A 43,310-nucleotide genomic window follows, 5' to 3' on the forward strand; every position below is an offset into this window, starting at 1 on the left:
CGCTCCCCCTCAGCCTCCGAGCGCTGCCGTGACCACCGCGCGGGCCTCCTCCTGGATCCTGGCCAGGTGGTCGGGGCCGTGGAACGACTCCGCGTAGATCTTGTAGACGTCCTCGGTGCCGGACGGCCGGGCCGCGAACCAGCCGGACTCGGTCACCACCTTCAGCCCGCCGATCGCCGCGTTGTTGGCGGGCGCGCTGGTCAGCACCGAGGTGATCGGCTCGCCGGCCAGCTCCTTGGCGGTCACCTGCTCCGGCGACAGCTTGCCGAGGATCGCCTTCTGCTCACGGGTCGCGGGCGCGTCGATCCGCGCGTACGCCGGCTCACCGAACCGCGCGGTCAGCTCCCGGTAGTGCTCACTCGGCGTCTTCCCGGTGGTCGCGATGATCTCCGAGGCCAGCAGGTCGAGCAGGATGCCGTCCTTGTCGGTGCTCCACACGCTGCCGTCGCGCCGCAGGAACGACGCACCGGCGCTCTCCTCACCGCCGAACCCGATCGACCCGTCCAGCAGCCCCGGCACGAACCACTTGAAGCCGACCGGCACCTCGTCGAGGCGGCGGCCCAGGTCGGCGGCCACCCGGTCGATCATCGAGGACGACACAAGCGTCTTACCGATCCCGGCCGCGGCCGGCCAGTCCGTGCGAGCGCGGAACAGATAGCCGATCGCCACCGCCAGGTAGTGGTTCGGGTTCATCAGCCCACCGTCGGGCGTCACGATGCCGTGCCGGTCCGCGTCCGCGTCATTGCCCGTGGCGATCTGGAAACGATCCTTCTGTTCAATCAGAGAAGCCATCGCGTACGGCGACGAGCAGTCCATCCGAACCTTGCCGTCCCAGTCCAGGGTCATGAACCCGAACCGCGGGTCCACGGACGGATTCACCACGGTCAGGTCCAGCCCGTGCCGCTCGGCGATCTCACCCCAGTACGCCACGCTGGCCCCGCCGAGCGGGTCGGCACCGATGCGGACACCCTCCCGCCGGATCGCCTCGACGTCGATCACCGAGGGCAGATCGTCGACGTACGTGGCCAGATAGTCGTACCCCGAGACCGTGGCCGACTCCCGCGCCCGCGCCGCACTCACCCGCCGCACATCCTTCAGACCGCCCACGATCAGCGCGTTCGCCCGGTCCTGAATCCACTTGGTCGCGTCCGTGTCAGCCGGCCCGCCGTTCGGCGGGTTGTACTTGAACCCGCCGTCGTCCGGCGGATTGTGCGACGGGGTGACCACCACGCCGTCCGCCTTCTTCGCCGACGACCTGTTGAACGTCAGGATCGCGTGCGACAGGGCAGGCGTAGGCGTATACCCGTCCCGGCTGTCGATCAGCACAGTCACATCGTTGGCGGCGAACACCTCCAGCGCCGTGATCATCGCCGGCTCACTCAGCGCATGCGTGTCGCGCCCCAGGAACAACGGACCGGACGTGCCCTGCTCCCGCCGATACTCGACGATCGCCTGACTGGTCGCGGCGATGTGATCCTCGTTGAAAGCGCTGCGCAGGCTGGAACCCCGGTGACCGGAGGTACCGAACGCGACCCCCTGCCCCGCCTGAGCGGGATCCGGATGCTCGGTGTAATAACGCGAGATGACCTTGGGGACGTCAATCAGATCGGCCGGTTCGGCGGGCTTACCGGCGCGCGGGTGGACAGACATCGAGGCCTCCTCGGGAGCGTGGAGCTTTGCCGGATCGTATCCAGAGGCGGCCCCCTTGAACCCTCCGCGCCCCCTATCCGAACTACCTGGTGTGACGAGGGTTCGCAACACGGCACTCCTGTTTCACTTCGTGCTGCTCTTTCTCCTCGCCCTGCTCTTTCTCCTCGTCATCCTCTCCTCCTCGTCATGTTCTTTCTCCCCGTACTTCTCGCGGTGGCACTGAGCCCCGCCACCGCGGGCCGCCACCGCTGGCCGTCGCCCACGCCCACGCCACCCCGGCCTTCGCCCACGCCGCCCCAGGCTGGCGAGTACAACATCGTGCACGCGTTCCTCTACGCCCCGGAGGGCGAGCCCCTGCCCACCGAGATCTCCACCCCTGCCCGGTCAGGACCTCGAAGCGGTAAAGGACCGGTTGCCGCCCCTCAATCAGGTCCACCACGCGCTAGGTTCCGTCACGTTCCCCCTTCCCGGCACCTATGAGATCGCCTTCACGATCCGCGTCGGCGGCCTCGACCGTGCCACCGTGAAGACGAAGGTAGCCATGCCGTTGACCGGCGGGAAGTGACGTGGCGTCACTTTTTGGGCAGTCGGGGATCCTGTAGAAAAGGGAGGTTCCCCCGTGTACGTCGCCGTGAGCCCCGCCAGCGAAGACCCCCAAGCCGTCGTGATGACGGTGCGGGGCAATCTGGACCTGGACAGCGCGCCCAGCCTCGCCAGCAAACTCGACGAGGCGCTGTCCCAACCAGCACCACGCGTGGTGGTTGACCTGTCCGGCATCGAGTTCTGCGACTCGATCGGCTTGAGCACGTTCGTCGTCGGCCACAACCGGGCCCGCGCAGCCGGCGGCTGGCTACGCCTCGCCTCCCCCGGCGAGTTCCTCGAACGCCTCCTCGACACGGTGGGCCTGACCAACCGCATCGGCGTCTACCCCAGCATCGCCGACGCCCTCGCCAACCGCCCCGACGGCCCCAGCCGCTGACCGCGCGGCGTGCCCATCCCGCTCGCCCTGCCACTCGCGCCGCGTTCGGGTCCCCCAGCCTGTCGTCCCCGCTCGCGCGCCGCCCACTCGCGCCGCGCGCCCAGCCCGCCCAGCCCGCCCGGCCGGGGACGGTCGCGCCGCGTGCCCAGCCCGCTCGGGCCAGGCTAGTCTCGCCGCGTGCCCAGCCCGCCCGGCCGGGGACGGTCGCGCCGCGTGCCCAGCCTGCCCGGGCCAGGCTAGTCTCGCCGCGTGCTCATCCTGCTCCCCCCGTCCGAGGGCAAGACTCCGGCCACCACCGGCGATCCCGTCGACCCGGCCACCCTCTGGCTGCCCCAGCTCGCGACCGCCCGAACCCGGGTGCTCAACCGCCTCGTCGCGCTCTGCCGCCGCACCAGCGAACGGTCGATCGCCGACTCGCTCGCCGCCCTCGGCCTCACCGCCGGCCAGCGCGCCGAGATCACCCGCAACGCCGAGCTCCTGGGGGCGCCGGCCGCCCCGGCCGCCTCCGTCTACACCGGGGTTCTGTACGAAGCTCTCGGCCCGGCCACCCTCGCCCCGGCCGCCCGTGAGTGGCTCGACCGTACGGCCGTGGTGTTCTCCGGGCTGTGGGGCGTGGTGCGTCTCGGCGATCGGATCCCGGCGTACCGCTGCTCGGTGGGTGTCACACTGCCGGCGCCGGTGGGTGGGCTCACCGCGTACTGGAAGAAGGCTCTTCGCCGGCAACTCGACGCGGCCGGCGCCGGCGTCCCGATTCTGGACCTGCGATCCGGTGCGTACGCCGCGATGTGGTCCCCGCCGGCCGGCGCCCCAGCCGCCTCACTCCGTGTCCTTCACGAGCGGGTCGTCGGCGGTGTCCCGAAGCGATCAGTGGTCAGCCACTTCAACAAGGCCACCAAGGGCCGCCTGGTACGCAGCCTCGCCGAGAACGCCGCCTCCCCGGCCTCGATCGACGAGCTGATCACCGCTCTGCGGGACTTGAAGTACACCGTCGAGGAGTCTGCGGCCCCTCCCGCCAAGCCCCGAGCCCTCGACATCATCGTCACCGACCTTTAGCCGCTTCACCATCGCCGCATGTCTCCGCTGAACCCCGCACACCCCGTACCGCGTCCTAGGATCCTGGGTCATTAGCCGGAGCCGTGGTGCGGGGCGCGAACGATCGGCAGCAACAGGCGCACACGTTCGGGTTGGGTGCGCGCTGGTTGAGGTCAGGACCTGTGTAGAAGCGCACAAAACCTCAACGTGTGCGCTCACACCCCCGACTGAACACCCCCGACCGAACACCCCCGACGCAGGGGCAGGCGCACACGGAGAACTCAACGTGTGCCTCCGGGCGGCGGAACACCGCCGCCCGGACTGGACTTTCGGAGCGAGACCAGGCAGCCCAGCCCGGCGGCCGCCGCGCTGGCTGGACCGGGCAGGCCGTCGCGCTGACCCTCGAGAGCTGTCCGTCGGTCGTACCAAAAAAGAAGTAAGCGCAACCGAGACCGCCCGCCTCGGCCAGACGGCTACTTCGCGTCGAGGATGTCTACGACGAAGCGGAGATCTCCCTGCTCAGGACCGTAAGCAAGAGCAGCGGGCACATCCAGCTGAATCCGGCTGCCAACCTTCTGACCGGGAATCGCCTCATCCCAGCCCTTGATCAGGTTGCCCACACCGATCGGGACTGAGAACGGCTCCTTGCCCCACGACGAGTCGATGAGGTTGCCGGTCGTGTACTGGATGACCTTGTAGTTGACGGTGATCGTCTGACCGCTTTTCACCACCGGGCCGGTGCCGGCGATGATCTCGGTGATGGTCGTCTTGCTCACCGTGCCGGTGCCAGGCTTCACGTCGGGCTCCTGCTCCAGCGGATTCCCGGAAGCGGGCGGCTTGGCAGAACCAGCGGCCGAGGGAACAGCATCCGGGGGAGCAGCCGCGGAAGGAGCCGGAGCAGCCGACGCCGGAGCCGCCTGCGTTGCCGCCGCCTCAGTCGTGGCCGGCGTGTCATCGCTGCTCGGGCGAAGCAGGAAGAAAACCACGGACAGCACTGCGAAGACCAGCACCCCGGTAAGCGCGCCGGCGACGGCGCGGCCGCGGCGCTTGCTGTTCGAACCGGTCTGGTCACTCATTGCAAGATCCCCTGTCCTGGTTGTCGGAAACTCCGGACACGGTACTCGGCACGGGGAGCAATGCCACCAGGAACCTCCTCCGAATCGCCGATGCGGATGATCACCCGTACGTCCCCGTCCGGCCACCCCCTCTTCTTTGTCGCCACGCAAGATGAGATCGTTTCATGGCCCTGCGGCCCCTCGCCGCCTGAAAACCGCCCGATCTGGAGGGTTTGTGCCCGATCAGACTTCCGGGCCTGACCACACGCCCGCGCACTCCCGGCGCGGCGAGCTGGTCCCGTACCGGCGGCCGGAACCACCGCGGCCGGAACCGCGGCATCGATGGTGGAACAAGGAGTGGTGGCACAAGGGACAGCACGGCTGGCAGGAACACGTGGCCCCGGCGGCGGTCATCCTCCTCGGCGTCCTCGCAGTGGTCGCTTTCGGTCTGGTAGTCCGAGCCCACACCGCCGACAACCCCGACCCCGCTGTCGCACCACCCATCGTGGTGCCGACCGCCGCCCAGGTCCCCATCCCCCTGCCGAGCGCTTCTCCGTCACCGAGCGTCCGCCCGGTCAACTCGATCATTTTCGAGCGGGGATCGGTACCCGAGGTGGTGAATCTGCCCGCGGAGGGTACGTCCGACTGGGTGCACTGGGGTGAGCAGGGCAAATACGCCCTCGAACGCAAGGAGGACGGCGGCTTCGCCATCCTCGAGGGCACTCCGGGCTCCCCGCGTACGCGCGACGACGCCGGCCCCGACCGCTACCGCTGGACCGGCGGCAGCCCGCTCGGCACCGCGAAGAACGTCACCAGCGGGATCCGGCTGTGCGGCGCCGGTGACGGCTTCACGCTCTCGGCACCGGCAGGAACGGTCATCAGCACGCTGAAGCTGTACGTCGGCGTCGGCGCGGGACAGGGGCTGCTGCAGATGGAGCTGTCCACCGGTGGGGAGGTCGTGACCGACCGGATCACCCACCGTGGCAGCGGAATCACCACGGCTTCCTACACGGTGAACTACCGCGCAACGGGTACTGGCAAGATCTCGGTGAAGTGGATCACCGAGGAGTCGTACGGCGAGGATTGCGGCGGGGTCGTCCTGTACGCCGCCGCCCTGAGCTGACGTATTCCCGAGAAAGGGGAACCTGTGTTCGCGGGCTGGGGATCGCGGGTCGCCAGGCTCCGGTGGCCGGTACTGATCATCGCGCTCGTCGCGGTCATCGGGTCCGGTGTCTGGGGCTTCGGCGTTTTCGGTCAGCTCTCCGAGGGTGGTTACAACGACCCGAGCAGTGAGAGCGCGCGAGCCTCTGACGTGGTCGCCACGGCCCTCGGGGGCCAGAGCGGCGACGTCATCGCGATCTACACGCCGGACCAGGGCACCATCGACGACGCGGCGCTGACCAAGCGGATCAAGGAACGGCTCGCGGCGCTGCCCGAGTCGTCGGTGACCGCGCACGCGTCGTACTGGGAGGGCCGGGCGGCGCGCTTCGCCGCCGAGGACAAGTCCAGCGCGGTCGCGGTGGTCACCCTCGCCGGTGATGACGACGCCGGGAAGATGGAGGCGTACGCAGAAATCGCCGACGATTTCGCGGTTCCCGGCGCCCGCGTCGAACTGGCCGGCGGTGTGCCCCTGGGCCACGCGTCGTCCACCCGCTCCACCGACGACCTGGCGTTCGCCGAGATGATCTCGCTGCCGATCGTGCTGATCCTGCTCCTGCTGATCTTCGGCTCGCTGGTCGCCGCCGCGCTGCCCGTGCTGGTCGGCGGCGCCGCGGTACTGGGTTCGCTCGGCGTCCTGAACGCGGTCGCGCTCACCCACGAGGTCAACTCGTTCGCCGTCAACGTCGCGAGCCTGCTCGGCCTGGGCATGGCGATCGACTACGGCTTGTTCATGGTGGGCCGGTTCCGGGAGGAGCAGGCCGGCCATCCAACGGCTGAGGCGGTACGGCGTACCGTGGCGACCGCCGGCCGTACCGTGGTCTTCTCCGCCACCCTGCTGATGACGGCCCTCGCCGGTCTGCTCCTGTTCCCCCAGGGTTTTCTCAAGTCGCTGGCGTACGGTGGCCTCGCCGCCGTCTTCCTTGCCGCACTGCTCTCGCTGACGCTGCTGCCCGCGATCCTCGCCATCCTCGGCCCGAAGGTCGACAAGATCCCGATCCGCCTGCCGGGCCGGGGTTCCGGCGGCACGTCCGGCTGGGAGCGGATGGCCGGCTTCGTGCTGCGCCGCCCCGTCCTGGTGGCGGTACCGATCCTCGGTGTCCTGCTGCTGCTCGCACTGCCGATCACCGACGCCCGCTTCGGCGAGAACGACGAGCGGGTGCTGCCCGCCGGTGACCCGTCGCGGGTCGCGATCGAGACGCTCAAGGCCGACTACCCGCAGTTCAGCACCGACGGCGTGCAGATCGTCGTCCGCGGCACCGACGGCGAGCGGCCGGACGTCAAAAAGTTCACCGGGGCCGCCGGCGACATCAGCGGCATCACCCAGGTCAGCCCGGCCGGCACCGGCAGGGACGTGGTCGTCCTCAACGCCGCCCTGGAGAGCGACGACGAGTTCAGTGCCGAAGCCCGTACCGTCATCGAGAGCCTGCGCGCCCTCCCGGCACCCGAGAACGCCGAGGTCCTGATCGGCGGCGCCACCGCCCGCAACGTCGACAGCCTCGACGCCACGGCCGAGAAGCTGCCGCTGATGATCGGGCTGCTGGTGGGCGCCACGCTCATCCTGATGTTCCTCGCCTTCGGCTCGATCCTGCTGCCGATCAAGGCCGTGGCGATGAGCGCCCTGAGCCTCTGCGCCACGTTCGGCATCCTCATCTGGATCTTCCAGAAGGGGCACGGAGCGGGCCTGCTCAACGTCACGCCGGCCCCCCTCGAAGCGGGCATCGTGGTCCTGATGGCAGCGGTCGTTTTCGGTCTCTCCACCGACTACGAGGTCTTCCTGCTGTCCCGCATGGTCGAGGCCCGCATCCGCGGCGCCTCCTCCAAGGAGGCGGTCACCCTGGGCCTCTCCCGCACCGGCCGGGTGATCAGCGCAGCCGCCCTGCTCCTCATCGTGGTGACCGGCGCCTTCGCCCTCTCCTCCGTGACCACCATGCGCTTCGTCGGCGTCGGCATGATCGTCGCCCTGCTCCTCGACGCGACGATCGTCCGCATGCTGCTGGTCCCGGCCGTACTCGCCCTCTTCGGCGACGCCGCCTGGTGGGCTCCCGGCCCCCTGCGCCGCCTCCAGGAACGCGCCGGCCTAGCCGAGCACGCGGGCGAGGAGGAGGCCGGCGCTCCCCCACCGCCGGCCGGCGCCCACTCCCCGGCTTCCCACTCGCCGGCCCCGGACGAGACAGCGGTCATCTCGGGAACACTCGCCCTGCCGGTGGGTGCGTCCGCGGCCGCCCTGACCGCCGGCAACGGCAACGGCTCATCACTTCCGGTCAGCGGCCCGAGCATTCCGTCCGAGACGGTCGTACTGGACTACAACGCGGTGCTCGATTACCTCGCGGAGCGCGAGCAGGCGACGTCCCCGGCAGGCGGCGCGGTCGCGGCCCTGCCCGCGGGCCCTGGCGAGGTGACGGCCAGGTTGCCGTTGGTCGCTCCCTTCAGGGGTACGGGCGAAGCACTCCCCGAATTCCCTCCACCACCTGCGGCCTCCTCTCCCGAGCCCACCACCCCCGTTCCCCCGGTCCCGGTCCCGTCCTCTCCCGTTTCCTCCGCGCCCGTTTCGCCCTCGCCCGTTTCGCCTGCGCCAGTTTCGCCCTCGCCCGTTTCGCCCTCGCCCGTTTCGCCCTCGCCCGTTTCGCCCTCGCCCGTTTCGCCTTCGCCCGTTTCGCATCTGGAAGCTGAGCCGATTTCGGACGCCGAAGCGCTGGACACGGAGCCTGTGCGGGACAGCCTGGATTCAACGGACGGCGACGAGCCTGAACTCTCACCGCTCGCCCCTCAGCCTCATCTCGAAGCCCCGGCCGATACAGATCCCGTGTTCGACGAGGCTCCCCCGCCTGCCATCGGTGTCGCCGACGACCCGAGTCCCACGCTCGCGCCGGTGCCCGAGGAACCCACCCCGGACCCGCAACAGCCCGACCCGGCACTCGCCGAGGTAGCGGACGAAGAAGTCCAGCCCATCCTCGCCGAGGTAGAACTCCAAATCGCCGCCGCCGCCGAACCGGCCCCCATCCTCGCCGAGGTCGAAGCCCACATGGCCGCGACGACGGACCCCACATCCGAGCCCGACCCCGAGCCCCAACCCGCCCCCGCGCCCGCGCCCGCGCCCGCGCCCGCGCCCGCGCCCGCGCCCGAGGTTGTGCCCGAGGTTGTGCCCGAGGTTGAGCCCGAGCCTCAGCCCGAAGTCGCAGCGGAGACCGAACTCGAGCCCGAGGTCGAGGCGGAGGCCGAGGTGCCGTCCGCCTCCGAAGACTCCGAAACCTCCTCAGCCTCCGCCACCGTCGAGCAGCTTCCCGAAGCACCGCCCACCGAACCCGAGCCCGAGCCCTGGACCCCAGCCCAGCACACGTCCGAGCCGGAACCTCAACCCGAACCCGAACTCTGGACCTCCGCCGAACCCACCCCAGATCCCGAAGCCTGGACTCCCGCCGAGCCCACCCCGCAGCCCTCGCCCGCCCCCGAGCCCACGCCGGAACCCTCGCCCGCCGGCGAACCCGTGTCGGCCGCACAGCCGGAAACCTCCGAGGACCCCTTCGCCTGGCGCGCCGACCCACGGATCCCGGACCTGTCAGAAGCCGGCCCCGACGGCTTCGGCTGGCTGGACCGCACCGCTGGTGCCACCGACGACCCCCTTTTCCCCGACCTCCCCGCCCCCATCGCGGCCACCCCCACCGCACAGCCTCAGCCCTCGTGGCAGCCAGAAGTTCCCGCCCAGCCCTCCTGGCAGTCGGAGACCCCGGCCGAGCCCTCATGGCAGCCGGTCACCCGGTTGCCTGAGGCCGCTCTGCCGTACCCGATCCCCGAGCGCCCCGGTTCCCGCCCGGAAACCCTCGGCGACTGGCTGAGCACCAAGCCCGACCGTTCCACCCAGGACCCGAACCGCCCCCAAACGCTCGACGACCTCCCCAAGCCACTCACCCCCGCCGAGATCACCCCAGAACCCGAAATCACTCCAGAGCCCCAGGTCAGGGCAGAATCCCCGGCCAGGGCGGACGCACCGGTCGCCTGGGGCGCTTACAATCCCGCCACCACCCCTTCCTCACCCATCGAGGACGTGGAGCCGTTGACCATCCCCACGCAAGAGCCCATCCCCACGCAAGAGCCCGCCCCCGAGGCGCCCACGCCCGAAGACGCCCCGCCGCCCACCAGCACGAGCGAGACCACCACGCCCACCAGCGCGGACTCGCCGACCGCCGCGTCCTCAAGCACCGACGAAACAGCGCCTGCCGACCCGGCACCCGCCGACCTAGCGCCTGCCGACCCAGCACCCGCCGACCCAGCACCCGCCGACCCAGCACCCGCCGACCCAGCACCCGCCGACACCGCACCCGCCAGCGCAGCCACTGCCGGCGTCGCCCCTGTCAGCTCGGGAGCACCCGGTTACATCCGCCGCCCCCAAACCCTCGACGAATGGCTGAACGGCGGCCCCGAACCCACCTCCCCCGCCCGTCCGCAAACCCTCGACGACCTCCCGTCCGCCCCCGTCTCCGCAGCACCCGTCTCCTCCTCGCCCGTCTCCGGAGGCCCCGTCTCCGGAGCCCCCGTGTCGTCAGCCCCCGTGTCGTCAGCCCCCGTGTCGTCAGCCCCCGTGTCGTCAGCCCCCGTGTCGTCAGCCGGTCCGGCGATCCGGCGACCGAAAACCCTGGACGACTGGCTGAGCGGCTCCACCCCCGACCAGCAGCCGAACCGCCCCGCCTCTCTCGCCGACGACGAACCCGGGCGCGCCCGGCGCGGCGGCAACGGGCGTTCGCAGTCCTGGACGGGCGGGCCGGGCGAGGACCCGTACGACCGCCCGGTCCGCCGGCCTGCCTCCCTGGCCGACCACCCGGCCCCGGCGAAGAAACCGAACCGCAAGCCGGCCGGTGAGCCCGACCCCGATCCCGCCGCCCCGCAACCCTGACACCCGGCGCGCCGACGCCGAGCCAGGCGAAAACAGAACCAGCGACGCAAGACCCGAGCAACCGCACCACCAAAGCAGCGCGAACACCAAGCACCGGGCAAAAACACGAAAACGGGTGACCGACGCCCCTTGCCCACGGACACCCTCCGCCGATAGGACAGCGAGTAAGTACAGTGCCTGCGGTAGGAGCAGAGGGGGACGTGGGAATGGGTGTCGGCCCGGAGGCCGTCGGCGTTGATCAGGAGCGCCTGGCGGCCTGTCTCGCCGTGCTGGCCGAGATCGAGGCGCTGCCGGTGGAGCATCCCGACGCGGTGCTGGTGCGCCGCGCCGTCGGTGGCCTGTTCAAGACGGCGAAGTTGCAGCGCCGCCGGGATCGCCGTGATGCGGTGCTGGCGAACGACCGCGAGGTGACCGAGTCGACGGCGACGGGTGCGCCCGGCCGGATCGACGACGAGACCGCGGGGATTCCGTTGCGCAGTTCGGTGCGCGGGGCCAGCGCCGGCGTACTCAAGCAGGCCCGTGGGTGTTATGTCTGCAAACAGCGTTTCACTGTGGTGGACGCCTTTTACCACCAGCTCTGCCCGTCGTGTGCGGAGCTCAACCACTCGCGGCGGGACGCGCGAACCGATCTGAAGGGCCGGCGGGCGCTTCTCACCGGCGGGCGCGCCAAGATCGGGATGTACATCGCGCTGCGCCTGCTGCGCGACGGCGCCGATCTGACGATCACGACGCGGTTCCCGCACGATGCCGTCCGCCGCTTCGCAGCGATGCCGGACAGCGAGGACTGGCTGCACCGGCTGCGGGTCGTGGGTGTCGATCTCCGGGACCCGGCGCAGGTGGTGGGCGTGGCCGAGTCGGTGGCGGCGCGCGGGCCGCTGGACATTCTGATCAACAACGCAGCCCAGACGGTACGGCGTACAGCAGGCGCCTATGCGGAGCTGATCGCGGCCGAGTCCGCTCCCCTGCCCGACGGCCCGCTTCCGGAGCTGGAGTTCTTCGGCGGGGCGACAACGCTCGGCGCGGCGTCACCGGCGGCCGTGCTGACCGCGGCCGGGAAGTTGTCCGCACACGAGGTGACCTCGCTGGCGCTGACCGCCCGGTCCACGGCGATCGACGCGGGCGGCCTGGTGCCGGACACCACCTCGACGAACAGCTGGAGCGACCGGGTGCACGAGGTGGACCCGCTGGAGCTGCTCGAGGTTCAGCTGTGCAACGTCACGGCGCCGTTCATCCTGGTCAGCCGGTTGCGTGCGGCGATGACCGCGTCGTCGTTCCCCCGGCGGTACGTGGTGAACGTGTCCGCGATGGAGGGCATCTTCGCGCGCGGCTACAAGGGTGCCGGTCACCCGCACACCAACATGGCCAAGGCGTCGCTGAACATGCTCACGCGTACGAGCGCCGACGACATGTTCGCCGACGGCATCCTGATGACCAGTGTCGACACCGGCTGGATCACCGACGAGCGGCCGCACCCGACGAAGATGCGGCTGCACGAGGAGGGTTTCCACGCCCCGCTCGACCTGGTCGACGGCGCGGCCCGGGTGTACGACCCGATCGTCCGCGGCGAGCTGGGCGAGGACCTTTACGGCTGCTTCCTGAAGGACTACGCGCCCGTCGCCTGGTGAGTGGGCACAGGAACCGGAGCTGACAGCGGGCCGCACCACCGAGGTGGAGCGGCCCGCCGTTTACCGAAGAGACGTCAGTCGCCGAAGTTCGGCCCGGTGAAGTCCTTGTGCGGGTGACCCTTGCCGGGGTGCCCCTTGCCGGGGAAGCCCTTACCCGGGTGCCCCTTTCCGTGGTGGCCCTTACCGGGGAAGCCGGGGTGGCCCTTACCGGGGAAGCCGTGGTGCGGCCGGCCGCCGTGGTGCGGGCCGTCGAAGCTCAGCGGCCCACCGATGTAGTTCGGCTTGTAGGGCCAGTCGTTGTCCCAGCCGCCGTCCCAGTCGTCCCACTGCCAGTAGTCCTCCTGGACCTTGAGGTACCAGCCGCGACCGCTGCCCGGGTAGAACGACGGGAAGCAGTAGTAGCGGTCCCAGGCGCCGATCCGGTCGCCGTACATGCCGAACCGGTTGCACTCCCACTTACCGCGGAACGGCCCGAACACGTAGTCGTCGTCGTAGTTCCAGCTCTGCACGCTGTTACCGGTCGCGGAACCGGTCGAAGCGCTCACGGCGGGGGCGGCCTGGGCCGCACTCGATCCGATCATCGCACCGGCGGCCACGCTCGCACCGGTCAGTGCCAGCCAACGCATTGCTTTGTTCATGTCACACCCTTTTCAGGACAAAACTGCCATGACCGGACTAGCGGATCATGGACGAAAAGGGCGTCCTGGTGCTTTTCCGGGAAACTGACCGTTTGTACGATCCACCTGCTGGCCGTACAGACGGCCCCGCCGGCAGTACAAGGCATCCACGGCTGTGACGATGCTCAGGCGCCGGCGCGACTGTTTCCCGCCCTCCGGACCGGTTTCGCTCCCACCTTCGGCGCCGTTCCCACCTGCCGCGGCTTCGGCGCCGCTCCCGCCTGCCGCGGCTTCGGGGCGGGGCCCGCCTGCTGTGGCTTCGGGGCGGGGCCCGCCTGCTGTGGCTTCGAGGCGGGCTCTGCCGTCGGCACCGGCGGGTACTTGCGCAGGATCCACGCCTGCTGGCCGAGAGCGAACACGTTCTGCACGAACCAGTACAGGATCACGCCGATCGGGAAGATGAACCCGGAGATCAGCAGGGACGCCGGGAAGCCGTACAGCATGATGCCCTGCATGAGGCGGCCCTGCGGGTCCTGGGCCGGACCGGTCTTGCGGATCATCTGCCGGGTGGTCAGGTAGGTCGTCGCGGTCATCGCCAGGATCAGCACCCCGGCGACGATCTTGACGGCGAGCCCGCCGGACGAGGTGAACCCGGCAACGATCGGTGCGCCGAACAGTTTGGCGTGCACGGCGCTGTCGAACTGGGTGAGCGTCCAGCCGTACAGGGTGCGGGAGGTCTCGCTCGTGATGCTCGGTCGCAGGTGGCGCAGCACATGCAGCAGGCCGAAAAGGATCGGCGCCTGCACGATCAGCGGCAGGAAGCTCGCGAACGGACTGATCTTCTCGGTCCGGTACAGCTTCACCAGTTCGGCCTGCATGGTCTGCGGATCGCCGCGGTGCTGCTCGCGCAGAGCCTTCATCTGCGGCTGGACCCGCTGGATCGCGCGCTGCGACCTGATCTGGCGGGTGACCAGCGGGAACAGTGCCATACGCACGGTCAGGACCAGCAGCACGATGCCGAGCACCCAGGCCCAGGACGTGCCGAGGGCGTCGGCGGCGCCGAGCACGCTGTACCAGGCGGCGTGCCAGAAGAGCAGAATCGCGGAGATGGCGGTGTAGACGAGGTCCATCATCGGACGGCCTCACCGAACGATGCAGTGGCAAAAGACGAAGTGGCGGAACACGACATGGCAGTAGGCGACGTGGCAGGAGACATGGTGGGGTGACCCTCCGGGGAGCTGGGACGTTGACGGTCTCCAGCGGCCGGCGAGCGGCGAAAGGATCTGCGCTCAGGCGGCCGCGAGGGCCACAGTGGGTCCTCGAGGCCTGGTCCGCCCGTCGGCGTCAGGATCGCGATGACGCGGAATCCCGGTGCGGCGGGCACGCTCCCGCAGCACACGGCGGCTCACCCCGGGACTGCCGGCAGCGGCACGCCCGCCCATCAGCACACTGGCCGTCAGCACGGTGACCAGCAGCACACCGGCAACGGCACCCGCCCCGAGCAGCAAACCAGTCGGGCCGGACTCGGTCAGCACGCTGACCAAGCGCCACAACGCCTCGAACCAGTTCACCCCTCCACCGTAACGACCCCCCGCAACCTCCGCCAGGCACCTTCCTCACCCACCCAAGATCGCCCCGCGGAGCCGCATCGCGGCGGTGAACGACGCCTCGGCGCGGCCCGCGGAGCCGTCAGACCCCCTCGTCGTCCGGCAAAGCCCGATAGGCCGGGCGCAGAACCTCATGCACAGGCTTGCCGTGATGGCTGAGCGCCGGCGGGTCCAGCTGGTCCAGAAGTGCATCCGGCCGCACCCCCGAAAAACTCTCCGTCACGGCCGGCGCCTCCGTCCCCCAGAACGCTCCGGGATCATCCGGATCCACCAGCCCGGCAAAACCTGCCCCCGCCCCGGCCCGCGCCCCCGCAGACGACGAAGACCCAGGCGACGCCGACGCCGACGCCGGCGACTGCGACTGCGACTGCGACTGCGACTGCGACTGCGACGATTGTCCGGCCATCGAGGACACCGCCGCCGACTCCCGCAACCGCCGCAGGCGCATCAGCAACTCGTCGCGTGATCGCCCGCGCCAGGTGAACACCTCGAACGGATCGGTTTCGAAGGCCCGGGCCAGCGCATAACAGGTAGCCGCGAGGTGCGCGCACGGCATCGGCCAGCGTTCGCAGGTGCAGTCCATCGCCACCTCGTCGAGCGAGAGCGGCAGCAGCGCCAGCCCCGACTCCGCGAAGACCGCCTCGATCCCCGGCGGCATCCGGCCGTCGAGCAGCCCGGCAACGTAGCGCGCCTCGGCGACCAGGGCTCTCTCGATCCGCGACCAATCCGTGGCCCCGAACGCCCGGACCGCTATCCGGGACCGGAAGGCGACCGCGTCGTCGGGGCCCCGGACGAGCGCGACGGCCAGGCTGCTGGACACGGTCAGGCTGCGCACATGCCCGGCCCGCTCGTCACGGCGGCCCCGGGCGAACGTCGGCCCCATCCGCAACGACTCGAACATCCCGAGAAACGCCAGCGCGAACTCTTCAGGCTCCGGCGCCGATCCCCCACGCGGCGCGCGAGGCGCCGCGCCCCCCGGCGGCGCGCCATGCGGCGGCGCGCCATGCGCAGCACCCCCACCCGGCGTCCCAGGCTCCGGCGCCTCACGGGGCGCGCCCGGCTCCCGTCCCCCACGCGGCGCGCGGGACTCCGGCGCCGATCCCCCACGCGGCTCAGTCAACGATCGCCTCCGGGGCCAGGGCGAGCAGGTCGCGGAGTTCCTGGGTGGACAGTGCGCTGAGCCAGCCCTCACCCGAGCCGACCACGCGTTCGGCGAGGACGCCCTTGTCGGCGACCAGTTGGTCGATGCGTTCCTCCAGGGTGCCGAGGCAGACCAGGTTGTGGACGTGCACGTCGCGGCGCTGGCCGATCCGGTAGGCGCGGTCGGAGGCCTGGGCCTCGGCGGCCGGGTTCCACCAGCGGTCGACGTGCACGACGTGGTTGGCGGCGGTCAGGTTGACCCCGGTGCCGCCGGCTTTCAACGAGAGCACGAAGATGCCGGGGCGGGTGGCCTCCTGGAACTCCGCGATCATGCGGTCGCGGGCCCCGCGGGCCGTGCCGCCGTGCAGGAAGCTCACCGGCACGCCGAAGCGGGCCGCCAGGTGAGGCTGGAGCATGCCGCCGAACCGGGCGAACTGGGTGAAGCACAGCAGGCTCTCCCCCGCACCGAGCGCGTGGTCGGCGATCTCCTCCAGGCGGTCGATCTTGCCGGACCGGCCGGGCAGCGGCGAGCCGTCCTTGAGCAGCAGCGCCGGGTGCACGCAGACCTGTTTCAGCTTGGTCATCGCGGCCAGCACGAGGCCCTTGCGCTGCTTGTCGCCGGGCTCGTCGAGACGCTGTTTCAGGTCGTCGAGGACCGCGCGGTAGAGGCTGACCTGCTCGGTCGTCATCCCGCACAGGTGCCGGGCGTGCCGCTTGACCGGGAGCTCGCCGGCGATACCCGGGTCCACCTTGGTGCGGCGCAGCAGGAACGGCCGGGTCGCCTGGCGCAGGCGGGCGGCGGCGTCCTCCTCCGCATATCTCTCGATCGGCACGGCGAAGCGCGCCCGGAACGTGTGCGCCGACGCCAGCAGGCCGGGATTGACGAAGTCGAGGATGGACCAGAGCTCGGAGAGCCGGTTCTCCACGGGCGTCCCGGTGAGGGCGATCCGGTTGCGGGCCGGGAAGCGGCGGACGGCCTTGGCGGCGCCACTGCCCGCGTTCTTGATGTGCTGCGCCTCGTCGAGCACCACCCGGTCCCACTCGATGGCGGCCAGGGCGTCGGCGTCGCGGACCGCCGTCGCATAGGTGGTCAGGACCAGGTCGGCGCCGGCGGCGAGGGCGGCCGGATCGTCACGGTCGGCGCCGTGCAGCACCCGGACGGTCAGGGACGGCGCGAACCGCTCCGTCTCACGCTGCCAGTTGCCGAGCACCGACAGCGGGCACACCAGCAGCGCGGGGCCGGCACGGTGGTGCAGCAGCAGGGTGAGCAGCTGCACGGTCTTGCCCAGCCCCATGTCGTCGGCCAGGCAGGCGCCCAGGCCGAGTGAGTCGAGGAAGGCAAGCCAGGAGAAACCCCGTTTCTGGTACGGCCGGAGCTCCGCCTTCAATCCGGCGGGCGGCTCCAGGATCTCCAGCGACTGGTCGAGCCGCCCGGTCAGCAGGTCGGCCAGCCAGCCCTCGCCGCGCGCATCGGTCACCGGCAGCGGCAACTCCTCCGGCGGCAGCAGCCGGGTCACCTTGAGCGCGTCACCGGCCGTCATCCGGCCGCCGCCACGCCGCAGGAAGTCCAGCCCGGCGGCGAGCCGCCGCTGATCGAGGAACACCCAGCGCCCCCGCAACCGGACGAGCGGCACCTTCGCCCGGGTCAGGTCGGTGAGCTCGTCGGCGGTGAGCGTGCGCCCGCCGAGCGCCAGCCCCCAGTTGTAGTCGACCATCTCCCGCAGCCCGACCGCCCGATCCCGCAGCACGGTGGAGACCGGGTCACGGCCGCGCACCTCCAGGGACAGGCCGAGGCCGGGCCGCCGCTGCCACCAGGCCGGAAGCAGCACCCCGTAGCCCGCCTCGTCGAGCAGTGCGGCGTGGCTGAGGAACCGGTGCGCACCCTCGGTGTCGAGCAGCATCTCGGCCGGGCGGGCCTCGCGCAGCGCGTCACCGAGCTCCGGATACAGCCGGGCGGCCCGGCCGAGCCCGGCGAGCAGCCGCTCCTGCGGATGGTTGGTCCACCGGCTCAGCGGCGCATAGTGATCGCGCCACACGTCGGCGGCGCTGACCAGCACGCTCGGCTCGTCGGCGGCCTGGAGCAGGAATTCGAGGCGCCAGGCGTCCTCGGGCAGCGGCACGTCGGCGGGCATCACCGGCTCGTGCTCGCGCGGGTCGCTCAGCCGGAAGCAGACGCGCACCTCGGCACCCCGAGCGGCCTGCGCGAACCAGTCGCCGAGCCGCCCGATCAGCTCGTCGGCCAGGGCGGGGGCGGCCTCGAACGCGGGCTCCCCGGTGAGCGCCGCCAGCCATCCGTAGTCGGCGAGGGTGACACCGCCCTCGGCCAGCCTGGTCCGGACGAGCCCGTCGACCAGGCGCTCCAGTGCCACGTCGGCCAGCCGGGCGGGGCCGGCCGATCCGGCGGGGCCGGCCGATCCGGCAGCGGCGGTCAGACCGGTGCCGCCCTGCTCGGCCCGGCAGGCGGGCGGCATCCGGTCCCGGAGGGCGGCGTGCCGGACCGCGTCAGCGCCGACCAGCACGGGCCGCCACCAGGCCGCCGGGCGCGGGCCGTCGATGCGCACCGCGGGCAGCACCCGCCCGCGCCGGACCAGGCTCGCGGCGAACGCACAGAGCTCGGCCAGCCAGCCCACCGACGGCGCGGCCCGGCCGTCGAACTCGGCGACCAGGTCGGCGTCGAGGAACGGCACCCGGACGGCGGGCACCAGCCAGGACCGGGCCCGGACCGCGCCACGGCGCACCGGGAGGCCGAGCTGCGGCGACGACAGCGGGCCGGCTGCCGTCGAGGGAAGCACCAGGGTGGCGGGCGGCCGCGACTCACCTGCCGGGAGCTCGCCGGCCGGGACCGCGAACGGATGCTCCCGGGCCGCACCGCGCCGCCGGTCACCAGCGCTCTCACCGGCCGGCTCGGCGTCGGACTCCGCCCACAGCGAGATCACGCCGCCGGACCCGAGGAAGCCGTGCAGCACCCGGACCCCGGCCGGGACGACCGTGCCGAGCGCGCTCACGGCGACACCCACCGGACATCCGGTGGGGCGGGCGGTCGACGGTCCTTCAGCACGCCGCCGACTCTAGGCCGCCCCTCCGACATTTTTCCGGCACCTCACCCCGGGGAATCAGCAGCGCCACACGGAAGGACGCAACGGCGGCTCACTCCAGCTCCCAGATCAGATCCGGCGGGCGCACCCGGGCACAGCGCGGCCCGCCGTCCGCCTCGGTCAGTCCGAGACGCCCGACCAGCACGCGCCCGGACCCGATCGCCTCCCGGAGCAGCGGGCCGGGGATGTCGCCGAACAGCAGCTTCGCCCGCCGGAACATCGCGAACGACTCCCCGTCGACAGCACCCCAGCTCAGATAGAGGAACCGCGCACCCGGCCGCCCGTGCACCCACGGCCCGCCGACGTCGATCAGCCCGTCCACCTCCCGGGTGCCGACCTCCAGCTCCCACACGGCACGTTCCTCGTGCACCGGCACCCGGCCGACAACTTCGCTCTTGCGCTGCACCCCGACGTGCACCCCGCCGAGCCGCAACTGCTCGGCCTGCGGTGCGCCCGGCCGCCCGGGCAGATCGTGGCCCTCGATACGAATCCGCACCAGGCCGACTCTAGGCGGTCCGCCAGAAGTCATAGGGTGAGGCGCCGGGGCGGAACCCGTACCCCTCGGCCATCGCCGCCGCCTCCCGGAAGCCGTGCCCGACCGCCTCCGGCACATGGGCGTCGCTGCCGAAACTCACTGTCTCGCCGCCCTCCTCCCGCCACCAGCCCAGGATCGTCGCGTGCAGCGGCAGCCGCGTGTTGATCTCCAGGGCGCGCCCGGCCGAGGCGGTCGCCCGCAGCGCCGCGCGGAACTCCTCCTCGAACACCGCCGGGTCGAACCGGCCCTCCCGCTCGGCCGGCCAGAACCGGACCGGGTAGTCGATGTGGGCGAGCGCCGCGAAGCTGTCGGTGGCCTCGACCAGCCGGATCACCTCGGCGAGGTACTCCCGGATCAGCTCCTTGGCGTCCCGGTGCGGGTACAGGTGCCACGGTTCGGCGAAGGCGCCGCCGTCGGGCAGGCAGTGCAGCGAGCCGAGCACCCGGTCGAACGGCCCGGCCGCCAGGATCTCCGCGAAGGTCTCGGCGTTGAGATGCGGCTGCCCCATCTCCAGACCGCTCAGGATCAGCAGGCCCGGGAACCGGGAACGGCACCGCTCGATCGCCGCGAAGTATCCGGCCACGTCGAACGGCGGCGGCGTGAAGATCGCATCCGGGCCGGACAGGGCGGTGATCCGCTCGTCGGCGTACGGGCCGTCGAGCGCGATCCGCCACGAGGAGTGGTCGAGGTGCTCGGTGAACGCGATGGCCGGCAGCCCGATGGCCAGCGCCCGCTCGCAGGTCCGCTCCATCGAGCCGTGGATCGCGTCCCAGGACCATTCGCTGTGCACATGACTGTCCGGCGGCAGCGTCATGCCGCCATCCTCGCACCGCCGCGAGCCGGGGTTCGCGCAGACCCGGCGAGCGGCCGGGCGTGGCGCTAGGGTGCGTTCATGGACGGTGCGGCCGGGGCGCGGTGGGACGGGGGCACGCTCTGTTTCCGGTACGCCGACGCGGCGCACGATCTCGCCGGGGTCCGGGTCCTGGCGTCCACCTTCCACGCCGACCTCGCCTATCAGGACCGGAACGGATCAGGCGCCGACTTCTGGGAACTGCGCCGGGAGAGCCCGCCCGTGCAGCGGGTCGAGTACCGGCTGGAGCTGATCCACCGCGACGGCACCCGCGAGACCGTCTGCGACCCGGGCAACCCGCACCGAGCCCCGGGTGGCTTCGGTGACTCGTCGGTCCTGCAGAACCCGGCCTACCAGCTGCCCGGCTGGCTGGACCGGCCCGCCGCGCCGGGCACCTGGCGGACCGCCGAGCTGCCCGTGCGTACCCTCGGCGCCACCCTCAGCACGCGCATCTGGTCCCCGGAGACACCCACCGACCGCGTCCTGATCGCCCACGACGGCCCGGACTACGACCGCTTCGGCGGCCTCGGCCGGTACACGACCGCGATGGCCGGCTCCGGCGTTCCCGCCTACCACCTGGTCCTGCTGCCCGCCGGTGACCGCCTGAACTGGTACTCGGCCGACCCCGCCTACTCCCTGGCCCTGGCCGGCGAGATCGTGCCCTGTCTGCGGGCCGAGCTCGGCGCGAACCGGGTGGTCGGCGCCGGGGCCAGTCTGGGCGCGCTGGCCATGCTGCACGCGCAGCGCCGCCACCCCGCCGGGTTCGCCGGGCTCTTCCTGCAGTCGGGCAGTTACTTCCAGCCCCGCCACGACAGCCACGAGTCCGGTTTCGAGCACTGGCTCCGGATCATCCGCTTCACCGGGCGGACGCTGAAGGCGCGCCGCGGCCCGGCCGTTCCGGCGACGCTGACCTGCGGCGCGGCGGAGGAGAACCTCGCGAACAACCGGGACATGGCGGATGCGCTCGCCGCCCAGGGGTACGCGGTGACCTTCGTGGAGAACCCCGACGCACACACGTGGGTGGGGTGGCGCGACACCCTGGACCCGCATCTGACCGGATTGCTGCAGCGAGTTTGGCCGGATTGAACTTCAAGGGGAGGCGGCCGTGGCCGACGTCGAGCACACCATCGGACTGTTGCTGGGCACCGAGGACGACTGGCCGCGCGCCTACGAGTCGTTGCTGCACCGGCTGGGCACCGTGACCGCGCCGGACGGGCGCAGTCACCGGGCCCGGTCGGAGCGTGTCACCATCGAGCCGTTCAACCTGCGGGACAAGCCGCGCCACGAGCTGGTCATCGACCGCCTGGCGCACTGGTACTACCACCCCCGCGAGTGGCTCAAGAAGATCGCGCTGATGGACGACGTGTACCTGCTGAACAGCCCGTTCACGTTCCAGTCGATGGAGAAGCACGCGGCGTACTGCGCGATGATGCGGCTCGGGCTGAAAGTGCCGGAGACCGTCCTCGTGCCGTACAAGAACCCGCTCGACAACTCCCGGTGGGCCTACACGGCAGCGCGCTACAACCGCCCGTTCGACCTGGAGGCGGCGGCCGCGTCGGTGGGTTACCCGCTCTACATGAAGCCGTACGACGGCGGTGCCTGGGTCGGTGTCTCCCGGATCCGCAACGAGCAGGAGCTGCACTCGGCCTACGACACGTCGGGTGAGCGGCTGATGCATCTGCAGGCATCGGTCGAGGGATATGACGTCTTCGCCAGATCGCTGAGCATCGGCCCGGAGACGATGGTGATGAAGTTCCTCCCGGACCAGCCCATGCACGCCCGGTACGAGGTCGACCACAACTTCCTGTCGGCGGAGGCCGGCGACGAGGTGGTGACCGTGTCCCGCCTGGTCAACGCGTTCTTCCGGTGGGAGTTCAACTCGTGCGAGTCGCTGGTCCGGGGCACCGACGTGCACCCGATCGACTACGCGAACGCCTGCCCGGACGTGGCCCTGACCTCCCTGCACTACTACTTCCCGTGGGCGATGTCCGCGCTGCTGCGCTGGACCGTGTACTGCGTGGTCACCGGCCGTAAGGCGCGGCTGGACACCGACACCGCCGAGTACTTCGCGATCGCCGACGAGCCTGGCATCTCGTACGCCGAGAAGCTCGCCGGTTATCGCAAGCTCGCCGACGACTACTTCGAGGTGGACCGCTACCAGGAGTTCTGCGCGAAGCACCTGGGCAACGTCGACGAGATCGTCTACGACTGGGTGAACTCCGACGAGTTCCAGTCGCTGCTGCGCGAAACGGTCCGGGCGATGTACCCGGTGCACGAGCACGAGAAGTTCCTGGCCCACTTCGGCGGGCTGATCGACGCGTGGATCCGGGACCAGGGGCGTTGACGGGGAAACAAACCTGCAATAAACATGTGTCCATGTCTCTATGGGAGCGCTCCCGTTTCATCGGCCTCGCGGCCGTACTACTGACCCTCGGTGCCGCCGCACCAGCACAGGCCGACGAGGCCGAGCAGGTCGTCAACGGTGGCTTCGACACCACCGCCGACCCGTTCTGGACCAACGCCGGCATGACGATCGACATCACTGACGGACGCGCCTGCGTCGACGTGCCCGGCGGGACCACCAACCGCTGGGACGCCGCGGTCGGGCAGAACGACATCGACCTGGTAGCCGGCGAGACCTACCGGTTCAGCTTCGACGCCGGCGGCGACGCCGGGCACGTCGTCCGGGCCATCACGGGTCTGGCCGTCGACCCTTACGACACCTACTTCGAGCAGTCGCCGATCCTGGGCGACACGCAGCACTACGAGTACACGTTCACCGCGAGCACCTCCACCGCGCAGGGGCAGGTCGCCTTCCAGATCGGCGGCAGCGCCGACCCGTGGCGTTTCTGCGTGGACAACGTCTCCCTCGTCGGCGGCGTCCCGCCCGAGGTCTACCAGCCTGACACCGGCCCCAGGGTCCGGGTCAACCAGGTGGCCTACGTCAAGGACGGCCCGAAGGCCGCCACCCTGGTCACCACGGCCACGACCGCGCTGCCCTGGGAGCTTCGCGACACCACCGGCAAGGTTCTGCGCAAGGGCAGGACCACACCGCGTGGCGTCGACGTCTCCTCCGGGCAGAACGTCCACACCATCGACTTCGGCACCTACACCCGCAACGGGACGGGACTCACCCTGAGCGCGGACGGCGAGACGTCACGGCCGTTCGACATCGGCGGGGAGGCGTACGAGAAACTGCGCACCGACGCCCTGAAGCTCTACTACACCCAGCGCTCCGGCATCGAGATCCGCGACGACCTTCGCCCCGGGTACGCCCGCCCGGCCGGCCACGTCGACGTCGCCCCGAACCAGGGTGACGGCAGCGTCCCGTGCCAGCCCGGCGTCTGCGACTACCGGCTCGACGTGCGCGGCGGCTGGTACGACGCCGGCGACCACGGCAAGTACGTCGTCAACGGCGGCATCTCGGTCTGGGGCCTGCTCAGCGAGTACGAGCAGAACCGCGGCACCCGCAAGCTCGGCCTGACCATCCCGGAGAGCGGCGACCGCACCCCGGACATTCTGAACGAGGCGCGCTGGGAGCTCGACTTCCTGCTCAGCATGCAGGCTCCGGCGGGTAGCCCGTACGCCGGAATGGTCCATCACAAGATCCACGACGCGGCCTGGACCGGCCTTCCCCTGCTGCCCCACCTGGACCCGCAGCCGCGCGAGCTGCACCCGGTCTCCACCGCCGCGACCCTGAACGTGGCCGCGACAGCGGCGCAGGCCGCGCGCGTCTACAAGCCCTTCGACGCGGCCTTCGCGCAACGTTCGCTGGCTGCCGCGCGCATCGCTTACGAGGCGGCAAAGGCCAATCCTGACCGGTACGCCCCGGAGTCCGACGGTGTCGGAGGCGGCGCCTACAACGACACGAAGGTGACCGACGAGTTCTACTGGGCCGCCGCCGAGCTGTTCCTGACCACCGGCGAGAAGAAGTACGCGAACGACCTGATCGCCTCCCCGGAGCACACCGCCGACGTGTTCGGCCCGGTCGCCTTCGACTGGGCGTCCACCGCCGCCGCCGCCAAGATCGACCTCGCCCTGGTGCCGAACCGGCTCCCCGGGCTCCCGGCGGTCAAGGCCCAGGTGATCCGCGGCGCCGACAAGTACCTGGCGATCCAGCGCGCGCACCCCTACGGCGTGGGTTACGCGCCCGCCGAGAACCGGTGGGACTGGGGCTCGGCCAGCATCATCGCGAACAACCTCGTGGTGATCGCCGCCGGTCACAAGCTGACCGGCCGTGACAAGTTCCGCGACGGCGTGCTGACCGGCCTCGACTGGTTCTTCGGCCGCAACGCGCTGAACATCTCCTACGTCACCGGCTACGGCGAGGTCAGCGCCCAGAACCAGCACAGCCGCTGGTACGCCGCCCAGCTCGACCCGTCCCTGCCGCACCCGCCGGCCGGCACGCTCGCCGGCGGGCCGAACTCGTCCATCCAGGACCCGCTCGCCCAGCAGAAGCTGACCGGGTGCACCGGCCAGTTCTGCTACATCGACGACATCCAGTCCTGGTCGACCAACGAACTGACGATCAACTGGAACGCCGCGATCGCGTGGGTCAGCGCCTACGTGGCCGAGGTCAGCTGACGTCTCAGCCGAGAAGCGGGGGCCGGGCACCTACCCGGCCCCCGCTGCCGTTTCCGTCCCGGTGTCTCCGGCCGGCCTGCCGTTTCCGGCTCGCGTCTCAGGCGGTCAGTGCCGGATAGTCGGTGTAACCGCGGTGGTCGCCGCCGAACGCCGTGCTCAGATCGGGCGCGTTGAACGGCCCACCGGCCGTCAGGCGCGCGGGCAGGTCCGGGTTGGCCAGGAACGCCGCGCCGAAGGTGATCACGTCAGCCGTGCCGTCCTCGACCAGGCCGAGGGCCTCGTGCCCGGTGCGCTCGGGATGGGTGTGCGGGTTGAGCAGGAACGCCGACGGCCAGGCCGCCCGCAGCCGCCGGGTGAGCTCCCGGTCCGGGCTCTCCACCAGGTGCAGGTACGCCAGCCCGAGCGGGGCCAGGCCGGCGACCAGAGAGAGGTACAGCTCCTCCACGTTCTCCTCGGCGATGCCGTTGTACGGGTTGCCCGGCGAGATCCGGAAGCCGAGCCGGTCACCGCCGATCGCCTCGGCCACGGCGGCGGCCACCGCGACCCCGAAACGGATCCGGCCCTCGATCGAGCCGCCCCAGCCGTCGGTGCGCAGGTTGACGTTGGCGGAGAGGAACTGGTGCACCAGGTAGCCGTTGGCGCCGTGGATCTCCACGCCGTCGAACCCGGCGTCGACGGCGTTGCGGGCGGCGCCGGCGAAGTCGGCGATCGTCCGCACGATCTCCTCCTCCGACAGCGCCTTCGGTACGACGAAGTCGAGCATGCCGTCACCGGTGTAGAGCTGCCCTGGCGCCCGGACCGGGGACGGCGCGACCGGGATGAGGCCGTCCGGCAGCAGGCTGGGGTGGCCGATCCGGCCGGCGTGCATGAGCTGCGCGAAGATCACGCCGCCCTCGGCGTGCACCGCGTCGGTAACCTTCCGCCAGGCGGCCACCTGCTCGGCGGAGTGCAGGCCGGGCGTGTTCGTGTAGCCCTGCCCGCCCACGGACGGCTGGGTGCCCTCGGTGATGATCAGCCCCGCACCGGCCCGCTGCGCGTAGTACGTCGCCGTCAGGTCGGTGGGCGTCGCACCCGGACCGTAGGCGCGGCTGCGTGTCATCGGGGCCATCGCGATGCGGTTCGACAGCTTGGTGCCGCTCATCTCGTACGAATCAAAAGCATGCGCCATGACAGGTGGTCCTTCCTCAAGTTGCGCGGGGTCATCTTGTTGACGCAGGTCAGGATCCTGGCGCCGGCCCGGATACCGACCCTCATTCACTACCTCCGGGATAGAAGTTCGCGCCGCGAACCAAGTCGTTGCCAAACTAGTTCGCGGCGCGAACTTTGGCAAGTTATGCTGGTGGGAGCGCTGACTGAAGGGACGGCCCGGCTGTGAAGCACGACCAGAGTCTCGGATCACAGCTGGTCGGCCTCTCCGTACTCGTGCAGCGACGGCACGCCCAGATCTGCGCCGACCACTGCCTCACCCCGGCCCAGGCGCAGCTGCTGTGCATGCTCAAGGACCAGCCGCGGGGCATGTCCGAGCTGGCCGGTCTGCTGGGGCTGGCGAAACCGGGGCTCAGCGGCCTGGTGGACCGGATCGAGCGGCGGGGACTGGTTCGCCGCGAGACCCCCGAGCACGATCGGCGCGCGGTCATGCTGCACACGACGCCGCTGGGCAAGGAGACCGTCGACGCCCTCTGGGCCGACGTCGGCGCGAGCCTCCCCGACATTCTGGACGTCCTGCCCGCTGAGGATCGCGTCCATTTCGAGCGGATGGTCACGGCGATCATCACCGGGCCCGGCGCGTGCGGGGGCGGCTGTTGACGGCGGTTGTCGCTTAGGCTGGGCTCCTCGGTTCCTCGTGCCTTCCTGAGGAGGTCCGGTGGGTGCTCTGCGATTCGCTGCGACGCTGTACGGCCGGCAGCTGGACACCGCCTACCACGGTTACGTGCGGCGCGACCCGATGGCCATGCTGCGGCTGGCGCCCGGCCGCGAGAATCCGTACCGGATCTACGAACAGATCCGCGCCGGCGGGGACCTGGTCCTCACCCGCCTCGGCAACTACGTGACGGCGAGCCATCCACTCTGCAACACCGTGCTGCGCGACCGTCGTTTCGGCGTGCGCGCTGCCGAGCTCACCGGGCGGGCCGTCCCCGACCAGCAGGTCGACATGTCCTTCCTGGACAAGGATCCGCCCGACCACACCCGGCTGCGCCGCCTCGCCCAGCCGGCCTTCAGCCCCCGGCAGATGACCGGCTACCGCACCCGGATCGAGCAGCGGGTCGGCGAGCTGCTCGGCAGCGCCGCGACCGCCGGAGAGTTCGACCTGGTCAGCGCCTTCGCCGCCCCGCTGCCGATCGCGGTGATCACCGACCTGCTCGGCGTTCCCGACGCTGACGCCGCCCGGTTCTCCCGGCACGGCGCCACCATCGGCAGCGCCCTCGACGGGATCCGCTCGCTGCGCCACGGTGTCCGGGTCAAGGCCGCCGCCGACGAACTCGACGACATCTTCGCCAAGCTCTTCGTGCTGCGCCGCACCGAACCCGCCGACGACCTGGTCAGCCGCATCCTGGCCGCCGAGGGCGACCAGATCCGGCCGTCCGAGCTGCTGCCCCTGTGCCGCCTGCTGCTGGTGGCCGGCTTCGAGACCACCGTCAACCTGATCGGCAACGCCGTCAACGCGCTGCTCGACCACCCCGAGCAGTGGGACGCTCTCTGCGCCGACCCGGCCGGGCTGGCCGAGGCGGCCATCGAGGAGACGTTGCGCTGGGATCCGCCGGTCCAGCGCACCGCGCGGTGCGCGGCCGAAGAAGTCACCATCGCCGGGCGTACGGTGCGCCGAGGACAATTCGTGATGACGCTGCTCGCCGGCGCCAACCGGGACCCGGCTGTCTACCCGGACCCGGACCGCTTCGACATCCACCGCACCTCCGGCGTGGACCATCTCGCCTTCTCCAGCGGCATCCACTACTGCGTCGGCGCACCGCTGGCCCGCCTCGAAGCCGTCATCGCCCTGCGGACCCTCGCCGAGCGGATGCCCGGACTGTCCCGTGCGGGCGCGGTGCGGCGCCGCAACTCCGGTGTCATCCGGGGACCCATCCACCTGCCCGTCCGGGCATCTCTCAGCCGCGCGCCCCGAGACCCAGCCCGAACAGCTCGGTGAGCCCGACCACCCGCAGCTGCCGGTGCACGAACTCGCTCGGGTTGCGCACCGTGAACCGGGTACCGATGTCACGGGCGGCCTGGTGCGCGACGACCAGGCCACCGATACCGGTCGAATCCATGAACGTGACGAACGTCAGGTCGACGACCATCTGCCGCGGGCGGTCACACTGAAGGGTTCCGAGCAGCGAGATCCGCACCCGGTCGACGGTGGACGCGTCGAGGCTGCCCCGCACCTCGACGACTATCGCGCCGTCCGCCTGGCGCCGCGTGGTCGTCACGGCCTCACCCATCACAACCTCCGAGCCGGCTGACTGCCGCTTCGCCCGCCGCCCAACGCCGCGAACACCTCGCAGGCTGCCTCCCGCTTCACCGACAACGGCGCACAACGCGTACGCCAACGGGGTTTTCGCGTCTCTGACCCACGGAATCGCCGGTGCGGCAACTCGGGTGAGCGGTTTCTGCGTATCGCGCTGATCGTCTTGCGAGGGTCCCGCGAACTCGGCCACGGTGTCAGAACGGCGGCGACGCCGCCGCTGAGGGGGGAGGCGCACCATGGCCGGATCCGGACAGCGGGCGGGGATCTTCGCGATCCGCGACGTCGGAACGCTGATCACCGAGACCAGCGAGCAGGGCACCGCACTCAAACGCGCGGTCAGCGCCACCCAGCTCACCGCCATGGGCGTCGGCGCGATCATCGGCACCGGCATCTTCGTGGTGATCGGCAAGGGCTCGGCCCTCGCCGGGCCCGCGGTCATCCTGTCGTTCATCCTGGCGGCCGTGGCGTGCGCGTTCTCCGCACTGTCCTATGCCGAGCTGGCGTCCTCGATCCCGGTCTCCGGCAGCGCCTACACCTACGCCTACGCCACCCTCGGCGAACTCGTCGCCTGGATCATCGGCTGGGACCTGATCCTGGAGTACGGCGTGTCGGTCGCCGCCATCGCGGTCGGCTGGGGCGGCAACCTCAACGCGTTCCTCGACTCGGCGTTCGGCGTAGCGCTCCCCGACGCCATAGCCAAGTCCCCCGAGAACGGCGGCGTCTTCAACCTCCCGGCCGTCTTCATCGTCCTGGCGATCACCTTCCTGCTGGTCCGCGGCGTGACCGAGAGCGCCCGCGCCAACCTGATCATGGTCGTGATCAAGCTGGCCGTCCTCATCTTCTTCATCGTCGTGGCCTTCGCGAACTTCAGCACCGGCAACTTCACCCCCTTCGCCCCCGCCGGCGTCGACGGTGTCACCTCAGCGGCGGCGATCATCTTCTTCGCGTACATCGGGTTCGACGCCGTCTCCACCGGCAGCGAGGAAGCCCGCAACCCCGCCAAGGACCTGCCCGTGGCCATCCTCGGCTCGCTGGTGCTCTGCACGATCTTCTACGTGCTCACCGTGACCGGGGCCATCGGCATCGCCACCCCGGAACAGATGGCCGGCAGCGACGCACCCCTCGCCGCCGCCCTCGACCAAGGCGCCGGCATGAGCTGGGCGGCCGCGATCCTCGCCCTCGGCGCGGTGGTCGCCATCACCAGCGTGGTCCTGGTCATCTTCTACGGCCAGACCCGCATCTTCTTCGCCATGTGCCGCGACGGCCTCCTGCCGCGCCGCCTGGCCACCGTCAACCAGCGGTACGGCACCCCCGCCCGCCTCACCATCGGCCTGGGCGTTCTGATCGCCATCCTCGCGGCCCTGGTTCCCCTCGGCACCATCGTCGAACTCGTCAACATCGGCACCCTCTTCGCCTTCGTCCTGGTCAACATCGGCGTCATCGTGCTCCGCCGCACCCGCCCCGACATGCCCCGCCCCTACCGCGTGCCGTGGTCCCCGCTCCTGCCCATCATCGGCATCCTCTTCGCCGTCTACCTGATGACCGACCTCCCGTTCGACACCTGGATCCGCTTCGTGGCCTGGCTCGCCGCCGGCCTGCTCATCTACGCCCTCTACGGCTACCGCCACTCCCGCCTCCGCCAGGCCGCCTCCACCCCCACCGGCCCCGGCACTCCCGGCAACTCCCCCGGCGCCTCGTCGCCCGGCGGGCCGGGTGGCTCGCCCGGTGGACCTGGCGACGGTGGTCCGGAAGCTCCGCGCAAAGGTCCCCTCTCATGACCGCGCCCACCGGTGGACCGGTCATCGTCGGCGCCGACAGCAGCGCGGCCTCCGCCGACGCGCTCGCCCTGGGCCGCTGGGCGGCGCAGACCCTCGACCTACCGCTGATCGTGGCGGTGGTGCGCCCGGCTCCCTCCGCCATCGGTTCCGGCCGCGTCGACGCCGAATGGACCGCCGACCGTCACCGCGCCGCCGAAGCGGTCCTGGCCACCGCCCGCGACACCCTCGGCGACCCGCCCGGCGTCGAGTACCGGGTCGTCGCCTCGACCTCCGCCGCCCACGGCCTGCACGACCTGGCCGAACACGAGAACGCCGCCCTCCTCGTTGTCGGCTCCCGCTCGACCGGCCCCGCCGCGCGCCTCTTCGCCGGAAGCACCGCCGAGCGCCTCCTCTCCGGCAGCGTCTGCCCCGTAGCCGTCGCCCCGGCCGGCCTACCCCAGCCACCCGGCGCGCTGGGCCGGATCGGCGTCGCCTACGTGGACACCCCGGACGGCCGCGCCGCCCTGACCGAGGCCGCCCGCCTCGCCCGCCGCACCGGCTCCCCCCTTCTCCTGGTCACCGTCGTCGCCCGTGGCGACGCTGCGGTACCTTTCCTGCTCGGCGACGACGCCGAACGCGCGTTCCTCGACACCGCCCGCGAAACCTACGAGGACGCCCTCCGCAAGGCCGCCGAATCCGTCCCGGGCGTCACCGTCAACTGGGAACTCCGCTCCGGCGACGTGGTCGAGACCCTCGCCGACCTGGCCGAGGTGGACGTCCTCTTCTGCGGCTCCCGCGGCTACGGCCCCGCCCGCCGGGTCCTCCTCGGTGGCGTCTCCGCCCGTCTGCTCCGCCGCGCCTGCCGTCCCCTCGTCGTGGTCCCCCGCGCGCCCTGACCCCGCCTCCTCACCCCGTTCCAGCCCCTCCTCCGTCGTCCCGGCACCCATCGTCCACCCGGCGGCTGGGTGCTGAGCGGCCCTCGCCGCCCCGACGGGGCAGCCAGCGCACACGCAACGCGAACGAGCGCTTCTACTCCCGCCATAGGCCCCGGCGCACACGCAAGTCCAATGTGTGCGCCTGTCCCGCCACGGCACGGGGTGACGCGGGGAAGGAGGGGCGCGGTAGGCGTACAGATGAAAGGGTTCATTGGGCCCGGTGACGGCCCGCCCGATCACGCGACTGGACCGGCAGCACACCCGCGGGCAACGCCTCGACCGGCAACGCGGCAGCCGCCGGAGCAGCAGTGGTGGGCGCGCTCGCAGCCCGCTCATCCCACGGCGACACCGCCGGCGAACGCGGCACATCAGGTCCGAACTCACGAAGCGGCACATACACACGAGCATCGACCGCTTCAGCCAGCAGAAGGGCTGCGACAAGCGACGTAGGCCGGTCCTCAGGATCCTTGGCCAGGCACCGCGAGCAGAGGTCGAGCACCTCAGGGGGCAGCCCGTCGATGTGCGGCAGCGGCTCCGGATCGTGGAATCGCTCGAGCAGCACCAGCTCGGTGTTCGTGCGGGCACTCCACGGCAGGCGGCCGGAGAGGCAGTGATACAGCAGCGTGCCCAGCGCGAACATGTCCGTGGCCGGGGTGGCCGGCATGCCTTCGAAGCGTTCCGGGGCGATGTAGGCGGGGGTGCCCATCACCGGGCCGTCCGGGTCGGGGTCGTTGGAGCCCGCCGCGGCCGCGATGCCGAAGTCGAGGACCTTGGCGCCGGCGGGCGTGAGCATGATGTTGGCCGGCTTGATGTCGCGGTGCACGACGTGCTCGGCGTGGGCCGCGGCGAGTGCGGCGGCGACCTCGGCGCAGATGCGCACGCCGATGCGCCAGTCCAGCGGGCCCGCGGCCAGGTGTTCGCTCAGGGTCTGGCCCTCGACGAGTTCCATGACGATGTACGGGACCTCGCGATCGGGCCCGGGTGAGGTGCCGAAGTCGTGGACGCCGGCGACGTTGGGGTGGGCGAGCCGGGCGGCCGAGCGCGCCTCGGAGCGGACCAGTTCGACACCGACCTCGCCGAGGGTGCCTTCGACGGCCGGAGTCATGATCTTCACGGCGACCGGGCGGTCGAGGACGCGGTCGTGCCCGCGCCAGACCTCGGACATGCCGCCGAGTCCGATGCGGTTCACGAGTTGATACCGCCCGCCCAGTGTCCGCACGTGCCCTCCTCCGCCGCTCGGTGCGGCTCACGGAGAGCCGTTACCCAGGGCACCGATCCACAAACGCGACCGCGGGCGGACCACGCCCCCAACGGGTATGGACAGGACGCGCCGGAATGCGGTGATGACCGGGTTGGAACAGCGCAGGAGAAAGCACTGAGAAATGGAGGAGTGGCTATTCCTGAAATGGTGCCGCGCGGGCGGAAAGGGGACGCCCGGCGCACAAAGAATCGCGGCGGCACCCGGAAAGGGCGCCGCCGCGACGGTTACGCTCGGTCAGGCCAGCTCGCTGCGGAGGTCGTGGGCGCCGTCCGCCCGGGTCGCCTCGTAGTAGAGCCGCTGCCGGCCGTCGGGAAGCTCGGCCAGGCTCAGGTACCGCAGCCCGTTCGGGGAGTGCGGGCTGCCGATCGGCTCCCGGTCCTCCGCGGTGAGCTCGCCGAAGGTGCCGTCCGGGAGGCGCACGCCGCGGGCCACTCCGGTGCGCTCCTCCCAGTTCTCCCCGGCCGTCGCCCGGCCGTCGTAGGAGGCGGTGATCGAGTCGCCGTCGACCCGGATCGAGGAGACCCGCACGCCGCGGGCGTCCCACCGGCCGGGGCGGCCGGCCAGCGCGGTCCGCTGCCAGGTCCACTCCACACCGTCGGGGCTGGTCGCGTACTGCGTGGTCATCCGGTCGGCGTCGTCCCAGCTCTCGAGCGGGTGGACGGACGCCCACAGGTGCCAGCCGTACTCGTCGTGGTGCAGCACCGGATCCTTGACGGCGGCCGTCTCGTCACCGGCGAGCACGGTCCGGGCCGGCGCGGTGGCCAGCTCCTCCGGGGTCTCGGCCTCGAGCAGGTCGACCCGCCAGTGCTTGGTACCGGGGGTGGCGGCGCTGACGTAGAGCCGCCAGCGTCCCTCGGGGGTGCGCACCAGCGCGGGCCGTTCGAGCGACTCGGCGCCGAACTGGTCCTTGCCCACCTCGGCGACGATCTCGAAGGTCAGGCCGTCGGCGGAGCGGGCCACGACGTTGGCGATGCCGCGGCCGGCGCCGATCGGCAGGCGCAGGCGGTAGGCGAGGTAGACGTAGCCTCCCGCCACCACCGTGCTGGGCGCGCCGGACCAGGCTCCGGGTTCGGTGCCGGGCGGCTCCACCACCACGGTGGACTCTTCCCAGTTCGGCAGTGGCAGTGCCGTGATTCCAGTGGTCAAGGCGGCTCCCCGGGGGTTACGGCGACGGAACCCGTCAAGTTTGCATGATCTATCGGGATTAGGGGCTTTACCGGACCCTGGCGTGTCGGTCCAGGCTCAGCCAGTCGTCGTACGACTCGCCCGTGACCTCCTGGAGCAGGGCGATGTCGTCGGCGAAGTACGGCAGGAGGGCGGCCCGCTCCGCCGGCGTGGTCACCGGACGGTTGCCCTCCTTGCGGTGCAGCAGGGTGAGCAGCGGCCCCCGGGCGGCGAGCCGCAGCGGGACCGGGAAGCGGTGCCCGATGGTGCCACCGGCGCGCAGCATGCCACGCAGCACCCGGTTGACCGCGTTGTCCTCGACGAAGTGCCGGTTCACGTTCTCCCTCGGGATCGAGGTGAGCACACCGGTGCGGACGCCCAGGAAGGAGCAGACCCGGTCGAGGGTCTCGGCCGGTGCGTCCTTGAGGTCGCGGTAGCGTAGCAGGAGTACCTGGTCACGGGCGAAACGCTGATAGAGGTGCTCGAGCTGGGCGCCGTAGAGCCCGAGGCTGACGTAGTGCCAGAAATCGGCCCAGCCTTCGGCCTTGCGCCTCTCCTCGGCCTCGCAGGCGGCCAGGAATTCGGCCTCCTCCTCGAGGCCCGCCACCCACAGGTGGGTCCAGTTGGAGTGCGCCCGGTCCACCGGGTCACGCAGCAGGATGATCATCTTGACGTCCGGGACCAGCGCCCGGATACGGTCGTGCGCCGGCAGGTCGTAGAGGTAGAACGGCGTTGCCTCACCGCGCAGGGTGCCCGGCGGCGCGGGCTCGAAGAGCGCCTCGTAATCCTCCCGGCGCCAGACGTGCTCCTGGTAGGTCTGCACGTCACCGGGGCCCCCGGCGGTGGGCGGCGGCCCGCCGGTGAGGAAGAACTTCGGCTCCTTCACCGCCGGTAGGAAGAGCTGCGGATGCCCTGCCAGGGCGGCGTGCAGCGCCGTGGTGCCGGCCTTGGGGACGCCGGCGATCAGGAAGTCGGGCAGAGGCATGGTCCCCCCTCGGGTACGGCAATGGAGAGTTAGCCTACAGATCCAATAGGATTTAGCAGCCCTCAGCCCACATGCCGGACGTCACCGTTACCCCGGATCCCGCCCCGGAAACCGGAACCGCGCGCCTCAGCTACCACCGAGGAGCCGGCGCCACCAGCCCCCTGCCCTGCGGAAACGCGGGCACGCGGCGCCCTCGCACAGCGAGCACTCGGTGCCACCCCGGTAGTGCTCGTGCGCCCGGCGCGGATGGCCACAGACGCACTGCTCTTCACTCGTACCCACGTGCGTGAGGGTAGTCAGCCGCGCAATACCGTCCGCACTTGAACTCTGCGTGACGCCCCGACTCCGCAGAACACAGTCCGTAATGCCCACCTCGCCCCGGTATCTCATGATCGATCACCGGCTCGGTCATTCGCCATGATCTCTACCAGCTGGTCCCCCGAGTTGATCGGTGACCGTTACGCTACGTAGTTGCTGTGGCCTTCGTCGCCCTGTTGATCGGCAATTGCCGACCGAAAGGCTTACCAATCCCCGCGCGAATAGGCAGGTTTGATGCGGCTGTGACCTGAACCTTCCGCCGGCACTGTTGACGCTGCGTAATCCATTGCTAGTTTGTTGCTCTGAAGCGAGCGGCCGTGCGATCCCTCCCCGGAATTCGCGTCACGAGTCGCATTGCCGCCCCCGGAAGGGACCGACATGGAGCTTTCGCACGTGAATTCAGGCACCGACAGTCACCGCGAGCACTCACCGACCGTGAGCGTCGTGATCCCCACGCTGAACGAGGAGCGGAACCTGCCGCACGTCTTCGCGAAGCTCCCGTCGACGATCGACGAGGTGATCATCGTCGATGGCGGGTCGGTGGACCGCACCGTGGAGGTGGCGCGTCAACTGCGTCCGGACGCGGTGATCGTGCAGCAGACCCGGATCGGCAAGGGCAACGCTCTGGCCTGCGGCTTCGCCGCCTGCACCGGCGACATCATCGTCATGATCGACGCCGACGGCTCGACCGACCCGGCCGAGATCCCGCTCTTCGTGAACAAGCTGATCAACGGTGACCACTTCGTGAAGGGGTCCCGGTTCAGCCACGGCGGGCACAGCCACGACATCACCAAGCTGCGCAAGCTGGGCAACGACGGGCTCAACATGGTGGTGAACGTGCTGTTCCGTACGCACTTCACCGACCTGTGCTACGGATACAACGCCTTCTGGCGCTCGGTCGTGCCGGCCCTCGACCTGCCCGACATCAGGCTTCCCCGGCCCGCCGACGGCAGCAAGCTGTGGGGTGACGGCTTCGAGATCGAAACGATGATCAACATCCGCGCGGTGGCGGAGAAGCTGAAGGTCGGCGAGGTCGGCAGCACCGAGCACGAGCGCATCTTCGGCGAGAGCAACCTGAACACCTTCCGCGACGGTTTCCGGGTGCTCCGGACGATCTTCAGCGAGTTCGGCCGGATGCGTGGCCGGCGCCGCGCCCGGATCGCCCCGTTCGTGGAGGGCCTGAAGGTCCCGGCCGCACCGGCTCCGCGGGCTGCCGAGGCGCACAACCTCCAGCAGGCCGTCAACGCGCCGGCCGGTCCCGGCCCGGCCGGCTCCCGCCACCCGGCGGACGTGCGGCGCGACCTGACCAAGGTCCGCACCACCCCGGCCGCCCGCGACGACCTCGGCGTCCGGCCGACCCAGGACCTGCGTGCCCTGCGGGCGCGGGCGATGGACGACATCGGCGCCCTGCCCACCCAGGACATCAACAAGCTGCGCAGCCGAGCCTCCTTCGACGACTGACCCTCGTCAGCCCCGGCCAGGGCCGGATTCCCGAGAACGACGGCCCGGCCGGACCGCGGCGTCCAGGGCCCAGCCGGGCCGCAGCACCCCAGTGACCCGGCCGGACCCAGGGCCCGGCTCGGCCCCGCCGGCCGCACCGCCCGCCGTCCCGAGGCCGGGCTGAGGAAGCCCTACCGCCCCACAGGAGCGCTCCCCCGTGAACCACACCCCCCTCCCCACCACGATCGTCATTCCCACCTACTCCGAGGTCCGCTGGGATTACCTGACCCGGACCCTCGACTCGGCCCGGTCGCAGACCCGCACACCCGACGAGATCGTCGTCGTCGTCGACCACAACCCGGCGATGTTCGAGCGGATCAAGCGCGAGCTGCCCGGCGTCACGGTGCTGCAGAACGCGTACGCCCAAGGTGTCTCCGGAAATCGCAACACCGGCGCCTTCCATGCGCGGACGCCGCTCGTGGCGTTCCTGGACGACGACATCGTCGCCGACCGCCACTGGCTGGCACGGCAGATCGAGCCGTTCGCCGACCCGGCGGTCATCGGTACGGGTGGCGCGATCGAACCGGCGTGGGAGGGCCCGGCACCCCGCTGGATGCCCGCCGAGTTCCTCTGGGCGGTCGGCGGCTCGTACGCCGGCATGCCCACCGAGACCGCACCGATCCGCAACGTGTGGTCGGCCAACATGATCGTCCGCAAGGACGTGTTCGAGGCAGCGGGCGGTTTCCGGGTCGGCTTCGGCAAGCTGGGCTCCCGCAACCGCCCCGAGGACACCGACCTCTGCCTGCGGATGAGCCAGGTGAACGGCGGCCGCTGGATGTACGTCCCGGGCGCCGTCATCCAGCACGAGGTCCCCGCCGAGCGGGCCAGTTTCCGGTTCTTCGTGCGCCGCTGTTACGCCGAGGGCCGCGGCAAGGTCCAGATGGCCGGCCTGCACGAGAACGACGCGCTCGGCGCCGAGCGCAGCTACCTGTGGTCGCTGCCGAAGGCCGTGGTCCGCCACGTCGGCGCGGCCGCCACCGGTAAGGGCTCCGACCATCTGCTGCGGGCCGGCGGCGTCATCGCCGGTGTCACCGCCGCCGGTGTGGGCGGGGTCGTCGAAACGGTCAGTTCGAAGCGAGGCGGCAAGCGATGACCATGGCCCCGAACATCGACGAGCAGAGCATGGTCCGTCCCGCTGTCGTCCTCGACCTGGAACTCTCCGAGCCGCTGCCGGCGATCGCCCCGGTGGCGCCGGACGGCCGCCGGGTCCAGCAGGCCTGGGCCCTGGTCCGGCTCTTCACCGAGCCGCTCGGCACCGTCCTGGTCGACGTGCCGGAGTACGGGCTCGCCCCCGAGCAGCTCGCGGCGGCGATCGACGCGGAACTGGGCCCCGCGGTCCGTTCCCGGCTGAACGGCGCCCCGGTCCCGGTGAACGGTTTCGTCCCGGCCACCGAGCCCGCGTTCCTGGCGAGCCGGCGCGCGATCCTGGCCCAGGCGCCGGAGATCACCGTGGTGATCTGCACCCGGGAGCGGCCGGGTGCGCTCGCCCGCTGCCTCGACAGCCTCCTCGCCCAGCAGTACCCGGCCTTCCGGATCCTGGTGGTGGACAACGCCCCGGTCACCGAGGCCACCGCCGAGGTGGCGCGCTCGGCGGCCCGCCGCGGACCGGTCGAGTACCTGCGGGAGCCCAACGCCGGCCTGTCGTTCGCCCGTAATGCGGCCGTCGCCGCCACCAGGGGACAGATCGTCGCCTGGATCGACGACGACGAGACGGCCGACCCGCACTGGCTGGCCGAGGTGGCGCGGGCGCTGGTGACGCACCCGGAGGCCGACGTGGTCTCCGGCGTGATCGTCCCGGCCGAGCTGGAGACCCGGGCACAGTTGTGGTTCGAGCAGTTCGGCGGGCACAGCAAGGGCCGCGGGTTCCGGCCGGACACGTTCGGCCCGCACACCGCGCACCTGCAGAGCCCGCTCTACCCGCTGCCGCCGTTCGGCACCGGCGCGAACATGACCTTCCGGCCCGGCGTGATCGAGCGGATCGGCGGCTGGGACAACGCGCTCGGCGCCGGTACGCCGGCGATGGGCTCCGAGGACACGCTCGCCTTCACCCAGGTGCTGCTCAGCGGCGGAACCATCGTCTACCAGCCGACCGCGGTCACCCATCACTACCACCGTCCGGACCTCGAGGGCCTGCACAAACAGATGGTCGGGTACGGGACCGGGCTGACCGCCGCGTACACCAGCCTGCTCCTGCGGCAGCCCGCCCTGCTCTGGCGGCTCCTCAAGCTGGCACCCACCGCCCTGCGCGACCTGACCGGCTCGGACAGCCTGCGGGTGTCGACGCTGCAGGCCGACTTCCCCCGTGAGCTGCTCTCCGCGAACCGCCGCGGAATGATCGCCGGGCCGCGCGCGTACCTGCGGGGACGGCGGGCCGCCCGGGCGAAGCTGCGGGGAACCGCCCGCTGATCATTCCGGCATACCGTTACCAGGAGCAATGCTCCGCCTACTCTTGGTAGTAGGCGGAGTTCCTGAGCTGTGGAGGCTGTTTTTCATGGGGGACCAGCCGACGTCCGACTCCGAACGGGCGCCGGAGGAAGCGACCGCGAAAGCCGCGGGCCCGCGACCCGACGAGGCGGTCGTCCTCACCCAGGACAACCCGGACAACAAAGACGACAGCGACCCAGCCGGCGACAAACCGGCCGAGCCGGAGCCGAATCCTTCGCCAGAGCCGGAGGAGGCGAAGGCCAGACCGGTCGGCGAGGACACCGTGGTGATCCGGCTCCCGGCGGAGACGGCCAAGAAAGCGGAAACCGCAGAGACTGCGGGCAAGGACGACACCGTCGTCATGCGCAAGATCCCCGGCGAGGAAACCGTCGTCCTGCGCCCGGAGGTCAAGAAACCGGTCGGCGACGAGACCGTGGTCATCCGGCTGCCCGCCACCAAGCCGGCGAAGAAGAAGCCGGCCACCGACGACACCGTCATCATCCGGCTCCCGCAGGCCCCGAAGACCAAGGCCGCCGGCCGCGCCCGGGTCGCGAGCCGCCTCGCCGGCGAGGAGACCGTCGTCATCCGGGTGCCGACCGCACCCGAACCGGCGCCGAAGCCCGGCGGGTCGTTCGACCTCGGGTACGCCCCGTGGGTCCTCGCCCTCTCCAGCCTCGGCGTGGTGCTGGTCGCGCTCGCGTACGGCGGCGGCCGTCACGAGTCCTCCTGGGCCATGACCGCCTACTGGACCGGCCAGGTCATCGTCTTCTCCCCCGTGGTGTTCCGGCTGCTCAGCCGCCTCGCCGGGGTCGCCGAGTCGTTCCTGCTGGTGATCGGCCTGGCCGCGAACCAGTACATGCTGAAGTGGATGTACAGCCCGGACCAGTTCCGGTTCCCCGACGAGCTCCAGCACTGGCTGGCCACCACCCTGATCACCGAGTCCGGCGAGCTGTTCCGGCCCAACCAGGCGCTGCCCCCGGCCGTGCATTTCCCCGGCCTGGCCGAGATGGGTGCGGCGGTGTCGCAGCTGACCGGCCTGTCCGTGACGGCCGCCGGCACCCTCGTCGCCGGGGTCGCGCATCTCATCTTCGTCGGCATGCTCTTCGCCGCGGTGCTGCGATCCAGCAACTCACCGGCGATGGCGGGCGTCGCCTGCGTGACGTACGCGACGGCCATGCACTACCTGTTCTTCAACTCGATGTTCCTGTACCAGACGGCCGCGCTGCCGTACTTCATGCTCACCGTGTGGGCGTACCGCCGGTGGCGCACCGCCGGCGACCCGGTGTTCGCCGTCCTGGCCGTGGCGGGCATCGCGATGACCACCGTGAGCCACCACGTGACCGCGTTCGCGCTCGTCGCGACGCTGGTGCTGCTCGCCGTGACCGAGCTGGTGCTGGAGAAGCCGCGGCCGTGGATCACGCTGAGCATCCCGCTCGCCGCGCTGGCCGTGGTCGCCGCGTGGATCGGTTTCGTGGCGCAGGACGTGATCGCCTACCTGGAGGCGCCCGTCGAGGGGCTCGCCGCCTCGCTGAACCAGCTGTTCGGCGGTGCCGCCGAGGACGCCACGGCTACCAAGCCGGTACCGCTGACGCAGCTCGCCGTACAGGGCCTGGGTCTGCTCGGTCTGTTCGTGCTCTTCGTCGCGGTGGGCCGGGACATGCTGCTGCGCCGGGACCGGGACACCTGGCGGTGGGCCGCGCTGATCGGCGGCGGGGTCTTCTTCGCCGGCAACGGTGCCCGCTTCCTCGGCGCGAACGGCCCGGAGATCGCCGGCCGGCTCTCCACCTTCACCTACATCCCGATGTCGATCGTCGCGGCGATCGCGATCGTGTACGCGGTGCAGATCATCCCGCCCAAGGACGAGCGCGGCCGCCGCTGGCGCTCCTCGCTGCCCCCGGGTCTCGCGGTGACCACCGGGCGCCGGCTGGCGGGCCAGGTCTACCTGGGTACCGCGCTGATCACCGTGCTGATGATCGGCGCGCGGACCGGTGGCTGGCCGCCCGTCTCGGCGCTGCTGCCGGGACCGTACCTGCCCGCCGCGTACGAGCGGTCGGTCGACGAGTTCGGCGTGGACGCGGCCCGCTGGCAGGAGGCGACACTGCCGCCCGGCACGCGGGTCGGCGGTGACATCACCACGGTGGCGCTCTCCTCGACCTACGGGCGGATGGATCCGGTACGCGAGGTCGGCGAACTCTTCCACGCCGAGCAGTGGACCGGTACGGAGGAGGCGATCGCCCGCTCCCGGGGCGTCTCCTACCTGGTCGTCGACGAGCGGCTCAGCGAGGCCCTTCCGCCGGACGCGTACTTCCAGGGCGACCCGATGGCCGGCCGCCTCACCGAGCCGATCCCGGTCGCCGGCCTGCGCAAGTTCGACACTATCCCGGCGGCCTCCCGGCTCTACGACAACGGGCACGTCCGGATCTACCAGATGGGACTCTCGTGAACACGGTCCGGGCCGGCTCGCTCGCCGGCGTGACGGTCGCCGCCGGTGCCGCGGTCCTGCTCGGGCCGCTCCCGCTCTCCGTACCGGGCGGGCTGCTGCTGGCCTTCGTGCTCCCCGGATTCGCCCTCGTCGAGGCGGGGTTCCGGCCCGGCCGGCGCGACATCGGCGTGGTGGAGCGCCTGGTGCTGGTACCGGCACTGAGCCTGGCCGTGCTGGTGCTCGGCGGGCTCGGGCTGTGGGCCATCGGCGGTGCGCTCACCCAGGCGGGCTGGCTGTCGATCGCGGTGGCGGTGACGCTGATCGGGATCGGCGCCGCGGTGGCCCGGGCCCGGGCAGCGCCCGGGGACGAGCCGTCGGTTCCCCACTCCCCTGCCGCGGCCCGGCCGAAAATGATCACGCGGCGGCGGCTGGTCCGCGATGTGGTGCCGCTGACCCTGGCGGTGGTGCTGCTGGCCGGGATCGGGTGGTGGTCGTTCGCGGACTCGGTGCGGACGTATGACACCGCGGTCACCAGCCTGTCGGCCGCCCCGCCGGGGCCACTTGATCTTGAGGGCAACCGGGCGGTGCAGGTCAGCGCCACCGGGCTGGCTCCGGCGGACGGGCCGTACCGGCTCGTGCTGACGGATACGGCGGGTGAGGAGCTGCGGGAGGAGAGCCTTGTTCCGGACACGGGTGGCGACTGGACCGGGCGGCTCAGCCTGCCGGGTGAGGAGCGGGTGACGGTGAACCTGTTCCGGGGTGGCGAGAGCTCGGCCCTGCGTACCGTGATCATTGCCGCGACGCAGTGAGCCGCCGCCGTGCCTGCTGAGCGATCCACCCGGGCCTGGCTCGCGGCCCTCGCCGTCGCCGTCCTGGCGATCGGCGCCGCCGTCGCCGCCCGGCCGGACCCCGCTGACCGCAACCAGTCACCGACCCCGCCGCCGTCCTCCATCGCAGCGAGCTCGCAGCCGGTCGCACCGGCCTTCATCCCGGCAGCGGACGCGATCGCCGCGGCGGCAACGAGCGAGGGAAAGCGCTCCGCACGCACCCAGCTCTCCCTGCCACGCGAACCCGGCGTCTGGCCAGGCACCAACGGCCTCTCCGGCGTCAACGGCTACCCCGTCCTGAACAGCGCATCCGTCCGCACCTTCTGCACCGGCCGCGGTCGCGCCTGCAACGTCGCACAGACCTACACCGACCGCAGCACCTACGAGTCGATGACCCGCGGCACCGGCTGGACGTTCGAGTTCTTCGCCGACTTCGACGGCGTGCTGGTCGTCTCCCAGGGCCTGGTACCCGACGGCGGCGAGGACCTTCTCGGCGACTGCGCCGCCGGCGACTACGACGCACACTGGCGCGACTTCGGCTCCCTCATGGTCGAAAACGGTCGCGGCGATTCCGTTGTCCGCCTCGGCTGGGAGATGAACGAGTCCACCATGGGCTGGCGTGGCCTGAACACCGCCGACTACCTGGCCTGCTACCGCCGCGCCGCCGACGCCCTGCGCTCCACCAACCCCGCGGTCGTCCTCGACTGGACCATCAACGCCCACAACTCACCGGCAGCCCTGTGCGGCGGCCTGAGCACCAACTGCTACCCCGGCGACGCCTACGCCGACATCATCGGCATCGACAACTACGACCACCACCCCTGGTCACCCACCAAGGCCGATTTCGATCGCACAGCCGCCCGCCCCGAGGGCCTGGACTGGCTCTTCGCCTTCGCCCAGCAACACGGCAAGCTCTTCTCCGTCGGCGAATGGGGCATCATGCCCACCGCCGACGCCGGCCGCGACAACCCCGACTTCATCAGCTGGATGCACGACTGGTTCGCCGCACACGCCACCCACCTCGCCTACGAGGCCTACTTCCAGCGCTGCGACGGCACCGCCTCCCAATCCAGCATCCTCCGCCCCGCCGACCCGAAATGCCTCCCCAACACCGCCTCCAGCAGCCGTTACCGCTCCCTCTACACCCCCTGACCTACCCCTTGACCGCCGCCGGGTGCGCCCTCCGCGGCCACCCTCCACTGTGCCCCATCCCAGGCGCGCCCCTCACCCTCCCCTTCCGATCAACCGATTTCCGGTACGACCGACGCAGAGCTCTGCCCCCGCGCAGCGACCTCCCTGCCCGGTCCCGCTTGCGACGCCCCCGCCGGGCTGAAACCGGTGGTCCCGCCCACCCCTCCAACCCTTCTCCCCAGCCCACCAACCCAGCTGGCCCTCAGCGGTGCTTCCAGCCCCCAAAGGCCCCTCTCACGCCCAGC

Annotated in this window: 32 protein-coding genes; 18 read left to right on the forward strand and 14 right to left on the reverse strand. The window is 71.1% G+C overall.

Annotated features, from left to right (window positions below):
• Positions 1-9: 9 nt before the first annotated feature.
• The gene (gene pgm / locus ACFQV6_RS37325) at positions 10-1,650 is read right to left on the reverse strand and encodes a phosphoglucomutase (alpha-D-glucose-1,6-bisphosphate-dependent) (RefSeq protein ID WP_378032413.1); all 1,641 of its coding nucleotides are present in this window, start codon (positions 1,648-1,650) and stop codon (positions 10-12) included.
• A gap of 619 nt (positions 1,651-2,269) precedes the next feature.
• Here pgm and ACFQV6_RS37330 point away from each other — a divergent pair.
• Both ACFQV6_RS37330 and ACFQV6_RS37335 read left to right on the forward strand, forming a co-directional pair.
• Positions 2,270-2,629 carry an STAS domain-containing protein gene (locus ACFQV6_RS37330; protein WP_378032414.1) on the forward strand — a complete coding sequence of 120 codons (360 nt, stop codon included), beginning with the start codon at positions 2,270-2,272 and terminating at the stop codon, positions 2,627-2,629.
• Between the two features lie 249 nt (positions 2,630-2,878).
• Positions 2,879-3,682, forward strand: coding sequence for a YaaA family protein (locus tag ACFQV6_RS37335; RefSeq protein ID WP_378032415.1), 804 nt, complete (start codon positions 2,879-2,881; stop codon positions 3,680-3,682).
• A gap of 452 nt (positions 3,683-4,134) precedes the next feature.
• Here ACFQV6_RS37335 and ACFQV6_RS37340 read toward each other — a convergent pair whose 3' ends face one another.
• Entirely contained in the window at positions 4,135-4,737 is a 603-nt protein-coding gene (locus tag ACFQV6_RS37340; RefSeq protein ID WP_378032416.1) for an FKBP-type peptidyl-prolyl cis-trans isomerase, read from the reverse strand.
• 214 nt (positions 4,738-4,951) lie between these two features.
• Here ACFQV6_RS37340 and ACFQV6_RS37345 point away from each other — a divergent pair, with 214 nt between their 5' ends.
• The 3 genes from ACFQV6_RS37345 (at position 4,952) to ACFQV6_RS37355 (ending at position 12,390) form a co-directional block, all read left to right on the forward strand.
• Entirely contained in the window at positions 4,952-5,839 is an 888-nt protein-coding gene (locus ACFQV6_RS37345; RefSeq protein WP_378032417.1) for a hypothetical protein, read from the forward strand.
• 24 nt (positions 5,840-5,863) lie between these two features.
• Positions 5,864-10,765, forward strand: a complete 4,902-nt coding sequence (locus ACFQV6_RS37350) for an MMPL family transporter (RefSeq protein ID WP_378032418.1) — start codon at positions 5,864-5,866, stop codon at positions 10,763-10,765.
• A 206-nt stretch (positions 10,766-10,971) separates the two neighbouring features.
• Positions 10,972-12,390, forward strand: a complete 1,419-nt coding sequence (locus tag ACFQV6_RS37355; protein ID WP_378032443.1) for an SDR family NAD(P)-dependent oxidoreductase — start codon at positions 10,972-10,974, stop codon at positions 12,388-12,390.
• Positions 12,391-12,464: 74 nt separating this feature from the next.
• On the opposite strand, the gene ACFQV6_RS37360 is transcribed toward ACFQV6_RS37355, so the two are convergent.
• The 7 genes from ACFQV6_RS37360 to ACFQV6_RS37390 all read right to left on the reverse strand — a co-directional run bounded on the left by ACFQV6_RS37360 (position 12,465) and on the right by ACFQV6_RS37390 (position 20,198).
• The gene (locus tag ACFQV6_RS37360) at positions 12,465-13,028 is read right to left on the reverse strand and encodes a hypothetical protein (protein WP_378032419.1); all 564 of its coding nucleotides are present in this window, start codon (positions 13,026-13,028) and stop codon (positions 12,465-12,467) included.
• A 164-nt stretch (positions 13,029-13,192) separates the two neighbouring features.
• The gene (yidC, locus tag ACFQV6_RS37365; protein WP_378032444.1) at positions 13,193-14,137 is read right to left on the reverse strand and encodes a membrane protein insertase YidC; all 945 of its coding nucleotides are present in this window, start codon (positions 14,135-14,137) and stop codon (positions 13,193-13,195) included.
• 159 nt (positions 14,138-14,296) lie between these two features.
• On the reverse strand, positions 14,297-14,578 hold the full coding sequence (locus ACFQV6_RS37370) for a DUF6412 domain-containing protein (RefSeq protein WP_378032420.1): 282 nt from the start codon (positions 14,576-14,578) through the stop codon (positions 14,297-14,299).
• A 118-nt stretch (positions 14,579-14,696) separates the two neighbouring features.
• A complete protein-coding gene (locus tag ACFQV6_RS37375) occupies positions 14,697-15,515 on the reverse strand; it encodes a hypothetical protein (RefSeq protein WP_378032421.1) in 819 nt (272 codons plus the stop codon).
• 211 nt (positions 15,516-15,726) lie between these two features.
• The gene (locus ACFQV6_RS37380) at positions 15,727-18,771 is read right to left on the reverse strand and encodes an SNF2-related protein (RefSeq protein ID WP_378032422.1); all 3,045 of its coding nucleotides are present in this window, start codon (positions 18,769-18,771) and stop codon (positions 15,727-15,729) included.
• A gap of 130 nt (positions 18,772-18,901) precedes the next feature.
• On the reverse strand, positions 18,902-19,345 hold the full coding sequence (locus ACFQV6_RS37385; protein ID WP_378032423.1) for a DUF5990 family protein: 444 nt from the start codon (positions 19,343-19,345) through the stop codon (positions 18,902-18,904).
• A gap of 10 nt (positions 19,346-19,355) precedes the next feature.
• Positions 19,356-20,198 (reverse strand): PHP domain-containing protein, encoded by an 843-nt coding sequence (locus ACFQV6_RS37390; protein WP_378032424.1) that lies wholly within the window; start codon positions 20,196-20,198, stop codon positions 19,356-19,358.
• 78 nt (positions 20,199-20,276) lie between these two features.
• Here ACFQV6_RS37390 and ACFQV6_RS37395 point away from each other — a divergent pair, with 78 nt between their 5' ends.
• Genes ACFQV6_RS37395 through ACFQV6_RS37405 form a run of 3 tightly spaced genes read left to right on the forward strand, consistent with a single transcriptional unit; the run spans position 20,277 to position 24,818 of the window.
• Positions 20,277-21,320 carry an alpha/beta hydrolase gene (locus ACFQV6_RS37395; RefSeq protein WP_378032425.1) on the forward strand — a complete coding sequence of 348 codons (1,044 nt, stop codon included), beginning with the start codon at positions 20,277-20,279 and terminating at the stop codon, positions 21,318-21,320.
• 19 nt (positions 21,321-21,339) lie between these two features.
• Positions 21,340-22,578 (forward strand): hypothetical protein, encoded by a 1,239-nt coding sequence (locus ACFQV6_RS37400; protein WP_378032426.1) that lies wholly within the window; start codon positions 21,340-21,342, stop codon positions 22,576-22,578.
• 32 nt (positions 22,579-22,610) lie between these two features.
• Complete coding sequence (locus tag ACFQV6_RS37405) at positions 22,611-24,818, forward strand: glycoside hydrolase family 9 protein (protein ID WP_378032427.1); 2,208 nt, start codon at positions 22,611-22,613, stop codon at positions 24,816-24,818.
• 97 nt (positions 24,819-24,915) lie between these two features.
• Here the strand turns inward: ACFQV6_RS37405 and ACFQV6_RS37410 are convergent, their stop codons facing one another.
• Positions 24,916-25,986, reverse strand: a complete 1,071-nt coding sequence (locus tag ACFQV6_RS37410) for an alkene reductase (RefSeq protein ID WP_378032428.1) — start codon at positions 25,984-25,986, stop codon at positions 24,916-24,918.
• A gap of 203 nt (positions 25,987-26,189) precedes the next feature.
• Between ACFQV6_RS37410 and ACFQV6_RS37415 the strand changes: the two genes are divergently transcribed.
• Together ACFQV6_RS37415 and ACFQV6_RS37420 are read left to right on the forward strand one after the other, a co-directional pair.
• A complete protein-coding gene (locus tag ACFQV6_RS37415) occupies positions 26,190-26,624 on the forward strand; it encodes a MarR family winged helix-turn-helix transcriptional regulator (protein ID WP_378032429.1) in 435 nt (144 codons plus the stop codon).
• 58 nt (positions 26,625-26,682) lie between these two features.
• Positions 26,683-27,963, forward strand: a complete 1,281-nt coding sequence (locus ACFQV6_RS37420; protein ID WP_378032430.1) for a cytochrome P450 — start codon at positions 26,683-26,685, stop codon at positions 27,961-27,963.
• On the opposite strand, the gene ACFQV6_RS37425 is transcribed toward ACFQV6_RS37420, so the two are convergent.
• Positions 27,923-28,243 (reverse strand): STAS domain-containing protein, encoded by a 321-nt coding sequence (locus ACFQV6_RS37425; protein WP_378032431.1) that lies wholly within the window; start codon positions 28,241-28,243, stop codon positions 27,923-27,925. The two genes, ACFQV6_RS37420 and ACFQV6_RS37425, sit on opposite strands and share 41 nt — an antisense overlap.
• Before the next feature lie 274 nt (positions 28,244-28,517).
• Between ACFQV6_RS37425 and ACFQV6_RS37430 the strand changes: the two genes are divergently transcribed.
• Entirely contained in the window at positions 28,518-30,059 is a 1,542-nt protein-coding gene (locus ACFQV6_RS37430; RefSeq protein WP_378032432.1) for an amino acid permease, read from the forward strand.
• Positions 30,056-30,934, forward strand: a complete 879-nt coding sequence (locus tag ACFQV6_RS37435; protein WP_378032433.1) for a universal stress protein — start codon at positions 30,056-30,058, stop codon at positions 30,932-30,934. Before ACFQV6_RS37430 ends, ACFQV6_RS37435 begins: the two co-directional genes overlap by 4 nt.
• A gap of 247 nt (positions 30,935-31,181) precedes the next feature.
• Here ACFQV6_RS37435 and ACFQV6_RS37440 read toward each other — a convergent pair whose 3' ends face one another.
• From ACFQV6_RS37440 to ACFQV6_RS37450, 3 genes are all read right to left on the reverse strand, one after another.
• Complete coding sequence (locus tag ACFQV6_RS37440; RefSeq protein WP_378032434.1) at positions 31,182-32,192, reverse strand: serine/threonine-protein kinase; 1,011 nt, start codon at positions 32,190-32,192, stop codon at positions 31,182-31,184.
• A 276-nt stretch (positions 32,193-32,468) separates the two neighbouring features.
• A complete protein-coding gene (locus tag ACFQV6_RS37445) occupies positions 32,469-33,380 on the reverse strand; it encodes a hypothetical protein (protein ID WP_378032435.1) in 912 nt (303 codons plus the stop codon).
• 67 nt (positions 33,381-33,447) lie between these two features.
• Positions 33,448-34,383 carry a sulfotransferase domain-containing protein gene (locus tag ACFQV6_RS37450; RefSeq protein ID WP_378032436.1) on the reverse strand — a complete coding sequence of 312 codons (936 nt, stop codon included), beginning with the start codon at positions 34,381-34,383 and terminating at the stop codon, positions 33,448-33,450.
• A gap of 762 nt (positions 34,384-35,145) precedes the next feature.
• Here ACFQV6_RS37450 and ACFQV6_RS37455 point away from each other — a divergent pair.
• The 6 genes from ACFQV6_RS37455 (at position 35,146) to ACFQV6_RS37480 (ending at position 43,026) form a co-directional block, all read left to right on the forward strand.
• Positions 35,146-36,162, forward strand: a complete 1,017-nt coding sequence (locus ACFQV6_RS37455) for a glycosyltransferase family 2 protein (RefSeq protein ID WP_378032437.1) — start codon at positions 35,146-35,148, stop codon at positions 36,160-36,162.
• A gap of 196 nt (positions 36,163-36,358) precedes the next feature.
• Positions 36,359-37,294: a glycosyltransferase family 2 protein gene (locus ACFQV6_RS37460; protein ID WP_378032438.1), complete on the forward strand. Its 936-nt coding sequence runs from the start codon at positions 36,359-36,361 to the stop codon at positions 37,292-37,294.
• The gene (locus tag ACFQV6_RS37465; protein WP_378032439.1) at positions 37,291-38,607 is read left to right on the forward strand and encodes a glycosyltransferase family 2 protein; all 1,317 of its coding nucleotides are present in this window, start codon (positions 37,291-37,293) and stop codon (positions 38,605-38,607) included. The genes ACFQV6_RS37460 and ACFQV6_RS37465 overlap by 4 nt, the downstream gene beginning before the upstream one ends.
• A gap of 85 nt (positions 38,608-38,692) precedes the next feature.
• Positions 38,693-41,068 carry a hypothetical protein gene (locus ACFQV6_RS37470; RefSeq protein WP_378032440.1) on the forward strand — a complete coding sequence of 792 codons (2,376 nt, stop codon included), beginning with the start codon at positions 38,693-38,695 and terminating at the stop codon, positions 41,066-41,068.
• Positions 41,065-41,856 (forward strand): DUF1616 domain-containing protein, encoded by a 792-nt coding sequence (locus ACFQV6_RS37475; protein ID WP_378032441.1) that lies wholly within the window; start codon positions 41,065-41,067, stop codon positions 41,854-41,856. Before ACFQV6_RS37470 ends, ACFQV6_RS37475 begins: the two co-directional genes overlap by 4 nt.
• A gap of 9 nt (positions 41,857-41,865) precedes the next feature.
• Positions 41,866-43,026 (forward strand): glycoside hydrolase family 26 protein, encoded by a 1,161-nt coding sequence (locus ACFQV6_RS37480; protein ID WP_378032442.1) that lies wholly within the window; start codon positions 41,866-41,868, stop codon positions 43,024-43,026.
• The last annotated feature ends 284 nt before the right edge of the window (positions 43,027-43,310 follow it).

It is taken from the genome of Actinoplanes sp. GCM10030250 (genome assembly GCF_042666575.1).
GTDB lineage: Bacteria > Actinomycetota > Actinomycetes > Mycobacteriales > Micromonosporaceae > Actinoplanes.

What these genes read in the sequence shown, in the direction of transcription:
- pgm (WP_378032413.1), bottom strand. Translation starts at nt 1,650, where the DNA reads ATGTCTGTCCACCCGCGCGCCGGTAAGCCCGCCGAACCGGCCGATCTG.
- ACFQV6_RS37435 (WP_378032433.1), top strand. Translation starts at nt 30,056, where the DNA reads ATGACCGCGCCCACCGGTGGACCGGTCATCGTCGGCGCCGACAGCAGC.
- ACFQV6_RS37395 (WP_378032425.1), top strand. Translation starts at nt 20,277, where the DNA reads ATGGACGGTGCGGCCGGGGCGCGGTGGGACGGGGGCACGCTCTGTTTC.
- ACFQV6_RS37390 (WP_378032424.1), bottom strand. Translation starts at nt 20,198, where the DNA reads ATGACGCTGCCGCCGGACAGTCATGTGCACAGCGAATGGTCCTGGGAC.
- ACFQV6_RS37355 (WP_378032443.1), top strand. Translation starts at nt 10,972, where the DNA reads ATGGGTGTCGGCCCGGAGGCCGTCGGCGTTGATCAGGAGCGCCTGGCG.
- ACFQV6_RS37360 (WP_378032419.1), bottom strand. Translation starts at nt 13,028, where the DNA reads ATGAACAAAGCAATGCGTTGGCTGGCACTGACCGGTGCGAGCGTGGCC.
- ACFQV6_RS37450 (WP_378032436.1), bottom strand. Translation starts at nt 34,383, where the DNA reads ATGCCTCTGCCCGACTTCCTGATCGCCGGCGTCCCCAAGGCCGGCACC.
- ACFQV6_RS37465 (WP_378032439.1), top strand. Translation starts at nt 37,291, where the DNA reads ATGACCATGGCCCCGAACATCGACGAGCAGAGCATGGTCCGTCCCGCT.
- ACFQV6_RS37430 (WP_378032432.1), top strand. Translation starts at nt 28,518, where the DNA reads ATGGCCGGATCCGGACAGCGGGCGGGGATCTTCGCGATCCGCGACGTC.
- ACFQV6_RS37375 (WP_378032421.1), bottom strand. Translation starts at nt 15,515, where the DNA reads ATGTTCGAGTCGTTGCGGATGGGGCCGACGTTCGCCCGGGGCCGCCGT.
- ACFQV6_RS37340 (WP_378032416.1), bottom strand. Translation starts at nt 4,737, where the DNA reads ATGAGTGACCAGACCGGTTCGAACAGCAAGCGCCGCGGCCGCGCCGTC.
- ACFQV6_RS37405 (WP_378032427.1), top strand. Translation starts at nt 22,611, where the DNA reads ATGTCTCTATGGGAGCGCTCCCGTTTCATCGGCCTCGCGGCCGTACTA.
- yidC (WP_378032444.1), bottom strand. Translation starts at nt 14,137, where the DNA reads ATGGACCTCGTCTACACCGCCATCTCCGCGATTCTGCTCTTCTGGCAC.
- ACFQV6_RS37410 (WP_378032428.1), bottom strand. Translation starts at nt 25,986, where the DNA reads ATGGCGCATGCTTTTGATTCGTACGAGATGAGCGGCACCAAGCTGTCG.
- ACFQV6_RS37470 (WP_378032440.1), top strand. Translation starts at nt 38,693, where the DNA reads ATGGGGGACCAGCCGACGTCCGACTCCGAACGGGCGCCGGAGGAAGCG.